Source organism: Alteromonas sp. S167, assembly GCF_036864375.1.
Lineage (GTDB): Bacteria > Pseudomonadota > Gammaproteobacteria > Enterobacterales > Alteromonadaceae > Alteromonas.
Genome location: NZ_JAZETR010000015.1, coordinates 1 through 48,169, shown reverse-complemented (window position 1 = coordinate 48,169; position 48,169 = coordinate 1). Strand labels below are relative to the sequence as shown.

36 protein-coding genes and 1 rRNA gene are annotated in these 48,169 nt (G+C 42.9%); 20 read left to right on the top strand and 17 right to left on the bottom strand.

Translation table 11 applies throughout. The annotated features are described in order from the left end of the window. From V7R35_RS17475 to V7R35_RS17465, 3 genes are all read left to right on the top strand, one after another. Positions 1 to 2,787 (top strand): sensor domain-containing protein (locus V7R35_RS17475; RefSeq protein ID WP_334016171.1); only part of this gene is annotated, 2,787 nt, incomplete at its 5' end. Between the two features lie 129 nt (positions 2,788 to 2,916). Beyond that, on the top strand, positions 2,917 to 3,147 hold the full coding sequence (locus V7R35_RS17470; protein ID WP_334016170.1) for a hypothetical protein: 231 nt from the start codon (positions 2,917 to 2,919) through the stop codon (positions 3,145 to 3,147). A gap of 94 nt (positions 3,148 to 3,241) precedes the next feature. Further along, complete coding sequence (locus V7R35_RS17465) at positions 3,242 to 4,318, top strand: ADP-ribosylglycohydrolase family protein (RefSeq protein WP_334016169.1); 1,077 nt, start codon at positions 3,242 to 3,244, stop codon at positions 4,316 to 4,318. A 56-nt stretch (positions 4,319 to 4,374) separates the two neighbouring features. Here V7R35_RS17465 and V7R35_RS17460 read toward each other — a convergent pair whose 3' ends face one another. Next, a complete protein-coding gene (locus V7R35_RS17460; RefSeq protein WP_334016168.1) occupies positions 4,375 to 5,139 on the bottom strand; it encodes a hypothetical protein in 765 nt (254 codons plus the stop codon). A gap of 105 nt (positions 5,140 to 5,244) precedes the next feature. Between V7R35_RS17460 and V7R35_RS17455 the strand changes: the two genes are divergently transcribed. Beyond that, on the top strand, positions 5,245 to 6,117 hold the full coding sequence (locus V7R35_RS17455) for a LysR family transcriptional regulator (RefSeq protein ID WP_334016167.1): 873 nt from the start codon (positions 5,245 to 5,247) through the stop codon (positions 6,115 to 6,117). Here the strand turns inward: V7R35_RS17455 and V7R35_RS17450 are convergent. After that, the gene (locus tag V7R35_RS17450; protein ID WP_334016165.1) at positions 6,114 to 7,244 is read right to left on the bottom strand and encodes a Kelch repeat-containing protein; all 1,131 of its coding nucleotides are present in this window, start codon (positions 7,242 to 7,244) and stop codon (positions 6,114 to 6,116) included. The two genes, V7R35_RS17455 and V7R35_RS17450, sit on opposite strands and share 4 nt — an antisense overlap. Positions 7,245 to 7,359: 115 nt before the next feature. Then, complete coding sequence (locus V7R35_RS17445; protein WP_334016163.1) at positions 7,360 to 8,256, bottom strand: LysR family transcriptional regulator; 897 nt, start codon at positions 8,254 to 8,256, stop codon at positions 7,360 to 7,362. 97 nt (positions 8,257 to 8,353) lie between these two features. Here V7R35_RS17445 and V7R35_RS17440 point away from each other — a divergent pair, with 97 nt between their 5' ends. The 4 genes from V7R35_RS17440 (at position 8,354) to V7R35_RS17425 (ending at position 12,708) form a co-directional block, all read left to right on the top strand. After that, positions 8,354 to 9,853, top strand: coding sequence for a CoA-acylating methylmalonate-semialdehyde dehydrogenase (locus V7R35_RS17440; protein ID WP_334016162.1), 1,500 nt, complete (start codon positions 8,354 to 8,356; stop codon positions 9,851 to 9,853). Positions 9,854 to 9,862: 9 nt separating this feature from the next. Next, positions 9,863 to 10,738, top strand: coding sequence for a 3-hydroxyisobutyrate dehydrogenase (gene mmsB, locus V7R35_RS17435; RefSeq protein WP_334016161.1), 876 nt, complete (start codon positions 9,863 to 9,865; stop codon positions 10,736 to 10,738). Between the two features lie 452 nt (positions 10,739 to 11,190). Then, a complete protein-coding gene (locus V7R35_RS17430) occupies positions 11,191 to 11,922 on the top strand; it encodes a hypothetical protein (protein ID WP_334016160.1) in 732 nt (243 codons plus the stop codon). 21 nt (positions 11,923 to 11,943) lie between these two features. Further along, positions 11,944 to 12,708 (top strand): zinc-dependent metalloprotease family protein, encoded by a 765-nt coding sequence (locus tag V7R35_RS17425; protein WP_334016159.1) that lies wholly within the window; start codon positions 11,944 to 11,946, stop codon positions 12,706 to 12,708. 111 nt (positions 12,709 to 12,819) lie between these two features. On the opposite strand, the gene dld is transcribed toward V7R35_RS17425, so the two are convergent. Further along, positions 12,820 to 14,553, bottom strand: coding sequence for a D-lactate dehydrogenase (gene dld / locus V7R35_RS17420; protein WP_334016158.1), 1,734 nt, complete (start codon positions 14,551 to 14,553; stop codon positions 12,820 to 12,822). 309 nt (positions 14,554 to 14,862) lie between these two features. Here dld and V7R35_RS17415 point away from each other — a divergent pair, with 309 nt between their 5' ends. Further along, a complete protein-coding gene (locus tag V7R35_RS17415) occupies positions 14,863 to 15,537 on the top strand; it encodes a helix-turn-helix transcriptional regulator (protein WP_334016157.1) in 675 nt (224 codons plus the stop codon). Positions 15,538 to 15,610: 73 nt separating this feature from the next. Here the strand turns inward: V7R35_RS17415 and V7R35_RS17410 are convergent, their stop codons facing one another. From V7R35_RS17410 to V7R35_RS17390, 5 genes are all read right to left on the bottom strand, one after another. Continuing rightward, positions 15,611 to 16,378 carry a CsgG/HfaB family protein gene (locus V7R35_RS17410; RefSeq protein ID WP_334016156.1) on the bottom strand — a complete coding sequence of 256 codons (768 nt, stop codon included), beginning with the start codon at positions 16,376 to 16,378 and terminating at the stop codon, positions 15,611 to 15,613. A 9-nt stretch (positions 16,379 to 16,387) separates the two neighbouring features. Further along, on the bottom strand, positions 16,388 to 16,837 hold the full coding sequence (locus V7R35_RS17405) for a curli assembly protein CsgF (protein ID WP_334016155.1): 450 nt from the start codon (positions 16,835 to 16,837) through the stop codon (positions 16,388 to 16,390). Continuing rightward, on the bottom strand, positions 16,837 to 17,193 hold the full coding sequence (locus V7R35_RS17400) for a CsgE family curli-type amyloid fiber assembly protein (protein WP_334016153.1): 357 nt from the start codon (positions 17,191 to 17,193) through the stop codon (positions 16,837 to 16,839). The genes V7R35_RS17405 and V7R35_RS17400 overlap by 1 nt, the downstream gene beginning before the upstream one ends. Positions 17,194 to 17,264: 71 nt before the next feature. Further along, positions 17,265 to 18,713 (bottom strand): curlin, encoded by a 1,449-nt coding sequence (locus V7R35_RS17395; protein ID WP_334016152.1) that lies wholly within the window; start codon positions 18,711 to 18,713, stop codon positions 17,265 to 17,267. A 32-nt stretch (positions 18,714 to 18,745) separates the two neighbouring features. Continuing rightward, positions 18,746 to 19,258, bottom strand: coding sequence for a curlin subunit CsgB (locus V7R35_RS17390; protein WP_334016150.1), 513 nt, complete (start codon positions 19,256 to 19,258; stop codon positions 18,746 to 18,748). A gap of 429 nt (positions 19,259 to 19,687) precedes the next feature. On the opposite strand from V7R35_RS17390, the gene V7R35_RS17385 reads away from it, so the two are divergent. Together V7R35_RS17385 and V7R35_RS17380 are read left to right on the top strand one after the other, a co-directional pair. Beyond that, a complete protein-coding gene (locus V7R35_RS17385) occupies positions 19,688 to 22,210 on the top strand; it encodes a S8 family serine peptidase (protein WP_334016149.1) in 2,523 nt (840 codons plus the stop codon). 226 nt (positions 22,211 to 22,436) lie between these two features. Next, positions 22,437 to 23,240 carry a thioredoxin family protein gene (locus V7R35_RS17380; protein WP_334016148.1) on the top strand — a complete coding sequence of 268 codons (804 nt, stop codon included), beginning with the start codon at positions 22,437 to 22,439 and terminating at the stop codon, positions 23,238 to 23,240. Here V7R35_RS17380 and V7R35_RS17375 read toward each other — a convergent pair. The 3 genes from V7R35_RS17375 to V7R35_RS17365 all read right to left on the bottom strand — a co-directional run bounded on the left by V7R35_RS17375 (position 23,237) and on the right by V7R35_RS17365 (position 29,972). Further along, positions 23,237 to 24,715: a DEAD/DEAH box helicase gene (locus tag V7R35_RS17375; protein WP_334016147.1), complete on the bottom strand. Its 1,479-nt coding sequence runs from the start codon at positions 24,713 to 24,715 to the stop codon at positions 23,237 to 23,239. The genes V7R35_RS17380 and V7R35_RS17375 overlap by 4 nt on opposite strands. Positions 24,716 to 24,999: 284 nt before the next feature. Next, a complete protein-coding gene (locus V7R35_RS17370) occupies positions 25,000 to 27,411 on the bottom strand; it encodes a two-component system response regulator (protein WP_334016146.1) in 2,412 nt (803 codons plus the stop codon). After that, a complete protein-coding gene (locus tag V7R35_RS17365) occupies positions 27,411 to 29,972 on the bottom strand; it encodes an HWE histidine kinase domain-containing protein (protein WP_334016145.1) in 2,562 nt (853 codons plus the stop codon). The genes V7R35_RS17370 and V7R35_RS17365 overlap by 1 nt, the downstream gene beginning before the upstream one ends. Before the next feature lie 560 nt (positions 29,973 to 30,532). On the opposite strand from V7R35_RS17365, the gene V7R35_RS17360 reads away from it, so the two are divergent. Further along, entirely contained in the window at positions 30,533 to 31,858 is a 1,326-nt protein-coding gene (locus V7R35_RS17360; protein ID WP_334016144.1) for a mechanosensitive ion channel family protein, read from the top strand. Positions 31,859 to 31,897: 39 nt separating this feature from the next. Here V7R35_RS17360 and V7R35_RS17355 read toward each other — a convergent pair whose 3' ends face one another. Further along, positions 31,898 to 32,383: a hypothetical protein gene (locus V7R35_RS17355; RefSeq protein WP_334016143.1), complete on the bottom strand. Its 486-nt coding sequence runs from the start codon at positions 32,381 to 32,383 to the stop codon at positions 31,898 to 31,900. A gap of 181 nt (positions 32,384 to 32,564) precedes the next feature. After that, positions 32,565 to 34,868: a catalase/peroxidase HPI gene (gene katG / locus V7R35_RS17350; RefSeq protein WP_334016142.1), complete on the bottom strand. Its 2,304-nt coding sequence runs from the start codon at positions 34,866 to 34,868 to the stop codon at positions 32,565 to 32,567. A gap of 454 nt (positions 34,869 to 35,322) precedes the next feature. Between katG and V7R35_RS17345 the strand changes: the two genes are divergently transcribed. Then, positions 35,323 to 35,919 carry a porin family protein gene (locus tag V7R35_RS17345; RefSeq protein ID WP_334016141.1) on the top strand — a complete coding sequence of 199 codons (597 nt, stop codon included), beginning with the start codon at positions 35,323 to 35,325 and terminating at the stop codon, positions 35,917 to 35,919. A gap of 68 nt (positions 35,920 to 35,987) precedes the next feature. Here the strand turns inward: V7R35_RS17345 and V7R35_RS17340 are convergent, their stop codons facing one another. Continuing rightward, positions 35,988 to 37,730, bottom strand: coding sequence for a PAS domain S-box protein (locus V7R35_RS17340; protein WP_334016140.1), 1,743 nt, complete (start codon positions 37,728 to 37,730; stop codon positions 35,988 to 35,990). Between the two features lie 247 nt (positions 37,731 to 37,977). Between V7R35_RS17340 and V7R35_RS17335 the strand changes: the two genes are divergently transcribed. The 5 genes from V7R35_RS17335 to V7R35_RS17315 all read left to right on the top strand — a co-directional run bounded on the left by V7R35_RS17335 (position 37,978) and on the right by V7R35_RS17315 (position 43,361). Continuing rightward, positions 37,978 to 40,215 (top strand): VTT domain-containing protein, encoded by a 2,238-nt coding sequence (locus V7R35_RS17335; RefSeq protein ID WP_334016139.1) that lies wholly within the window; start codon positions 37,978 to 37,980, stop codon positions 40,213 to 40,215. Further along, entirely contained in the window at positions 40,203 to 40,907 is a 705-nt protein-coding gene (locus V7R35_RS17330) for an endonuclease/exonuclease/phosphatase family protein (protein ID WP_334016138.1), read from the top strand. The genes V7R35_RS17335 and V7R35_RS17330 overlap by 13 nt, the downstream gene beginning before the upstream one ends. 209 nt (positions 40,908 to 41,116) lie before the next feature. Continuing rightward, on the top strand, positions 41,117 to 41,482 hold the full coding sequence (locus tag V7R35_RS17325) for a response regulator (RefSeq protein WP_334016137.1): 366 nt from the start codon (positions 41,117 to 41,119) through the stop codon (positions 41,480 to 41,482). Continuing rightward, the gene (locus V7R35_RS17320) at positions 41,479 to 42,063 is read left to right on the top strand and encodes a chemotaxis protein CheX (RefSeq protein WP_334016136.1); all 585 of its coding nucleotides are present in this window, start codon (positions 41,479 to 41,481) and stop codon (positions 42,061 to 42,063) included. Before V7R35_RS17325 ends, V7R35_RS17320 begins: the two co-directional genes overlap by 4 nt. Then, a complete protein-coding gene (locus V7R35_RS17315) occupies positions 42,063 to 43,361 on the top strand; it encodes a sensor histidine kinase (protein ID WP_334016135.1) in 1,299 nt (432 codons plus the stop codon). Before V7R35_RS17320 ends, V7R35_RS17315 begins: the two co-directional genes overlap by 1 nt. Positions 43,362 to 43,426: 65 nt before the next feature. Here V7R35_RS17315 and V7R35_RS17310 read toward each other — a convergent pair whose 3' ends face one another. After that, on the bottom strand, positions 43,427 to 44,437 hold the full coding sequence (locus V7R35_RS17310; protein ID WP_334016133.1) for an MBL fold metallo-hydrolase: 1,011 nt from the start codon (positions 44,435 to 44,437) through the stop codon (positions 43,427 to 43,429). Positions 44,438 to 44,670: 233 nt separating this feature from the next. On the opposite strand from V7R35_RS17310, the gene V7R35_RS17305 reads away from it, so the two are divergent. Both V7R35_RS17305 and V7R35_RS17300 read left to right on the top strand, forming a co-directional pair. Further along, entirely contained in the window at positions 44,671 to 47,070 is a 2,400-nt protein-coding gene (locus V7R35_RS17305) for a DNA polymerase II (protein ID WP_334016132.1), read from the top strand. Positions 47,071 to 47,266: 196 nt separating this feature from the next. Further along, positions 47,267 to 47,845, top strand: a complete 579-nt coding sequence (locus tag V7R35_RS17300; RefSeq protein WP_334016131.1) for a hypothetical protein — start codon at positions 47,267 to 47,269, stop codon at positions 47,843 to 47,845. 107 nt (positions 47,846 to 47,952) lie between these two features. On the opposite strand, the gene rrf is transcribed toward V7R35_RS17300, so the two are convergent. After that, positions 47,953 to 48,068 (bottom strand): 5S ribosomal RNA (gene rrf / locus V7R35_RS17295). Positions 48,069 to 48,169 lie beyond the last annotated feature (101 nt).

Below are 48,169 nucleotides of genomic sequence, written 5' to 3'. Positions count from 1 at the left end.
GGCCTAGATGCCACATCATATGAACAAAAATACTTCTTCGATACGTCAAACCTGCTTCCTACCAACATTGTTTTTAGCTTAGAGAAAGACAGTAACGGCTTTATCTGGATGGGAAGCCATAAAGGCTTACTGCAACTAGATCCCAAAACCCTTAACCTTAAACAATACACAACAAAGGAAGGGTTAATTAGCAACGAATTTAAATGGGGATCAAAAACACCTTTAAGCAATGGAGATTTAGTTTACGGCTCTCAAAAAGGGTTTACCGTTTTTAATCCGAATAAGTTTAACGACAGTAAGAGCGCATTTCCGCGCCCCCTTATTACCGATGTTAGCCTTATATCCAAACAGCTTTCACTGGGCTTGGGCGACAAAAGCGGAAAACAACTGGCGCTTGCACACGATGATATCGGGTTAACCATTGATTTCTCTGATATGCAATATGACAACACCAATTTACATCAATACCAATACAGCCTTACTGGTGACATTGACATATCTTACCCGCCGACCAGATCAACCGAGATTTCCTTCCCTCAATTAAAGCCAGGCAACTATGTTTTCCATGTCAGTCGATTTGATATTGCGAACAATGAATCTGGTGAGAAGTCATCTTTATACATTACGGTAGGCTATCCCCCATTTTTTTCACCGCTTGCGTACTTGCTCTATACAATTGCCATCGCTTCTTTCACTTTAATTATTTTGTGGCGACGTAAACTTAATAGCGACAAGCTAAAAGCCGCCCACCAGAGCGTAGTAAAAAACAAAAACAGGCTTTCAATGGCGCTCACAGCCAGTAACACACGTGTTTGGGAGTGGAGTGAATCGACCAATATTGTCGAACAAGAGAGAACAATAAAAGAGCTTAATTATCAAAGCCAATTTTTTAGTTTTGACCAGCATTTCGAACTTATTCACGAACACGATAGAGCGAATTACCTCTCGCAATGGAATGATGTATTAAGGAAAAAACGCAGAAACATAGATATCACCTATCGTCTGTTGTCCAGCAACGGACAATACGAGTGGTATCGTGATGTAGGCGCGTTAGTCACTAATAGCGATACCGTTAAGTTAGCAGGTACATATTCCAACATTACCGAATCTATTAACACTCAAACAAAAGCACAGCTTTACGGTGAAGCCTTTGAGCACACAAGAGATTGGGTGGTTATCTTCGATGCCAACTTCGATCCTATTATTGCAAACAACGCATTTAAAGAAGCATTGTGCCTTTGCCCTAGCAAAGATATATCGTCACAGCTGACTCAAATTTTTTCAGACCAAAAAAACAACCTCATTGAAGCTCTCTGCAAAATGAGAAAATTAACGCCGAATGAACATTGGCATGGCGAAGCAGAAATTCACAGTTTGCTAGGTGCAAAGTACACCGTAAACATAGGAATTACGGCGGTAAGCAACCCAAGAGATGAGCAAGATATAAGCCGCTACCTTGTTATCTTGTCTGATATCACTGAACAAAAAGATGCTCAAGGTGCCTTGGTACAGCTGGCGAACTATGACAGCCTCACGGGCTTACCAAACCGTTCATTGCTGCTCGATAGAGTTCAGCATGCATTCGACCAAGCCTCGCGTGATGAAACCTCCATTTGCTTGTTCTTTATAGACTTAGACAGATTCAAGCAAATCAACGATAGTTTAGGCCACGATGCGGGTGACGCGCTATTACAAGAAATTGGTAAGCGTCTAGAAAACCTGCTTCGTAAGTCAGACACGGTTGCTCGCCTTGGAGGAGACGAGTTTGTGGTCATGATTGAAAAGGTTCAGGTTGAAAGCGACATCAGCCACCTTGCCACTGAGATGATTAAATCGCTTTCCGAGAGTGTAACGCTGGATAATCAAGTAGTAAGCGTTTCAGCCAGCATTGGCATTGCGCTTTATCCAGAAGATGCGTTAACGCCTACTGAGCTTTTAAAAAACGCAGACATTGCGATGTATCATGCGAAAAAGCTGGGTAGTAACAACTTCCAATACTTTACCGAGCATATGAATGAAAGGGCTCAGGCCAAGCTTAAGCTGGAAAACGCAGTAAAGCAGGCTCACGCCATGCGTGAATTCGTAGGCTATTATCAGCCCATCATCCACTGCCAAACAGGGAAGGTTGCTGGGTTTGAAATGCTTATGCGATGGCCATCTGACGGAAGCATGATACCGCCCGACGTATTCATACCCGTTGCAGAAGATATTGGCTTAATTGAAGACATGACTGTTCAGCTTATTGAGCAAGCTATTCCAATGGTTAAAACAATACAGTGGCAACAAAGCGGGCTTTACCTGTCGGTAAATCTAAGTGCACTTCATATATCTAAAAGCGTAAAGGTTGACGAAATTGTGAATCTATTGCGCGAGCATGATATTCCCACCAGCGCCATTCGCTTTGAAATTACCGAAAGTGCACTAATGTCGGACTACGAAGCAGCTATGCAGGCCATTGCCAGCATGAAAGATAAGGGGTTCGTTATTGCACTCGACGACTTTGGCACTGGCTATTCCTCTTTGAAGTATCTAAAAGACTTTCCTATCGATATTCTCAAAATCGATAAAAGCTTTGTCAAGGATATAGGGCTTAATAGCGCCAATGAAGGTATTATTCTCGCCATATTAAGAATGGCTGAGAGTTTGAATATAGATTGTGTAGCCGAGGGCATTGAAACCGAAGCACAGGTGTCATTTTTCAAAGCCCAAGGGTGCGAATACTTACAAGGTTTCTATTACTCTAAACCCATCCCTGCAAGTGAAGTACTTGAACTTGATTTAAAATAACAAGCGTTTTTTATAGCTAAAATAGATTTTCAAGCTCAAATAAAAACGCTTTTGCGCTGTTGGCAAGCTAATTGAAAGCAACACAGATAAGACTATGTAGTAATCAACGAATAACGGAATTTTGACACTATGCGTTTACCTACTCAAAAGCTTATCAATAAAATTGAGCACTTATCGAAAGACCTATCACCCAGCCAGCTTACCCACTTTTTAGATATTATTGACGCTATGACAGCGTTAGTTGAAGAAGCGGGTACTGTAGGGTTAGATCAAACACCGCAAACTAAGAAAGCAACAAATAGCGATACTGAGCACTCGCCTGCCAATGCTCTTACAAATACTCCTTCAGTTATTCACTAAAGCATTAAGAATACCTCACTAATCACAAAATACATTCCTCTCGTAAATACTGTTATCTAAAAAGAATACGCTTATCTAATACGAGGGGAATTGCGTGAACACATTGTTTTTCACACGGGCAACAGCGGCGCTAAAAAATGCATTTATTGGCGATGCACTAGCGATGCCGGTGCACTGGTATTACAACCCTGCTGACATTCTAAAAGCGTTCCCTTTAGGTGTTGAGCAGTTCGAAGACGCACCTGAATTTCATCCATCCTCTATTATGTCGCTTCACTCAACGCAACAAGGTGGCCGAAGCAACCTAGCTTCGGCGTCGCAAAAAGAAATTGTGGGAGACGTAATACTAAAAGGTAAGCGTGAGTATTGGGGCGGTTCAAACCGTCATTATCACCACGGTATGAAAGCCGGCGAAAACACGCTTAATGCCTATTGCGCTAGGGTGCTGCTAGACACCATTGCCAGTGGATACTCTGCAGATGCATTTCTTAACAATTACATAGCGATGATGTGCGCCGACCCAGTACAGCATCCAGATACGTACGCTGAGTCTTACCACAGAGGCTTTTTTGCCAACCTTGAACTAGGCAAACCACCAAAAGAATGCGGCGCAGTAACTCACGATACAGCATCAATAGGCGGGCTGGTTTCCGTTACGCCACTTGCAGTAACACTGGCGTGCACTGACACGTCATTACTAGAAATACAAAGTACTTGCCGCACACACCTAATGCTTACTCATCCAAGTGATGAGCTTGCCAAAGTGTGTGACGCTTTCGTTGAACTCATATATCGCTTATTAAGGCGTGATAGTGAATCGCCGACAACCATTTTAGAAGATATTGCTCAACGCTCTGCCTCGCTTTCACTTGAAAAGCTGGTAGCGAAAAAGAAAAGCGACATTGAGGTAGTTGGCAGGCTTTACTCGCCAGCTTGCTATATCTCAGATGCATGGCCAAGCGTATTATATTTTGCTTATCGATATAGAGATAACGCGAAGCGCGCATTAACTGCCAATACCAATGTGGGTGGCGACAACGTGCACCGAGGGTTTGTGTTAGGTGCTATTATGGGTTTAATTAGCGAACAACCTATTACATCGCTTTATTCAAAGCTACTTCACAAAACACAAATAGAGAAGCAAATACAGCAAGTACTAGAGGCGCAATAAGCGCCTCTTTAAACTCTTTTTTAAGCCTGCTCATATAAGCCTGGCTACACATTTTGCTATTGCAACCGTGGCGTAACACGATGCAGTTCAAACCGAACTGTGCCCGACTGCAGCTTTTTAGCAAGCTCAGCAAATTCAGGTAACGCTTGCAGCTTTTCAACACCGTCTTTCGAGTCCCATTCAACAAACGTAATTTGTTGCGGAGCCAGTTCATCAGGGTTATGTGCACTCACAACTACATCGTTAAATTGGTGCATAAAACGCCCACCTACTTTTTCAACAAGTGGTGGCAGTGCTGCCATGTATTCATAGTAATCACTAGGGGTTGAAGGGTTTGTCCATGCCAATGCTACCGTATAAGACTTATCTTCTGTGAAGGTCATCTCAAGCGGAACATCTAATTCATGGTCGTATAGTTTCAGTGCTTCCCACGCTTCCCTTCTAAGCGATTTAACACCAGAAAATAATGGCAACGCTTGAAATGTTTTCTGTGCTTTTAGTGATGGCCAGTGACTTACAACAAAAACATTGGGTTTAAAATTGCCAACTAACGTTTCATCAACAATTAACACACCATCTTGTCGATAGCCGTGACGCTGTGCTGTTTCTGCATTTTTTTGGAAATACAGGTCACGTAGATGACGTTTTTCAGGGTCGGTGACCGGTGCAATTAGCTGAACAACCATACCTGGTGCATATTGAACCGACAGAGCTTTTGTTGCTTCTTGTGCAACACTGGGAAAAGCCAATAACAAAAGCATTGGTGTTAACAGCTGTTTTAAAGAGACTTTATTTAAAGCAGTACGAACAAAAATTTTCATTGGCATTACATTTTACGATGTAGAGTTAATTGAATTTCCACTCTATCAACGCTTTTTTCGCAAAACACGGTTTGTTTTTTCATCACACTGGTGCATTATCGTTCCATGAACGATTGGAATGACTACGCGCTTATTTTAGCGCTTCACCGAGCAGGCACACTTCGTGGTGCGGCCATAACCATGGGCACTACTCACACCACAATAGCAAGGCATTTAGCCTTGCTACATAAACGCCGTGGTGCTGCCGTATTTGAGAAAATACCTGGAGGCTATCGCGCAACGTCGCTTGGTGAGCAACTGGTTGCCATTGCTAAGAAAATGGAAGACATTGTGATGATGTCGGAGCGTCTACACCTTACCTCTACTAATACATTAAGCGGTCCAATCACCTTGTCTTTGGGCGAACCTATGTCACAATTTTTATTAGTGAGAGAGCTTGGAGAGTTCGCACGAGCCTACCCTGACATACAACTTCGAATAAACAGTTCAACCGAATTTGCCGACCTTGATAAAGGCGAAGCAGATGTAGTCATAAGAGGTGCGCATAAATTACCAGAGCACTTAGTAGGCCGGCGCGTGTGTAAGTTAGGTCTGTGCTTTTATGCACACAAAGACTATTGCAACGATGTACCAGAACAAGACTGGCGCTGGGTTGCACCTAGTGACAATACGCTTTGGCCAGCATGGCTAGACGCCTCTCCCTATCCTAACGTGCCTATTGGTATTGTGATTGACGATATTGTCACTCGCTATCATGCCATTGCAGCAGGGGTAGGAATGGGAAGAGCAGCATGCTTTATGGGAGACACCAACAATGCGCTTGTCAGATTACCCGGCAGCACGCCAACTCTTTCCTATGACATTTGGGTACTCACTCACCCTGAGCTGCGCGAACAACCAAAAGTGCAGCTGTTGATGCAATTCCTCGTTGATGCACTTAAACAAAAACAAGGGCTGATAGAAGGCGATTCATTTTAGTCAATAATAGAAAAGCGTGACATCATTGAAGTGGTTTTGTTTCCACCCGCTTCCATCGCGCCTGCTATAACGTAGATACTGTCGCCGATTGTAACTGCGCCTAGGCCATGGCGTGGAAAAGGCATTGCGCTTACTTCGTGCCATTCGTCGCTGCCTATTGTGTACTGCCACACTTTAGAATAAACACCGCCACCGTTATCGAAATACTCGCCACCAAACACATAAATGCTGCCATTCAACGTTGCGCATGCTAGCCCACCTTGCGCTTCAGGAAGCGGTTTGGCAACTCGCCATTTTCCGCTGGTGAAGCTGTACACTTCATGGGCAGCTAAGTTGCCTCCTGATACCGTTCTTCCCCCAATAGTATGCATCTCACCATTAAGTGTTACGCTGCAGGCGCTATTACGCGCGGTGGGAACTGGTTTAGCATTAATTGAATTCATTGTTTCTGGGTAAAATATTAAATGCGTATCTACGTCAATTTGGTCAATCCACTGACTATTTTGTGTGTCGCTTTTAGGTGTGCGGCCCGAAACCAGATGAACAACGTTCCCGTTTACACTACTCAGTGTTTCAGACAACGGCGCTGGTAGACTTGCTACTTTTTTCCACTGCGTGTGGGTGAATATGTTTTCCTCGACTTCGTTATTAAGTTTGTCGCTATTTTTGTCGTTGCTTGTGTTGTAATCGAAAGTAAGCTCTAGAATGTCAGTGCTGTTGTGCCAAATACCTTTGTTATCAACCGTAAAACCGCCAAACGCAAACAGCCTATCGTCTATACTAGCAAGCATAGGGTGATGTCTTGCTTCAGGTAATTTAGGCCCTTCTGTCCATGTGTTTTTCTCTATGTTGTATATAACAACGCGGTTAGACACATCAATGTCACGATCGCTCACATCAGGTGATAACCCACCAGCAACGATAATATGATTTCGAAAAACAACTGGGTAAATTTCTTGCACGCGATACGGCAATGCAGCCATATTTTCCCACTTCGCCTGTGTTGCCTGGCGCGTATCTTCAGTTACATCAGACTCACCGGCAGCAGAAAACGAGAAACCCAGCAGCGCAGCGGTTACACCTGCATACTGACAAAAAGAACGACGAAAAATGTGAGAAAAACTCATAAACAATAGTGCCAAGGTGGTTGTGAAAGCTTAAAACTATCACTTAAAAACATTTTGATGCAATGCAACATGGCGGGTGTTTTCGCCTAATTCATCGCACACAAAACACACACCTCTAATCGACAAAGCGATGCTGATACTGCTGTACTTTTTCCAGTAGCCAATGAGTAAATGCTTGAAAACGTGCTTGTGAATGCGTTTCCTTATGACTTGCCAACCAGAAAGTGCGTTTTATTTGAATTTCATTTTCAACCAATCGCACAAGTCCTGGGCGCATTTCAGCCATGAATTTGGGAAGAATACCAACGCCACCACCATTCACTAGCATTTGATATTGTGCATTTATACTCGTGCTTCTAAGCGCACTAAGCTTTGATAATGCGGTTTCTTCAATAAATTTTAGCTGCGGCGCGTAAACCAAATCAGGTACATAGCTTACAAGGGTGAAGTCACTAAGCGATTGCAGCGACGTTAACCTTCCGTTTTCCACATCGTCAGCAACTAGAGCTTTATGGGCGTATAAATATAAGTTGTAGTCAATAAGTTTCTTGGTAACCAATAAGCCTTTACTGGGTTTCTCAAGCAAAATTGCCATGTCGGCTTCACGCTTGTTCAAATTCAAAAAACCACTTGTGGCCACTAGCTCAATAACAATTCCAGGGTACTGCTTTTTAAATTCGGGGAGTAACGGCGCTAAAAACCAGCTACCGAAGCCCTCTGAAACGCTTACTCGTATGCTGCCTTCCATGTGCAAACGCTCATCGCCCAACTCATTTTGTGCTTGTAGAAAGTAGTGTTCAGCTTTTTCTATATAGCGAACAAGTTCGCTTCCTTGCGACGTGAGCACGTAACCTTTATTTGTTAGTTCAAAAAGCTCACAGTTAAGTGAATCTTCCAGCTTTTTTACACGCCGAATAAGTGTTGTCGGATCGACCTTTAAACCTTTTGCAGCAATAGCTACACGACCATTCCTTGCTAAACCAAGAAATAAGCGCATATCATCCCAATTCACACAAACACCTGCATTTTTACAGCACCATGCTGCAAGTATATGTATTGCTATTGCAAACACAAGGTTTCAATATTGTTAAAAATACAGGAGCTTTGTCATGAGAAAAATTGTTCACTTTATTGCAGGTAAAGATTTTGAAGAAAACGGCGAACGTACGTCGCCGGTTTACGCGCCTAATACAGGCGAAGTACAAGCCGAAGTAAGTCTGGCAAGTCAGGCTACGTTAGAGTACGCCATTGAAACCGCTAAAGCTGCACAAGTAGAGTGGGCAGCAACCAACCCTCAGCGACGCGCTCGCGTTATGTTTAAGTTTAAGGAACTGGTTGAAGCAAACCGAGACCGACTAGCTGCTTTGCTTTCAAGCGAGCACGGCAAAGTGTTGGTAGATGCGCAAGGTGATATTCAACGTGGTTTAGAAGTGATTGAATTTGCCTGCGGTATTCCGCACGCTCAAAAAGGCGAATACACCGAAGGCGCAGGCCCAGGTATCGACGTTTACTCTATGCGCCAGGCTTTAGGTGTTGTAGCGGGTATTACGCCATTTAACTTCCCAGCTATGATACCTATGTGGATGTTTGGCGTAGCCATAGCTTGCGGTAACGCCTTTATTCTTAAACCGTCTGAGCGCGATCCATCGGTACCTGTAGAGCTTGCTAAATTAATGCTGGAAGCTGGATTACCTGCTGGCGTATTAAACGTTGTTCACGGCGATAAAGAAGCCGTAGACGGCATTCTTGACCACCAAACCGTTAAGGCGGTGAGCTTTGTAGGCTCGTCTGACATTGCAAACTATGTTTACGAGCGTGGCGCTCGTGCTGGCAAGCGCGTACAGGCCATGGGTGGCGCGAAAAACCACGGCATTGTTATGCCTGATGCCGATTTAGACCAAGTAGTTACCGACCTAGTTGGTGCTGCTTATGGCTCAGCTGGCGAACGCTGTATGGCACTGCCGGTTGTAGTTCCTGTAGGTGACGAAACCGCAGAAAAGTTAAAAGCTAAGCTTATTCCAGCTATCAAAGAGATAATGGTAAGCAATAGTGAAGATCCTAACGCCCATTACGGCCCAGTAGTAACTGCAGCACATAAAGCTCGCGTAGAAAGCTACATCGACCTTTGCATTGAAGAAGGTGCCGAGCTTGTTTATGACGGCAGAAACAGCCAGATTCCAGCCGACAGTAACGGCTATTTCATTGGCCCAACATTCTTCGACCACGTTACAAGTGAAATGCGTTCTTACCAAGAAGAGATATTTGGCCCAGTACTACAAATGGTGCGTGCTAAAGACTTCAATGAAGCAGTAAGCCTAGCCAGCGATCATCAGTATGGCAACGGCGTTGCAATGTATACCCGTAACGGCCACGCGGCACGTGAGTTTGCTCAGCGCGTAAACGTTGGCATGGTTGGCATTAACGTACCTATTCCCGTGCCTGTGGCATACCACACTTTTGGTGGTTGGAAACGTTCTGCGTTTGGCGACACTAACCAGCACGGTATGGAAGGCGTGAAATTCTGGACCAAAGTTAAGACTATCACGCAGCGCTGGCCTGACGGCTCAGACACCAACGACAATGCGTTTGTAATTCCAACAATGGGCTAGGAGTTAATTATGACAACTGTTGCATTTATTGGCCTGGGTAATATGGGCTCAGGCATGGCCGACAACTTGGTAAAAAACAACTTTAACGTAGTTGCTTTCGACCTGAGCGATGCGGCATTGCTAAAAGCTAAAGAAGCAGGCTGCAATATTGCTGATACTACAGAACAAGCTGTTTCAGACGCCGATATCGTGGTTACCATGCTGCCAGCAGGCAAGCATGTGATGGATATTTACACGTCACAGATTCTTGATAACGTGCGTGAAAACACCTTGCTTATCGACTGTTCAACCATTGATGTTGAAACGGCGAATAAGGTGTCTGAGCTTGCCGCAAGCAAAGGCCTTAAAATGCTCGACGCCCCCGTATCAGGAGGTATTGCAGCAGCAGCAGGCGGCACGCTTACCTTTATGGTGGGTGGTGATGCAGAGGCATTCGATCAAGCCCAAGGCGTGCTTGGCGCCATGGGCAAGAAAATTGTTCATGCAGGCGGCAACGGTGCAGGCCAAGCTGCAAAGATATGCAACAACATGCTGCTAGGCGCTACCATGATCGCAACCTGTGAAAGCCTACAGCTGGCGCAAAAACTTGGTCTAGATCCGCAAGTGTTTTTCGATATTGCATCCAATGCATCAGGTCAAACATGGTCGCTTACCAGCTACTGCCCGGTAAAAGGTGTGGGCCCTCAAAGCCCTGCCGATAACGATTTTGCCGGCGGTTTTGCCTCAGCACTAATGCTGAAAGATCTCGGCCTTGCTATGCAGGGGGCGAAAAGCGTTGATGCACAGGTGCCTATGGGTGAGCTAGCGGCAAAGTGGTTTGACGCTCACTGCGAAGAAGGAAATGCTGGAATTGATTTCTCATCAATTATCAATAGATTAGCCTAACCTCATACGTCAAATAGACTTCTGGGCGGCTGCTCCTTCTCAGCCGTCCTTATTTCATAGTTTATACTACGCGCTTATTTCAAAAATTCATCTTATCTATAACTCTACAATCGCACTTTCACTATACATTCTAAAGCCCTTTCATACTGTGACCTGAAGCAGAATACACCAATTATCTTAACAAAATCATATTGTTACACTATCACACTGCATTTATATTTTGTTACATCTTAAAACTGGGCCAAATGGTCAAAAAACCGTTAAGGTGCTTCTTTTTTGAGCCTCATGACTGTTATTTAACTGATATTGTTAAAAAAACATCACCACGGATGGTACTGAGCTGCTTAGTAAGCATTAGCGTCAATAGCATCCTTCTACACATCAGAATTTCCGCTTTTTTCTCTAATTGCTTTTTTTACAAGACAACAATAACGACAAGTTTGGAGAAAAGCATGATTAAACGCGTCATCTTCACATCTGCCGCCGTGGTAGCGGGCAGCTATTTGGTTTATTCGTTAAATAAAGAAAAGAACAACACAGTCGTCGAAGCGCCTGTTGTTCAAGCAAGAAAGGAAGCCCCCATCGCTCCAAAAGCGCAACGTGGAGACCAAGTGCTTTCAACTGGCATAGATACCTTTGTTCCCAAGAAGGCATCGACGGGCAACGACATTCAGCTGAATTCAAATGAAAATGACACCATTATTTGGCAAGAGTCTGAGGTAAGTAAGAAGGTATTAACTGAGTCTGGATTAATTCCAGCTGACGTAGCCGATGAAGCCTACATAGAGCTTGATAGAGAGGAGCTTTTAACCGTTGAGGTGGGCGAATATTTAGACCTGTATATTCCTCAATTTGGCGGCAGCTATACGGGTGAAGTTGACCACATTGAAACTCACCCGAATGGCGATAGAACCGTTGAAGCACACATTCCAGGTGCTGGCTCACTTTACGCTGCGGTCATCACTATTGGCGAAAATGCCACCTACGCTAACTTAGCCACCCCACGAGATGTTTTTGTCCTTGAGGGTAACGACAAATATGCGTGGATAGCCCCGAAATCATCAATGATGCAAAGCCATATTGAGCATGAGCTTGGTCATTCAGACAGCACGCATCAACAAAACGGTAATGACACTACAGATGTCTTTGATTTACCTGAAACCGAATCCCCTACAGGCAATTAGAACAATAAGAAAGGAAATAAAATGAAACGCACATTTAAGTGTTTAACGGCAATGGCTGCGGCTTTGCTTTGTTCAACAGCAGTATCTGCTGCAACTATTGATGTACTTGTGTTGTACACACAACCTGCAGCAAACAGCGTATCTAACATTGATACTAAAATTAACCAATATATCTCACACGCAAACCGTGTTTATCGCAATAACGCTGTAGATCTTCAGCTACGTATTGTAGGTGCACAATCGTCTGCGGCAACATCTAGCAACCTTCAGCCTACTGAAGACGCGCTTGATTTGGTAACAAACAGCAGCGGTGTGAAAAACTTCCGCTCATCTGTTCGTGCAGACATGGTAGTACTACTTGGTAAGCGCGAAAACATTTATCAAAACGGTCAACTATCTGGCTATGTATGTGGTATCGGCTGGGTAGGTCAAGGCAACAACGGCACACTTTACTCTAGCTCTAAAGACCGTATGTACAGCATCAGTGCTGTAGACTGTGGCTTATCTACTTTTGTACACGAACTAGGTCATAACATGGGCTTGGGTCACTCAGTGCGTCAAAATTCAGTAGGTGGTGTTTACCGCGATGGCATCGGTCATGGTGTAGATAACAACTTCTCTACTATTATGGCGTACCCACAGGCATTTGGCAGCGCAACACAGCTAGACTACTTCTCAGACCCTTACTGGAATGGTTGTAATGGTCAAGCATGTGGTGTTCCAAACCAATCAAATGCGTACCGTGCGGTAAATGCCGTAATCAATCAAATCGCTAATTACTTCTAATTAAGCATGCTTGTAGGGGATATATAACTATAAGCATATTTAACAGAATGCACGGAACAAAAAAGCCAACTTATCAAAGTTGGCTTTTCTGCGTTTAGCTTATTGAAACTGTTAATCGTGACCGCCACAGCAACCACCGCTGTGCTCAGCCCAGTTTTTAAGCTTTGTTGTTTTACCTATGCCAGGGTTGAAACTGTTTGTAGGATCTAATTCACGATAGAAGTTTTTCAACGCATCTTTTGCAAAATACTCATGTCCCACATTGTGTTCTGCCGGATATTCAGCGCTGCGTGCATCGAAGGTTTCTAAAATTTTGCCCTTAAGTGTTTTAGCGTCAGCCCCTTTCTTTAATACATAGTTTTGGTGCATAACGTGGCAAAACAAATGCCCGTAATACAGCTTTGTGTCTATCTGCTCATCTATCTCTTTAGGTAGTACTTCAAACCAATCAGGATCGTTACGGCGAAGCGCTACGTCAATAGTCATCATGGCGCCCACGTCTTTACTGTGCATAACGTGATAGCGCCCTATTGCACCACCAGCAACAAAACGGTGCAAAATAGCTTTATCAGCTTCCTCTTCCGTGCACTCAAAGTAGCTACCTTCGTTCTTTGTAAAGAACTCATCTAGGTAAGCTTTTGCTTCGGCAACGCCGTCGTTACTCATTTCCAAAATCCAGTGGTGCTGGTATCTATCGCGGAATGCTTCCATTCGCTTGGGCAAATGATTAGGAAATAAGTAGCTTAAATACTGCATTACACGGTCAGACATTTTATTAGGTAAGAAACCTAGTTTGTCGGTAAATGCATCGAATTTTCGCTTGAATGAAAACAGTTTAGGAATGAATTTAGCGCCCAACTTGCTAATAACAATGAACATATCTTTACCGTACTTTTTAGATACGTCGTAGCAGTCGCGATGCAAATATTCGCCTGAATCAGGCAGGTTTTTAAAGCCAGATAAAATGTCGCGGCGCACTTTTGTAAATACCGCTGCGTCGTTTGAACCCACATAAAAAACTTGTTTCTTTTCTGGGATGGGGAAGGTATCTAAACGCACAGCAAACACAGCAAGTTTACCGGCACAACCTGAGGCTTCGTGAAGTCTGCGCCCGTCGTTGTTGAAACGTGATGGCGTGTCTGAATCTACGTCTCTTACACGTGCGTCATATTCATTGTCAGACGCACGGGCATCTGGGTGCTTAACATCGGCTTCACTGTAACGTTTGTGCTCAAGGTTATTGAGAATTTCTTCAGGGTCACAGCCTAAGTCAATACCCAGATTGTTCACCAATGAAAGCTCACCCGATGCGTTTATTTGAGCGAACAATGAAAGTTCGGTATACGCTGGTCCACGCTTAACAAGTGCACCGCCAGAGTTGTTACAAATACCGCCCACGATAGACGCGCCAATGCATGATGAGCCAATAACTGAGTGAGGTTCACGTCCGTAAGGTGCTAACGTTTCTTCCAAGCCGAAGAGTGTACTTCCCGCTAATCCAACAATTTGCTTGCCGTTATCAACAATTTGAATTGCATCAATACGCATGGTGCTAATAATCACCAACGGGCGGTCGTAGTCTTTCCCATCAGGTGTAGAGCCACCGGTTAAGCCTGTATTGGCCGCCTGCATAATTACGGCAACATCAGCAGCAACACACAGTTTAAGCACTTGCCAAATTTCTACTAAAGAGCCTGGGCGAACTACCGCTAGCGCTTCACCTGCACCAAATCGAAAACCTTTGCAATAAGGCTGTTTCTTGGCTTGGTCAGTTAACAGGTAAGCTTGCCCTACTACATCTCGCATAGATGCGATAAGAGATTGAGTATCAGTATTTACGGCCATGATTCTCTCAGTGTTAGTGGTAGAAAATTGTGCAGGAGTCGAACTATACACGAAACCCATCGATAACAAAGGGGGCGAACGCCTTTTCTAAAGACAATTTATTCATATTTAATACAACGCATTACTTTCGTCTACATACCTCTTTATTTTCTTCAGTTACAGCACTTTTACAGGTACGTTTGATATGCGCACTTAACACGCATATGTTCGCGTTACATTTTGTTACGTTTTGAACAGTAAATAGGCTGCAAAGGTGTGTTGTAAACAGTGTGTTATGGGTTAAGGTGGATGTACTGAAAAGGAGTTTTCATGTCATATCAAGCATTTGTTTTAACAAAGAGTATTCATAGGGAAAGCACAGGGAATGACAACGCCAATCAACGTTTTGTCGCTATTCTGCCGTCTTGTGGTTTTAGTATAACAAGCGGCCCAATAACGCCCTCTCGTAGCGTTTTGATAGATACTCACACGCTATTTATTGATGCTAACTATTGCAGCCAAGCTAGCATACTCAACCTCTCATTAATTAGTGATTTTCCGCACTTGAGTATCATTGTTTTTAACGTCCCTGAAGAAAACACAGAATTTCACTATGCCGCTTTGCAAAAAGGGATAAATGGCATATTTCACGTTAACGATTCGCTAGAATTAATTGTTCGTGGCGCGCAGCAAATTCAAAAAGGAAATAAATGGTTTAGCAGAGAAGTAATGAGTCGGTATATTGATGCCAATTTATCGCTAAGTCACACAAATAATTTATCAGTTCAAACACCTAATAATGTGCTGACAAAACGTGAGCTTGCGATAACGCAGAAAATTACAGAAGGCGCTCAAAATCAAGAAATTGCAGACAACTTCCACATAAGCGTGAATACTGTTAAAACGCACGTTTATAGTATTTTCAGAAAAACTGAGTGTCGAAATCGCGTGGAGTTAATCAAATGGTTCGATAACCAATTTAATCAACTTAGACAAATTAACTAGTGCAAAGAAAGTGATAAAGAGCTCGTAGTTACGAGCTCTTTATACAACTGCAGTAACGGACCTTTTCAAAACGTTATGCTTTCGCTTTCCATACCCCTTTATTCATTCCTTGCAATACCAACTCGGTTACCGCCTTTTCTATGCTTTGCTTCACGCACTCAAACATTGGCTCATTTGTTGTGTACCCTGTTTCAGCTTCAAGCAAGCGTTTTAACGAAACATAACGGAACAGGCCAGCTCGCACCTCTTGGCTAAGCACTTTCTTCGACGTAGAAACAGAAACTAAGACTTGTCCCGTGCGAACATCTACAGCGCGCATATAAATGGATATCATATCTTCACGGAAAAGTTCGCTAGCTCCGACACCAAAATATTCAACGCCTGCACCACCAGTTCGAATGTTAGTATCGTAGCTAATGATGCCCCCCTCAATAATGATTCGAGCTGTGGTAAGAGGTGGTAGTTCACCGCCATGATTTTCTTCAACAGCAGCACGAATAATTTTTCGTTCGGTTAAGATGTTTTGAAGCCCTTCTCGCTCAACGGGTAAAAACCAGTCTGTTTCACTAAGTGTTTGAACCAGAATAGAGGTAGCGCCCTGAGTTACGGCTGTAGAAAACGAACTAGCACCAGAGCTAGGTTTGTATTGACCAGTTTGGTCACGAAAAGCATAAACCGAAACCGGTATCTGCCCCACAGGCTGGGGTAACGATTTAACTTCAGACAGCATGACGCTATCTTCAATGACATCAGCATTTGTAGTGTAAGGGGGCACTGAATCGGTAATGGCCTTGCAACCGCCAAGTAAAGCGATGGCTAATAATAATGCGGTACTTCTCATGAGGTATCCTTACCCAAATCGTGGAATTTCTACAACCGTCACTTCACCAGTCACAAGGTTGGTTATATTTACTATGATGCTATCGGGATTACTAGTAATAAGCTCTACCTGAAAATCGCCACTAACAAATAGACTGTCTTGATCGAATATACTTTGAATAGGGTTGCCGTTCTCATCAAACTCTTGCTCGCCAAATGCAAGATCTGTTATTTCACGCACTATTCTATTTATATATGCGCGCTCTAATGATTCTTGTAGACGCTCGTCATAAGAGCGTTCGTTAAAAGATGCACTATGTGCGTTTTGCGAATTCGCTTTGCTCAGTAAAAATGAACCATTTAACGGGTTCCCCCCAAAGGAGGGATTTATTGGAGTGTACACAAGCTCTGTGGCAAAAATAGTAGCTGAACACAAAACTGCAACTGTTGCCAATAACCCTTTTTTAATTGTTTTTTTCATTACCACTCATCCCCTGCTAAGTCTGGACTTCTGCTTTCAACATTGGCATTTGCTATTGCATCTAAAACCAGAACTATTGCTTGTTGTACCTTTTCATCCAAAGGCACTTGGCGTCTTCCCATGTAGGTTTGATAAACCACTTTATTGTCGTAAATAACTGAAAGTAAGGTGCCAGCTTGAGGTACTATAATTTCTTTTACTACTAGGTTTTTGCCTGAACTATCCGGTACTTCCCGCCAGTATTGGCTGATCTTTGAGGCAAACTCATGCCCTTGATGACTAATGCTATTATCTAATAACAACCCACCAAGACGAATTTCATCTGCGTAGACTTGTTTGCAAAACGCGTACGCCAAGAGGGCGCACGCAAAACAAAAAGAGAAAAACTTCATAAAGATTAGGCGGGCGATTATTCCCGCCTTCGTTCCTACATCTGAACTACTGTTGCAACGTTGTAATCACCAACTTGCGTAACGCTAACCGTGCCTCCGTTGCCAGAGATAGAACCAGTTACCAGGTTGTCGTTACCCATTTGTGTAACTTCAAACGTATTAGCATCACCCGTGATAGCAAACTGACCGCCTGCATCGTCAGTAACCCAGTTTCCCGTTCCTTCTTGCATAATGCTGATAGTGTTATCGCTGCCGTTAACAAGTAGGTCGAGCAAGTTCAAATCGCCACTTTGTTCAACATTAAGGGTATTGAAATTAGAGGATGAAACACTTGCCAGTTCAACCGATGCAATATTGTTAAAACCGTCTTGCGACATTGCTATTGTATTGCCATCGGCATATGCGCTTGCTTCACCAATAGCCGCCTGTGCCAACGTGAGATTGCCTTCTCCTGTTTGCTCTATTTCAACAGTATTGAAGAAACCATTGAAGTTAACGGTGCTCACTTCGTTTTCTGCGCCAATTTGTGTAATTTCAAACTCGTTGCCTATGCCAGCAACACCTGCATAGGCAATATTGCCCTCACCGGCTTGATTAATCTCAAAGTCATTTGAAACACCGTCTAAGGTTTCCACGGTCGCCAAGTTAAAGTCACCAATTTGATCGACATTAACAACATTGCTAGACCCTTCAAACAAGCCTGTAGTGATCTCGTTAAAATCACCATCTTGTTCAAAACCAATCTCATTGGCATCGCCGGTCATACTCCAACCAACACTGTTTTCGTCACCGTCTTGATCAATTTCAATTTCGTTATCAGATCCAACAATCGACGCTAGGTTAGACACGTTATAGTAGCCATCTTGAATCACTTCAATCGTGTTACCATCACCCGACAAATCCACAATATAAGATTCTTGCCAGTCGCCTGATTGTTCAATCAGCACCGTATTGTCGTTGCCCGACAAAACATTATCTGCCCAGTTTCCGCCATCGTTCTGAAAAACAGACATCGTGTTGCCACTACCACTAATTGCATTAATTGAGCGATTAAAAATAAAACCGAAAGGGCCGCCATCGCCAAGTTGCACCAGTGATACCGCATTGTCATCGCCCTGAACAACGAACTCTGCAGTACTGTCTACACTATCTTGCTCGGCTTCCACTAAGTTACCATTACCTGAAACAGACGAAAACAAGGTATTGCCGGTTTGCATTTGAGTCACAAAGACGTTATTTGCATCACCCATAACGTCTACAAAAATGGCGTTCAGGTCACCTTCTTGGCTTAGTATTGATTCGTTACCTACTGCATTACCTTCAGGGGCAGTTTGCGTAAGCGTAATGACATTGCCTTCAGCAGCGGCAACGAAGTCTGCCGCTGCATTGAAGTTAACATTTTTACTGTCTGGAATCTCTTGTGCCGACACCCATCCTGAGGCCGCAACTAGAAGAAGCGCGCTAGCTATTTTTGATTTTTTCATATTCACGTTTGTCTCCCTAAACGGTCATCACATCATTCTTTATATTGCGTGATGTTGACCACCATTTCGTTCCCTATTTGATGAACAATAAAAGATTGTTCACCTAACTGATTAACATTGGCAACGTTGTCAAACCCGTCTTGAATTATTTCAAAATAGTTGTGGTCATTTTGCTGAAGTAAATTCACGACATTACCTTCGCCAAGCTGGGTAATGATCGCTTCATTGTTGTTTCCATTTTGAGTAACGTTCGAAAGGTTTGAGGCGTCGCCTCGTTGAACTATGTTAGTTATATTATTTAACCCAAACTGACTGACAGAAATGAGGACCGTCTCATTATCTACCGTGATCGCTTGAGTATTCAGACTTATTGAAAGAGAAGATTCCACCATGTCTGAGGTTGTTGATAGGTCGGACTGTTTTGCATGGACAGGTACACTTGTTGCAAGTACTCCACAAAACATAACAGCAGTAATTGTTTTGCAAAGTCCTTTCACAAGCCCAGCGTTTAAGCACTGATATTTAACCCGTAACATTTTGTCCATGTGAACGACTACTTCCTTGAATAACAACAAAAGTGACTGTTCTATAACACGCTTTTCACGATAGATAATCCATCACTATTTAGTTGTATTTATTTCAACTCTGTAATTGTTTACCAACACAAAATCAGCAAGTTAACGCAAAACACTAGTACCTAAGTACTAATTACCCTTCACAAATATTCAATTTTTTACCAATGGTAAGACCTGTAATCTTGCATGAAGAACTTACCTCTACGTATATCATTCTTAAGTACTAGATTTTAATTTTCTTATCTCATTTTCGTAGTGTTTAAGTTGTATTTTTAATCAATTTACTGGTGACTTTTGAAATTTGCGTTATAAGTTTTAACCGTTAGTTATATCAGACCGAAAAAGAAGATTTCGTATTTATACAAGTAACAACTTGATGTTTAACTATGGAATCTCAAGATGAAAAAACTGCCATTAAAAACAGGACTCTCAGCACTTTCAGTTGCATTACTCCCTTTGTTTGCGGCGAGTCAAGCTAATGCAGCTAAAGCAGAACTTTACGACAGCAGCGTTATTGTTGTGTATAAGGAAAATGTAAGTAAAACCACTAAAATGCGTGCAAGGGCTTCCGTGGGCGCACGTATAAGTGATGCCAACAGAGATGAAGTGGATGACCGCTTTTCACACATACTCAATGGTCGCATTGCTAAACTGGAACTACGTGGTAAATCAGTTAAAGAAGCGATTGAAATTCTGAGCAAAAACCCATCGATAAAGAGTGCAGAACCAAATTATTTGTATCGTAAAGCGCTTGTAACTACCGATCCTTCCTATGGCGAATTGTGGGGTTTAAACAATACCGGGCAAGCTGGCGGCACTGAAGACGTAGATATTGATGCACCGGAAGCGTGGGACATTACCACTGGCGACAGCGACGTTGTAATTGGTGTAATAGACACTGGCGTCGACTACAACCATGAAGACCTTGCAGACAACGCTTGGGTAAACCCAGGTGAAATTGCTGGGAACGGCATTGATGATGACGGCAACGGCTACATCGATGATGTTTATGGTATTGACCCAGTTAACGGTGATACCGACCCCATGGATGACGATTCACATGGTACACACGTGGCAGGGACTATTGGTGCTGTAGGCAACAACGGTATTGGCGTAGTAGGCGTAAACCACGAAGTGTCTATTGCCGCCTGTAAATTCTTAGGTGCTGACGGCACAGGTTCAACAGCCGGTGCTATTGAATGTATCGATTATTTCACAGACCTTAAAACAAACCGCGGTATCAACATAAAAGCCACTAACAACAGTTGGGGCGGTGGTGGATATAGTGAAGCCCTCGAAACAGCCATTGAAGAAGCCGGGCAAGCAGGTATCCTTTTTGTTGCCGCTGCGGGTAACTCGGGCTCAAACAATGACAATGTCGATAACTACCCTTCAAATTACCAAACGTCTACAGATAGCGTATTTGCAGTAGCTAGCATTAACCGAAACGACGGCGATAGCGGCTATTCTTTTGGCGTTGAAACTGTTGATTTAGCTGCGCCAGGCACAGCTATTCTCTCAACGGTACCGGGCGATGGTTATGCCGCATTCTCTGGAACATCGATGGCGACCCCACATGTCGCAGGTGCAGCGGCACTTGTATGGTCTTTAAATCCAGAGCTTACACCGTCAGAAATGAAAACATTATTGATGGAAACTGGCGAAACAAGCCTATGGGCTGACGGAAGAACCGCTTCGGGTAATCGTCTGAATGTGCTAAATGCACTGGAAGAAGCCGACCCTACACCAGGCTTTAAACTCTCAATTACCCCAGGCTCTGCAGAAATTACTGCTGGTGAAAGTTTCTCATTCGACGTTGAAGTAGGTGCAATTGCAGGCTACGACGAAGAAGTTCAGTTAACACTTTCACAGTCTGGTGATATTGGCTCGTTGAGCGGAGCCACCGCAATGCCTGGCGATACGGTAACGCTAACGGTGGAAACAACAGAAGAAACACCATGGGGCGCCTATAACTTCACCGTAAATGGTGTAAGCGGGGATATTGAAAAATCGAAGAGCGCCAACCTTTATGTGTATCCAATGGGCTTAAATGACTTCCCTTACGCCTATACTGGTGAGGCAATACCTACGCTACCGAATGAAGAAGATCCTGATGATATAGGTGTAAACCTTATTATCAACGTTCCAGATGATATCACGGTTTTCGGCATGCAAGCGGGCGTAAACATTACTCACACCTACAGCGGCGATTTAGTGCTTTACCTCACATCACCACAAGGCACTACTACTGTTTTACGTCAAAACCAGGGGGGTGGTACGGATGACATTGTTGAGTCTTACACAACGGATGCATTCAACGGTGAAGTGGCTACGGGGGATTGGACATTAAACGTAGTAGATACATTAAGTGGTGATAACGGTACCGTAAACACCTGGGATATTGTTGTTACTGGCATAGGTGAGGTTGGACCTACACCGCCTAATGCAGCTTTTGCGGTTGATGTATCTGGTTTAACGGCAACATTTACCAATAACAGTAGTGATGTAAACGACGACATTTCTGACTACAGCTGGGACTTTGGCGATGGCGCAACATCTACTGAAGAAAATCCAACTCATGTGTACAGCGCCACTGGTGTGTATGACGTTACGCTTACCGTGACCGACTCACAGAGCAATACAGGCGTGTCTACCCAGACTGTATCTGTGTCTGACAGCAACATCACAGTTGATGTTGACCGTGCAATGCTGTCTCGTTTCGGTTCGCTACGCGTTGACCTTTCGTACAGTGGCTCTCAAGCCAATACCGTAACCATTTATCGCAACGGCGAACTTATTGATGAAGTCAGTAATTCTGGACGCTATCGCGATAGAAGTAGAGATATGTCTCCAGGTACTTATACCTATATGGTATGTGATGAGACGTCCGCATGCTCTGCACCAGTGACGGTGAACCTTTAACGCCCAACCCGTGTGAACGCAGCTTGTAAAAAGCTGCACATTGAAGCACTTGCCAGCCCTAAATACGGGGCTGGCTTTTTAATTTGTCACGCTACCTAAGCGCTACTAACTCTTTCTACTTCATGCCGTGAACCTATTCTTATGTGATTGTTCATTTAACAAGGAATGTTGGTAAGACGGTTAATTATGTTACATTGCAAGGAATGTTCTTTATATTTTTACCTTTATGAAACTACATTTTTTATCAAAGCCATTTATAGGTATATTTGCTCTATTAATGGTGCTTAGCGGTTGCAATGCTACACAGTCAGATAGAGATTATAAATACTCACCAACAGCTAACCCTCTTAACAAGGTAGTGCATGCACAGTCAGAAGCCTTGAAACAAAACAAACTGTTACTTGTAGTGTTAGGTGCACAGTGGTGTCACGACAGTACTGGCCTAGCAAAACGGTTCTCTTCAAGTGAAATGCAGCGTATTTTAACACCCCATTATGAAACGGTGTTCATTGATGTAGGCATGCTTGAAGACCGCCGAAATATTACCGAACGATTTAACTACCCAATTTACTATGCAACACCAACGGTCATGATTGTGGACCCATCAAGCAGTGCATTGCTTAACAGAGCCAGCATGGATATATGGGGCAGAGCAGACAGCATTCCACTAGCGCAGTATGTTGATTACTTTTCAGTATTTGCCAATATGAGCGAGAAACAAAAGGCACCAATGATAGCGTGGCAAAGTACACCGCAAGAAGCCCAATATTACGCTGAGCAGGCGTTGCGACTGCAAGAGGCTTATGATGCTCTAAACCCAATGCTATTGCGCGATATTAACGGCGATACGCCAGATGGCTTTTACAAACTGTGGAAAGAGACCAAAGCGTTTAGAACTGAACTACAAGAAACAATGACAAAGCGCGCTGCGCTTACGCTTGAAATGAAAGGAGATGGTAGTGACGAAGCGAAAGCTGCTCCAGCGCTAAGACACTACCATCCTTTTTCTTGGGAGGCTAACGAAGGTTAGCTTGCACCTGTTACTGCCGCGCGATTGCCTTGCTTTGGTGCTCTGCGCGGCGAGCCTGCTTTAACGTTGTTACTTTGAGCAGGCTTTCCATTCTGCCTGCTTTTATTTTTCTCATTGTACTTATTGCCATTCGCCGAGTGGCTAGCGTTAGCTTTGTTCGCTGGTCTGCGCCTTTTGTTTGATGGCTTATGAGCTCGCGAACCACCATTTTCGCTGCCTTCCTGCTTATTTTTATGCTTATTATCGCCCTTAACATCGCGTTTTCCGTTGTCTGATGTCGCTTTTGGCTTCTTTGGCTTTTTAGGCTTCTTTGGCTTTGAAAGCGTTGTAGGCGGCACAGCTTGCTGTGGCTCGAAACCTTCTAATACCTCTCTGGGCAACAACTTTTGAATAAGTGTTTCGATGTCCTTAAGATTTTGCAGCTCTTCTGCGCAAACGAATGACCACGCTTGGCCTGTTGCCCCTGCTCTTCCTGTTCGCCCTATACGGTGAACATAATCTGCAGCGGTATTTGGAAGGTCAAGGTTAACAACAATGGGCAGCTCGCTGATATCAATTCCACGCGCAGCAATGTCGGTAGCTACCAACACTTTAATGTCGCCGCTTTTAAATTCCGCTAGCGCTTTGGTGCGCGCACCCTGGCTTTTATTGCCATGAATTGCTGCACTTGGAATTTTTGAGCGCGACAGTTTTTCAGCAATTCGGTTGGCACCGTGCTTGGTGCGGCTGAATACCAACACCTGCTCCCACTTTTTCTGCTTAATTAAGCATATAAGCGCGGTGGTTTTTTTCGACTTATCAATAGTCACTAAATGCTGCTCTACCGCATCCACCGTTGTATTAGCTGGAGCCGTTGAAATACTAACTGGGTCTTGCGTAAGCGTTTTAGCAAGCGCCGTAATGTCAGGTGAAAATGTTGCTGAAAACAGCAAGCTCTGTCTTTTTTCCGGGAGCAGTTTCAGTACACGTTTTATGTCGTGAATAAAGCCCATGTCCAACATTCTGTCAGCTTCGTCTAAAACCAGCACTTCAAGCTGGTCGAACTTAACCGCGTTTTGCTGATGCAGGTCTAACAACCTACCCGGCGTGGCGATCAGCACATCAATGCCCTTTCTCAACGCCATCATTTGCGGGTTAATACCTACACCGCCAAATACAACCGCTGTTTTAAGCGGCAAGAACTCAGCGAAAGCACGTATGCTTTCTTCTACTTGTGCAGCAAGTTCACGCGTAGGTGTAAGTATTAGCGCTCTTACGTTATTTCCTCGTACTTTAGGTCCATCCATTAGACGCTGCAAAATAGGTAAACCAAAACCCGCTGTTTTACCGGTTCCGGTTTGTGCTGCAGCCAGCACATCTTTTCCTGCCAATACTTCAGGTATTGCCTTCTCTTGAATAGGTGAAGGGGTTGTAAAGCCGCGTTTTTCGATGGCTTGTAACAAGGGTTTTGCTAACCCAAGTTGGTCAAATGACATTCAATGACTCCTAATGTAGGCACGTAGCCTAAAATACATGATCACCAACTAATAGATGTCGGTAACACAAATACGCTGTGATAATTTAGATTATTGAGAAAGTGTGGAGATACGTTGTTGCAGATAATGCAAACTTAGTTGTTATTGATTTGGGAATGGAACGTACTTTTTACTCTTATCAATTTGCGCGAATACTACCATTATAGACCTCGCACCACCAGCATATAATTTAACCAACCTCGTAATTAAGGTGTAACGTAAAGTCTATCTATAAGACTACTTACCTACAGCTTCACAGTCTTTACCACTGTAGCAGCGTGGTTTTCTTGTAAGTATTCCATTAATCCAAGCAGGCTCAAAGGGCGCGCAAACCGATATCCTTGCATAGCTGTTGCGCCAATCTCTTTGGCAAATTCAACTTGTTCTTCAGTTTCTAACCCTTCAATGGTGCAAGGCATATCTAGAAACCGACAAAGCCCAACCACATTTTTAATAATTAAAGCTCGCCGTTTACTTTGATCGTCGTGCAGCGGAAAGTCAGGCAACAAAGAGCGGTCTAATTTTATTGCGTCATAGGTTTCGTTGGCGAGTTCGGAAATGCACGAAAAACCCGTACCAAAATCGTCTATGGATATCGTCATACCTAATGACTTGAGCGCCGACAATGATTTTCTGGCCTTAGCACTTTGTAACGTAGATTCTGTAATTTCCAATACAAGTTTACGTGGCTGAATATTGTGAATTGTGATGCATTCCTCAAATATGTCTATCACTGATTCATTTTGCAGTTGTACCGCCGACATATTTAAATTTATTTTAATCTCACCAAACCCCCATTGTTCCAAGGTTTTAAACGCCATACACACTTCTTCCAGCATCAGCCTACCGACTTCATGAATGTATTTTGTACGTTCGGCGATTGGGATAAATTTATCAGGTCGGATAGTTCCTTTATCAGGCAAATGCCAGCGAGCAAGAGCTTCCACAGACAATACGCTTCCATCAGCCGCAACAATGGGTTGAAATAATGCGGTGATATGTTTATTGGCTATTGCGGCACCAAGCCCTTGTTGAATGAACAGCCTGTACTCAATATCTTTAGAAAGGCTCTCGTGAAAACGAACAATACTATTCTTTCCATACTGTTTGGCTGAGTACATTGCTATATCAGCATTTTTGAGTAACTCACTTGCAGACATACTATCAGTTGCAGTAGCAACACCAATGCTAGCAGAAATTTGAAATGCGCCAGATGACGTACTAAACGAACTGGAAAATACATCAGTGATACGTTCAGTTATAAGGGCAATTTCATTGCTACATGTTGTTTTTGTTACAACAACAAATTCATCTCCGCCGAATCGTATTACAGTATCCTCTTCTCTTACTGCGGTCTTAAATCGACTTGCACACCCACGAAGAATTTCGTCGCCGACATCATGACCATGTGTATCGTTTATTAATTTAAATTCGTCAATATCGATAAATATAATGGAGCAAGGCTCGAAGGATTCTGTAAACTCTTCAACAATGCGACTTAGGTAATTGCGATTTCCAGCCCCTGTTAATGCATCAGTAAAGGCCAAATATTTAAGCTGGCTTTCCGACGATTTTAACTCGGTTACATCGGTTAAAATGGCGACAAAATGTTCTTTGTTATCAGCTACAGAAAAAGCCGAAGTAGACATAACAATATGTCGTCTTACGTTATATTGATCCACAATCGTAATGTCAGTTCGTAACCCATCAACAAGATAGTTAGGTCTATTGTCTTTCTTTCTTGATAGAGGAAAGACGCTATAAATGTGACAACCGATTATTTGTTCGTCTTGTTTATCAAGCATTTCACAGAACGCGCTATTAACCTTTATAACGGTTCCTGTGTGGTCGTATACGAGAACCCCCTCTTTGATTTCACTTACAATCTTATCTGCTATGCCCAAGCTCGATTGCGCACTTCTTAACTCTGTTACATCCTGAATAGCCCCCACCTGCACTTCATCTTTTGTTAACGTAACGTCTGATAAAACGACTTGGAACCACTGTCGCTCTCTACCTTCTAAATCAAGCTGCAATACAGAACGAAACTGATGTTTATTTGCTATTGAGTATTGTAGTTCCGATAGGTCTCGGCTAGGGAATAACGCGATAAAATCGTCTAACGCCATTGTTTGAGGAAAATTAAGGAGGTTATCTACGTTTTTAATAACAACCGAGTGGGATGCTTTATCCACTTCTAAAATACTCAACTTCGCGACTTCAGAAGCTAGCGTTAGGCGTTTGTTAGAGCTCGCTAATTCTTGCTCAATACGCTTGCGTTCAAGCGCAATCTGGACTGCTGTTTTTAAAGATATCTCTCCAAAGGGTTTTATTAAATAGCCATAAGGCGAAATAGAAAGTGCGTTTGAAATGGTGTTTTCGTCAGTATAAGCCGTTGTGAATACAATAGGTAGATTGTGCTTTTTTATTATAGATTTAGCGACATCTATGCCCGATTCAGCGCCACCCAAGTTTATGTCCATCAAAATAAGTTCTGGTGAGCTTGCGTTGAGTATGGATTCAATTTGGGTGGGCTCATTAGCTATCCCCACCACATCCATACCAAACCGTTTAAGAAGTCGGCTAGTGTTCATTGCCTCTACTAACTGATCTTCAATAATAAGTATTTGGGGCTTTTTATCCTTTTTCGCCATCATTACGCCTCAAACCCAAGATTTCTGATTTCATTTTCTAAAAGTTCAGTATCCACGGGTTTTGTTAACACGGTGATATCTTCCAACGCATGAGGAAACGCCATGGCTGCACCATATCCAGTGATGAAGAAAAACGGTACTCCACGCTTTTTCAAATCCTCACCTAGCTGAAAGGAATTTTCATTCCCTAAATGTACATCAAGAAACAGCATTGAAGGGTCGCGCTGAGCTAGCGCAGCTCTCGCTGACCCAACATCACCAAAAATTTCTACATTTTTAAACCCGACACTTTTCAGCTTTTTTTGTAAATCTAAAGAGATAAGCAAATTGTCTTCTACGATAAACGCCGACGCTGTTTTTCTACGTTCACTCAAAGGCATTACCGACGACTTTGTGACTGATAAAGAAGACACATCGTCCTCATCAGAGCTAACACCAAGTTCAACATGCTTTTTAGGGATCGTAAATCGCGCTTTTAAGCCTGAAATGTCTGGGAACAATTCTGTTTTGCCACCCAGTTCATGAGGAATAACAGATTTAATTACCGTCATTCCAAACCCTTCACTCGCCATTTCCGCCACCGGCGGGCCGCCTTTTTCCTCCCACTCAATCACGCAGCCTTTTTCTTCATCGAGAGACCAAGTAATGGCAACACGGCCATCGTTGCTAGTCGCACTCAATGCACCATATTTGGCTGCGTTGGTAATCATTTCGTGAAACACTAAAACAACCGGCGTGACAGCATAGGCCGTTATTGAAATATCTGGCCCAGCTATCTTGAACGCTGACTCATTGACCATGTAAGCCTTAAGTTCATTGTGTAGTAACTTTCTAAAGCTAATACTTTTCCACGAGGCATGTGTTAGCTGATCATGGCCTAGTGCCAATGCAGATACTCTTGCTGATAGCGAGTTAACAAACGTATCGATGTCATTTTTTGTTTGTGATGTTTGCCCCACTATGGCACTGACCAAATTAAGAATATTTCTAACTCTATGATTGAGTTCGCCAATGAGTAACTCTAAACGCTTTTTGGCCTCACGTTGTATTGTCTCTTTTTCGTGTAGATGCTTGATCGTTAGTTCCATTACCCCAAGCCTAATTGACTTTGCTCTCTCCATGTCTAAATCTGTCCATGAAATAGATTTTGTTGCGTTAACTTCTATCCATTTGTCAAAGCTTGCACGCGGCGTCAGTATGCTTTCATGTCCGCGCTTTTCCACACGCTTTTCCGGATTTCCAGCCCACATCACTTTTTGAGTAATAGATTTGCGGTACAGAAAAATATAATCCATTGGCGAGGATGATATTTTTATAGCTAGTACACCAGCAACTTCACTGTCAGAAAGCGCCTCATCGGCAGCCATTAAGTTATCTAAACGGTGCACTTCTGCATCGGGGTACTTTGAAAGATGCTCGGTGAGCTTTTTGACTTTTTTATGACTAAGTGCAGCACCATTTTTTGCATACTCATCACTGAAACAACACCCTATTCCGTCAATATCAATAAGTCCTTTTAACAATTCTAGCTGTTCTACTATTGCATTCGCTAATGACTGTCCTAGCGCAAGATTACTCAATATTGTCGTGAAGGTACTCGTTGCCTTTTCGCTTACACGAATACGCTCTTGTATTAGTCTATTCGAAAGTTCTAATGAAAATATTTCACTAAAAAGCTCTAACTGCGAAAGTAGCCGCACTGAAACAATTTTGTCTGAATTATGGTGACATGCAATGAGCCCCCATAATTCCCCTTCAATAATGATTGAAATAGACATGGATGCACCCACTCCCATATTCTGTAAATATTGAATATGGACAGGGGAAACGGCGCGCAACTTGGACTGTGATAAATCAAGGGCAGGTGCATTATCGTCGTGAGATAATAAGGGAGACGTTTTGGCATGCACACTAGCGATAGTTCTAGTTAACGTACGTTTGTATAACGCTCTCGCTTGTTTTGGAATGTCAGAAGCGGGGTATCTCAAACCCAAAAATGGCGCCATGTCTGCATTTTTAGCCTCAGCAACGACCTCACCTGCACCATCTGATAAAAACTGATAGAGCATGACCCTGTCAAAACCAGTCGCAAACTTTAAAGCTTCCACTATTCCATCGTAAAGCAGCTGGATGCCTTTCAACTGAGAAATCTGATTCATTAGTGCTGATAGCACATTGTCATAACTTGCAGTAGCAGCTTCTGGTTCAAACTCAATAACCACAGTACCCCCTACTGAATGTACCGTAATATCGAACTTACCAGTTGCGCCTTTTAAGGTTCGTGCGTCTAAGTGGCAAGGCTTGCCAATAATAACAGACTGATGCTGCGCACCTCGAATGGCGTGAGCTAGCTCTTTACCTCCCCATTCCCATAAGTTTTCACCAAGCAATTGCGAAGCGTTTACGCCAAGAAAGTCGCCAACATTTTCTGATATATGGGAAACAATGCCTTCTGTGCTTACAGCGATGAGAAAGCCGTAATGTTGCACATGCTCTAGTAAATGGATGGGTTCATCGTCACACTGACGCACTAGCGTGTTTATGTCACTCGAATCTCTTTGCATTGATCTCGCCTATTAGAGATGGAGCCCTCTATAGAATAGCGAGCCACTGGTCATAAACCTTAAAAAAATGTCGAAAGATAACTCGCTAGATGCGGTTGTCATTAAAAGTGTAGACTAGTTTGTAGATAACACCTCACTTTCATTAAAAGAATCTTATATTCTTAAAATTCTGGTAGCCTTAAAAGAAATAGAAGTCTTTGACGAAGTGTTAAAACCGCAACAATGGTGTTTCCACAAACTGTTTTTATTTTTATCAAAACGACAAAAAAAGTAGGGTTAACAAACCTAGCATGTTTCTGAGTCCTAAAAGAGATAGCTCGCTAAACACTCAATAAAATCATATATATCAAAGTTTTAAATCATTTTAAAAAGACGCTGGCACAGTCAGAAATAACAAATAACGAACTTTGTCGAGCGACGCAAGGTCGCAAAATCATCAAAACTATGACATGTTGATGTTGTGGATGTTAAAAACCACTTTACCTACACCACGTTAAAGGATAAAAACCGCGCAGTATTTAATTACCACAGCACTGTGGTTTAGCAATGAAGAAGAAAACATGAATGTTGATAGTTTGACTACGCACTTTGAAGAAAAGTGGTCGCTGGTAAAAGCATCTGTGATGTCTGACAGCTTTATGATTCAGCTCGCAACCATCGCAGTGATTTACTGCGTTGCTTTTATACTCGCAAGGCAAGTGAAAAAACCATTTAAATTTACCCGTGAAGCACCTGAACATGGAGCGCATACTTTACATGGCTTTATGTTCAAATTGGGTGAGGCATTGTTTCCGCTAATTACTATTAGCATGTTGAAACTTACCACAGTGCTTGGCGAACAGTTTCAGTTCGACGCTTGGTTACTAGAAATAGCTGTTGTCGTTGCTTTACTGCTTTTCGTAAACTCGCTTATTCATGGTTTTGTAGAAAACAGAACCATAGCAACGTTCATGCGCTGGCTTGGCCTACCCATATTGTTTTTACACCTAGTAGGTATCTTACCGCTAATCACCTCTACCCTAGAATCTATTGCCATCTCGGTTGGAAATGTAGAAATTTCGGCGTATGGCGTTACCCGTGTACTGTTATTTGGCGCACTACTTTTCTACTTGGGAAGAAGCTCTAATGCCATTGGCCAAGATATCATCCGCAACCATAAGTCGTTGGACGTATCTACCAAAGAAGTGTTTGCAAAGCTGTTCGAAGTAGCCCTGTTCTGCGTGGTATTCCTGTTACTGCTGAATGTTATGGGTATAAACCTTACTGCATTGGCCGTGTTTGGTGGTGCTGTAGGCGTTGGTTTAGGTTTGGGTTTACAGTCGATAGCGTCAAACTTCATTTCTGGCATCATCATTTTATTAGATAAGTCGCTAACGGTAGGTGACTATGTTGAGTTAGAAGATGGTCAGAAGGGCATCGTGCGCGAATTTAAGATGCGTTACGCTGTATTAGAAACTTACGACGGTAAAGACGTACTGGTTCCTAATGAGAAATTTATCAGCTCACTGCTAATAAACTGGACCCATAAAAACCAGAAACAGCGTTATCGCATTGACTTTTCCGTGGCCTATAAAACTGATATTCGTTCCATGGTTGAAATTGTGAAAGAGGCTGTTGGTCAGCACCCTCAAGTAATTAATGGTGACGACGTTCCCTTTGAAGAACGCCCAGACTGCGAGATTGATAGCTTTGGCGACTCGGGTGTAAATATGTTTGTCGAATTCTGGATGGAAGGCGTAGATGACGGTAAAAACCGCGTAGGTGGCGATTTACTACTCATCGTTTTTGAAACACTTCGCGAACATAACATTGAAATTCCGTTCCCGCAGCGTGAAGTACGAGTGATCAATGAACAAGACATTGGTATTCGTAACACTACACCATAGATAATACGTTTGAACTATAGAAAATGCTTCGCGCTCGGCTTAAAACCTCGCGCGAAGCACATCCCAGCTCCATTCTGGTGCGCTTAACCCACACATCAAAAGAAACTTCTGATAATCAGACTTTCCCATTGCGGTGGCGACGGTTTTAAGCTGCGACTTCGCGCGTATTGCTTTCACCTGCAGCAGCTCTAAACGTTTATCAGCACTTTCATCAAAGTTGTCATTAATAATCAAGCTGGCCTTATTAGTAGCTTCACACGCTGTAATAACATAACCCAGTAGCTTCACATACACCGACACCATCTGTTTCTTTTCAAACACAGTTTCAAATGGCGAGCCTGCCAGCATTTGCTGAAAGCTTGCGTGTGTTTCGTCGACTATCAAGGTGTTCAGCTCTAGTAACGTATCTAGCATAGTCTGTAGCAGGCGCTTGTGAGTGTCACCGTATAATGCAGTGTCACTTAAATCGTTAATGTCTTCACTTAGTATTTCTAAGTTAACCAACGCGCGCTGTAGCCTTGCCATTACCACTGTGCCTGTATTTTGTGCATTAATGCGTCAGTGTACCTAATCCCCCCTTGCAATGCGACGCTTCACTTGCTTATAAGCGTGCACAAAAAACGGGGCAACAAGCCCCGTTTTTAATCGCCTAAGTTACTTATTTAACCACTGGCGCATTTCTACATACCTTACAAACTGCGCGAGTCTACTTCTTAGACAACGACGCAGTTAGGTCATGGCGTAAGTCGAAACGGTCAAGCGTCATTACTTTTGTCCACGCATCAACAAAGTCTTCAACAAAACGTTGTTTTGCGTTGTCGTAAGCGTACACTTCCGCTACTGCACGTAATTCACTGTTTGAACCAAACACCAAATCAACAGGAGTACCTGTGTATTTCACTTCACCGGTTTTACGGTTTACACCTTCGTAAACAGAAGGGTCGTCCGTTTTTCTCCACTTAGTGCCCATGTCTAACAAGTTAACGAAAAAGTCGTTGCTCAATGTATTCACGTTATCAGTAAATACACCATGAGTAGTGCCGTTTGCATTTGCACCCAGTGAACGCATACCACCAAGCAACACCGTCATTTCCGGCACCGTAAGGTTAAGCTGGTCGGCTTTATCTACTAACATATCGGTCGGTGAACGATAGCTTGCTTGCGCATTGTAGTAGTTTCTAAAGGCGTCAGCTGATGGTTCTAACAACGAGAAAGAAGTTACATCAGTCTGCTCTTGAGTTGCATCGGTACGCCCAGGCTTAACCGGCACAGTTACTTTTACGCCGGCATCTGCAGCAGCTTTTTCAATTGCAGCAGCACCACCAATTACAATAAGGTCTGCCAACGACACTTTCTTTTTAGAGAACATGCGAGAATTGTATTCTTCTTGCACTTCCTTAAGTTTCGCCACTACTTCTTTAACAGTGTCTGGTTCGTTTACTTCCCAGCCCATTTGAGGCTGAAGTGCAATGCGTGCTCCGTTCGCACCACCGCGCATGTCTGATGCTCTAAAGCTTGATGCCGACGCCCACGCTGTTTTAACAAGCTGCTGAACCGTCAAACCAGTGTCTAAAATGTCTGACTTCAACTTTTTCACATCTTTGTCAGAAATCATTTTGTAGTCGGCTTCAGGCACAGGATCCTGCCAAATGAAATTCTCTTCTGGAATATCGTTACCCAAGTAACGTGCCTTTGGCCCCATATCTCTGTGCGTAAGCTTGAACCATGCTTTCGCAAATGCAGTTTGGTATTCTTTTGGATCGGCTAGGAAGCGCTCAGCGATTTTGCGATATTCAGGGTCGTATTTAAGCGCCAAGTCCGCGGTTGTCATTACCGGCGGGTTCTTTTTACCTTCTACGTGAGCATCAGGCACCGACTGGTGTAACGACTCGTCAGTTGGGATCCACTGGATAGCGCCGGCAGGACTACGCGTTTGCTTCCACTCGAAGCCCAATAGGTTTTGTAGATACAAGCTAGTCCATTTAGTGGGCAGCTGTGTCCAAGCACCCTCAAGACCACTGGTAACAGTATCTTCAGCATTGCCTTTGCCGCAGTTGTTTTTCCAACCTAAACCTTGCTCTTCAAGGCCTGCTGCGCCAGGTTCGCCTTCAAGACAGTCTGAAGGTTTGTGTGCACCGTGCATTTTGCCAAACGTGTGACCACCTGCAATTAGCGCAACAGTTTCTTCATCATTCATCGCCATACGACCGAATGCAATGCGGATGTTCTTTGCTGAACCCATAGGGTCTGGCTTACCTTTGGGACCTTCTGGGTTTACGTAAATCAAACCCATATGCGTTGCACCAAGTGGACGCTGAAGCTTGCCATCTCGCTCTTCGCGATCGCTGGCTAGCATTTCAACTTCAGGGCCCCAATATACCAGGTCCGGCTCCCAATCATCGGTACGGCCACCAGCAAAGCCGTAAGTATCAAAACCCATGTTTTCCATACCTACGGTGCCCGCTAAAATCATAAGGTCGCCCCATGACAAACTCTCACCGTACTTTTGCTTAATTGGCCATAACAAACGGCGTGCCTTGTCTAAGTTACCATTGTCGGGCCAGCTATTAAGAGGATCGAAACGCATCTGACCGCCGTCACCACCGCCGCGACCATCAAGCGTACGGTAGGTACCAGCAGCATGCCAAGAAAGACGAATAAAGAAAGGACCATAGTTACCAAAGTCGGCGGGCCACCAGTCTTGCGACGTCGTTAATAATTCATTGATATCGCTTTTTACTTGGTCAAGGTCTAGCTTTGAAAACGCTTTTGCATAGCTAAAATTTTCGCCTAAAGGGTTAGAGCGTTTGTCGTGATCGCGCAGTGGTGAAAGGTCTAACTGATCAGGCCACCAGAATTGGTTACTTTTGGCTTGGAATGCCTTTGTCATTCCCATGCCTTTTGCGCCAGCAGGCTTACTTATTTGATCGTTAGCCATTGCACCTGTGGCGCACAAAGAAAGCGCAACGAGTGCAGAAACTGTTGTTCTTTTAAACCTTCTTGTCATCATATTCATTTCCCGTTCTACATTGTTTAGACAATAAAAAGTGATTCACACCCTTTTTATTAACATTCTATTTACCTAATACATTTAAGAAGATAGTCAGTGCAGCGATTAAATGACAGATAATAAAATGGATTCTGCTGATTGAATTTTTCAATTAAAAAAAAGACATTCTCTTTCAATGATTTAGTATGAAGATCACAGTGCGCCTAAAACCGTGAAGCTATTTCACACGCTGTGAAATGTTTTCGAGTGACGTATGAGGCAGTGAACAATCACCCGCTATAAATTGTGCAAAAGTAAATCAAATTTAATCAAAGTAAGAAAAAATTTCATGACTTACGCTGACATTTTGAAAGTTTTACGGTGGCATGACGTTTGAAATACCTATAAGGAATTTTGTCGTATTAGCTTCACTACGAAGCCAATGGATTGATTAATAGCGAATGAGGAAAACATCATGAAAAAATTACTTGGAACAGTAAGTTATCTAAGTGCCATTGCATCTATCAGCGTAATGGCCTCTTTTGGTGCACACGCTCAAAGTGCTCAAGTAGAAGCAAAAACAAGTGGCTTCTATGTTGGTGGTAATTATGGATACTTGCGTGTAGAGGGCGAAGATGACTTCGACGATGATAAAGATGTTTGGCAAGGTATTGCTGGTTACAAATTCAATGAATGGATAGCTATTGAAGGTAGTTATATTGACTTTGGCGACTACGGTAGTGATTTAGCTGGCGCAGAGACTGACGGTTATACAGCAGCGGTAAAAGGTATATTACCGCTTACTGAACGATTTTCACTTTACGCTAAATTAGGTCAACTATGGTCAGAAACGGAATACAACTTAGGTGGTTTCAGCCAGGAAAATGATGATGAAAGTTTATTTGTAGGTGCAGGTTTAAGTTATGCCATTACCAGCAACTTTTTAGTTAATGCTGAATATACGGTTTACGACACTGAACTTGATGCTGACGAAGCATTTGACGACATTGACGATACCGATTTTGAAACGGATTTAAAGCAAGCAAGTATCGGTGTTGAATACCGTTTCTAACAACAAGTGAAGAACTGAGAAAAACGCAGCGATAAGCTGCGTTTTTTGGTTTTACCTACTTTTTATTTTTACCCATCAATACGTTGTATTAACTGCGCTAGCTCTTCAATTTTTGCCACCGTTGTTTTTACAAGGTTATCAATTTCGTTCGATGAAGCTTGTGAGTTTCCGGCTAACGTTCTTACCTCATCGGCAACCACTGCGAACCCTCTGCCCATTTCACCAGCTCTCGCCGCTTCAATAGCCGCGTTAAGTGCCAACAGATTGGTTTGTTCCGAAATAGAGTTAATAGTACCTACTATGGTACTTATAGTTTGACTGGTAGTGAGCAATTCCTGCATAGCGCCTTGAGTGTCATTTACTGCTCGTTTTCTCGATGATACATTGATTGCAAAAAAGACATACCGAGTGATACTTCCGGTAAAGTTTTTCAGTGCACAAATACGAGAATCGAACGCTAAATACGTACCGTTGGCTTCAAATTCGAGTATTTTCGACACGAAGCCCTGCCCTTCCAGTGCACTCTTATCTTCAGGTGTAAGTCTCGACATGACTTCTTGCGCAAAGGTTTTCGATTCATATACGCCTTTCAAGGTATCTCTTAATAATTTATTCGCTTCAATGACTTCACCATTTGGCTTCGTCTCTAGCAACACTAAAGCCTCACCAATAGCTTTTAATTTGTTGGTAAAATCTAATGCCATTTGTTTGACACGGGTAATGTCGGCCTGTACCGCTATGAAATTAACAAGCTGCCCATCATTGAAAACAGGATTAATAGACAGTGACGTCCAATAGGGAACGCCGTCTTTTCGGTAGTTAAGTATTTCATCGTAAAACGCATCTCGGTTTTTCAGTTTCTGACGAATAACATCAACGGTTCGTTGGTCGGTTTCTTCCCCTTGCAAAAATGAACCTGGCTTGCGACCTTTCACCTCATCAAATTCATAACCGGTTAATCGCGTAAACCCGTTGTTTACATATTCAATTAACCCGTCGGCGTCTGTAATAATTACTGCGTTATCGGTTTCGTTAGCAACCAAAGAGAGCACCCTTTGCATCTCTCGCTGCTCTACTTCTTCGGTCACGTCTTTAATAAATGCGGTATATAACGTACGGTCTGCTAAGCGAACTTTGGAAAGCGACAGCCTTCCCCACAGCGACCCTCCATCTTTGCGCTCAACTTTAACTTCACGGCTAGTGCCAACAATTTTGTCATGCCCAGTTTCCCTATTGGCATTTACAAAGTTGTCGTGATTTGCCTGAATGGCTTGAGGCACAAGCATTTTTACGTTTTGCCCAATTACCTCTGAGCGTTCGTAGCCCCATAGCTTTTCAGCAGAAGCATTGAACAAGGTCACATTATTGTTTTCATCAATACAAACAACAGCATCTAACGCTTGCTCTAGCGTTTGCTCCACGATTTCTCGTGCCTCGCGCTCTTCTGTTACATCGCGAACAAATGCGGTGTAGTGCTTTTTCCCACCAACAATGACCTGCGACAAGGCAAGTTGAACCCAAATACGATCGCCGTTTTTAGTTTCTAATTCGACTTCTCTTGCGCTACCTACTATTTTGTTTATGTTGGTATTTCGATGTGTATTCACATAACTGTCGTGATTAGCTCGATGTTCGTGGGGCACCAACATTTTTATGTTCTTACCAATTACCTCATTAGGTGTATATCCCCATAGATTTTGTGCAGCTTGGTTATAAAACGTGACATTGTTATTCTCATCAATTGTGACAACAGCCAGAATTGACTGTGATAGTGCTTGTTCTGCTGCATTTTCTCGGGAAAAGAAACCCATTGTTACTCACCTGTTTTTACAAGATAAATCTTTATATAGAAGAAAATTTGCATATTCGCCAGCTTGAATTAATACGAAAGACTAATAGTGAAAAAATTACAAAAATTACTAGCCTCCAAACAGTCTGACAGCCCGCTTAAAAAAAATTAAACATTAAATTCAGTACCTTAAGATAATCCAAGCAATTGGAACATTTTCTGCAACTACTTTGTATTCGCCATTTTACCGGTATTACAAGGCTACTGTTATGAATTCTAAGCATTCTATTTTTGAACCAGGTCAAAATTGTTGGGTTGAAAGTAAAGCCCGTTTTTCGGCGCCACTCATAGACTGCGGGAATTACTACAAAGCCCTTCAGAGTGCCATTGTTAACGCCTCTCATAGCATTTTTATAGTGGGATGGGACATTGATAGCCGTATTCGATTGCTTCGCGGTCAAGATGAAAAAACCAGTGAAGCGCCCAGCGTTATAAGCGACTTACTGGCATGGAAAGCGGAGCAAAATCCAGATATTAAAATTTATCTTTTACGTTGGGATTCGTCGCTAGCATTTTTTGCTCAACGAGAGATGTGGGCAAAAGAGGTATGGGAAGAGAAAACCCCTGACAACGTAGAAACTGAGTTAGACGACACGATTCCAATGGGTGGAAGTCAGCATCAGAAAATTGTAGTAGTAGATGATGAAGTAGTTTTTTCCGGTGGTATGGACGTGTCGACGAATCGCTGGGATACCCGAGACCATCCGGTACTATCTGAAGAACGCAACGGCCCTGACGGTGAATACGGCCCACTACACGATGTACAAATGGTATCAAGTGGTGCTGTAGTTGAGCACTTCGCAAAACTGGTAAGGTGGAGATGGCAGCGCGTTGCCCAATCCACACCACTAGACATCAGAGAAAATGTAGACTACAGCGACGGAGCACAACTGCCAAAAGCGTGGCCTGAAGATTACCCACCACTATTTGAGAATGTGTCGTGTGCACTAGCGCGCACTATCCCTTTTATGGACGATGTTGAGCCCGCGCAGGAAGTACGCCATATGCTCATCGACCTCATAAGTGAAGCTGAATCGTTTATCTTTATTGAAAATCAGTTTACTACACGCCAAGAGATTGCTGAGGCGCTCAACAAACAACTTAAACTCAAACCTGATTTGAACGTTGTCATCGTGAGTTCATACGAACCCAAAGGCAAGTTTGAGTGCGAGGCTTTTTGGGCCAGTAGAATAGAGTTCAAGGCCATACTTGAAAACGGCATCGAGCCCGATAGAGTGCGCCTCACGTATTCATCAGTAGAAGACATAAAAGGCAGAAAAGCTTACAAGCGTATTCACTCAAAGGTAATGACCATTGACGATAAATATCTTGTTATTGGTTCATCAAACTTAAGTAATCGCTCAATGACATTAGATACCGAAATCGACACTGTACTTTTTGGCAATACGGCAAAAAACAGGGAAAAAATAGCGCAGGTAAGAAATGACTTGCTTGCTGAACACACAGGAAGAGCGCTAGATGACATGCCTGCTCTCTTTGAACATTCCAACCCTGTGAAGGCGCTTCTAGAAAACCAATTAGCACATGGCTATGTGCTAAATGAAGTGCGTGACGAAGAATTTACCGAGCATTCGGTTGAGAATGTGTTTAGGACACTTTCAGATCCAGAAGAGCCTCTGATGTCTGTTCCCACAATGGGAGGCTCGGCAATACCTGCGCGAAACCCAAGGCGTAGAAGCGTTATGATCATGATAGGCATTACTATCATCGCTATTCTAGGTGGTTTGATGTATTGGGCTAGTCAATCTATCGAATGGTTAAGCTCCGAGAACATCAGTGCGTTCTTGGAAAAAAGTAGAGGTACGTATTTCGCTTTACCAACCGTACTTTTAGTGTACGTAGTCGGCGGTTTACTCTTCTTTCCTGTAACGGTGTTGTCACTTGCTGTTGCCGCCATTTTCGGCCCTATTTGGGGCCCTATATACGGTATGTTGGGCGCACTTGTAAGTTCGGCTCTTTTATTTGTAATAGGTAAAATCTCTGGAAACGCGGGTTTAAGAAAGATAGGCGGCCCAAAAGTTGCCGCGGTAGATGAAAAGTTAAAGCGAAGTGGTATTGTGGGCGTTGCTGCGATACGAATGCTGCCTATCGCGCCGTTTAGTTTAGTTAATTTGGTTGCTGGTATCTCTTCTATCGGTATTGTGCAGTTTTTGGTGGGCACATTTTTAGGAATGTTCCCCCCTATGATTGCAAAAGGCCTTGTGGGCGATTCAATTGCGCAAATTTGGAAAAACCCATCAGTTGAGACTATCAGCTACCTAGCCATTGGAATTCTGGTCTGGGCCCTGATGATATGGGGTTCTCAAAAATTTGCTCGTTACTATCAAATGCGTAAAGAGGCACAGCAAGGCAACATGCCCACAAACGACACAAATAACGCATCGAGTAGTGTTAAAAACAGTGAAGCAGACGAATGTGCCGCGTAATCTCGTACAACATTCACAGCGGCGTTGGGCGAGATAAGAAGCAAGACTATAAACGTATCGGCGAGTTTCTTGTCGAGCAACGTGCTGACATAGTGCTTTTACAAGAGATGGACACTCGCCCGGCGCATCGCTCTATTGATAAAGACATCAAAGATATTTGCGCTAACAATACGTATAAGTTAACGGCTTCTCCGGCTCTTTTTGAAGAAAGCGGTTGGTACGGCAATGCCGTGCTATCGCGGTTTGACGTAATATCACATGATACCTTTAAGATAGGGCATCCCAATCGGCAGCCAAGAAACTTTCAAATAGTTAAACTGCTGACCGACCAAGGTCCTCTTACTGTTTTAAATACCCATTTTGGATTAAAACGCTGGGAGCGCAGAAAACAACTCACAGCGTTATTTAGTCATGTAAAAAAACAGCTTCAAGCTAACCAAACACCGCTATTGCTGGCTGGCGACTTTAATGAATGGCAGTTAGGGTCAGGTTTATTCAAGCCACTGAATAAACTGTTAAATCAACAAGCATTCGGCGCTACCTTCCCAAGTGTGTTCCCGCTATTTTCATTAGACCGCGCTTGGCTAACCTCCGAAATAACGATATTGCAGGCCAAAAAAATCAATACTCAACAAACAAAAAACCTGTCTGATCATCTACCGATACTTATTGATTTCGAATTGCCCAACTAAACTTTTAAGTGGAAAACAAAGGAAAATTGCCCTCCGCGAAATACAGCATAAAGTCGAATACGCACAATTGTCGCTTTTGTCATATACTGAAAATTAGCTAACATTTTACTAACACTGTTCACATAACGATAAATTGTTGCAGTAACGCGAAAGTTGCACATACTTTATCAAGAAGAGCTGTGTCCCCTGCAGAATTTTGGAGGAGTTTTATGTCGATATCAGTATTAGTCGCTGATGACTCTAAGCTATCAAGGCGAAGCGTTATTCGCTCATTACCACAAGATTTAGACTATGACATCACAGAAGCAACTAACGGAAAAGAAGCGATAGAAGCGCTTAAAAGCGGCTTTTTTTCGCTGCTATTACTTGATTTAACCATGCCCGAAGTAGACGGCGTTGGTGTACTTGAGTACCTCCACGAACAGCAAGAAAAACCGAATGTTATAGTTATTAGCGCAGACTTCCAGCCGGAAAAGCAAAAAATAGTGATGGCTTTGGGCGCGAAGCGCTTTCTGCGTAAACCATTGGACAAAGAAGAGCTAGCAATGGCGTTATTTGAACTGGGGATGTTATGAGCATTGAACTTCCTTTAAACGAAGAGCAGAGAGACGCGCTCCAGGAACTGCTGAATATTTCCATGGGGCAAGCCGCCAATTCTCTAGCTCAACTTATCGAAACAAAAATTGATATTTCTATTCCAAAAATTTCCGCTGTTACGCCTACTGAGCTCTATAGCTTGCTGTTTGAAACTCAGAATGCTTTATACACGCGACAGTCTTTTCTTGGTGATGTTCACGGTGAGGTAATGTCTGTTTTGTCTCGTCGTGGTTTGGTTGAAGTAGCAACCCTTATGGATTACGACGAACCCTTGAGCAAAGAAGACACGCAGGAGATTATTTTAGAACTTTGTAATATTCTGGCTGGCGCATGCCTTGCTGGGCTTTCAGAACAGTTAGAACTTACCACTAACTTAAATATGCCCACACTCTTTCAACCCGATAAAACGAATTTTGACGAGCTTCAATGGCAGCATAGCTTAGTGATGGAGGTGCAGTTTGTCATTACCGTTTCGTCGTTCAGCATGCGCGTTGTTTTTTGCTTAGACGATGAATCGTTAAAAAGAATGAAGAACACATTAGATGAGCTGCTGGGCTAATGTTTGAGCAGTTAGTAGATAAGCTCCCCGTAGGAATTGGTATTGTTGATGAGAGCTTTAATGTGGTTTATTTGAATGAATTTTTTTTGGATAGGCTACCACAAGAACTGCGTAACGATTTTAAACAGAAACCCATAACCATTCTTTTTCACGGACAAGAAAAGTTCTTGAAACGCCGATTAAAATCGGTGTTTGTTTTACAGCATCCCAGCTTTAGCTATTGGGAGCAGCGCCCCCATATTTTCCCATTTAAAAGCTCGCGTCCCATTACAGGCGAAGAGACACAGATGTATCAAAATATGGAAATACTACCCATTAAAGATAAAAAATCAGGCGACAGATTTGCGTGTATTTTTTTACAAGATGTTACTGCACAGGCAAGCTACTTCCGAACTCAGCAGAAGCTATCGGAGGCGTTGAAAAAAGAACATGCTGCACAAGTTAAACTTATCCGGAAATTAGATCAAGCACAAAGCCAACTTATCCAAGCAGAAAAAATGGCGTCTACAGGACAGCTTGCTGCGGGCATCGCCCACGAAATTAATAATCCTATTGGTTTTGTTGCGGCTAATTTAGATACGCTTAGCCAGTATGCAACGCACCTTATAGCGATTTGCAACGGTGTACACGAGCGTTTAGACGACTTAAATGAAGATATTAAAGACCAGCTTGAAGCGCTGTACAGCACTCATCACTACGCATTGTTAAAAGAAGACATTGCAGAGCTTATTGAAGAGTCGAGTGATGGCCTAGCAAGGGTAAAAGATATTGTTCAAAATTTGAAAAGCTTTTCCTTGCAAACCGCGGAAGGTATCCAAACTATAGAGGTCTGCACACTGTGTAACCAGCTAATATCTTTGATTTCTGCTCAATATGGTAAACCCCAGTACAAGTTTGATTGCGCCCTAGAAAAAATTGAAATAATGGGCGACCCTGGTCCGCTAAAGCAAGCTTTAATGAACGTGATGATCAATGCGGCACAAGCCATCAATGATAAAGGCTTCATTAAGTTAACTGTTATTGAAAAAGGCGATACTGTTGTATTTAAAATTCTCGACAGCGGATGCGGAATTCCCCAGAACAATTTAAAACGGATATTTGAGCCCTTCTTCACAACCAAGCCAGAGGGCCAAGGACAAGGATTGGGGTTATCAGTGGCTTACACTGCAATTGAAAAGCACCATGGGAAAATTAGTATTAGTAGCAAAGAAGGAAAAGGTACAGTCGTCGAGATTACGATCCCTAAATTCATCACGTCAACGCAGTCTGTTGAAGAGGATTTAGCAGACGCTGAGTAATCAAGCAATCTACACTTTTTTGCTGATTCACTGGCTAAAAAGGAATAGTAGTTATAGTGTCGCCGTTAACTCACACAGTATTCATACACCCCTAATGCATTTTCTGTACGCAACAGTTTGTCGTTATTTATTAAGTAATTTACGTGTGACATACATTCAGCAACAGCAAATACCATGCTTCTGCTGTTTAACTCTCGTTTAAAAAGCACCGGTAATAATGACGTTATCGTTTGAGGCGTTTTACAAGTATCAAGTAGCGCAGACAGATGATGTTGATGATGCGCTACAAGCTCGTCTACACGTTCATGTAGCCCAATAAATGGAAGCTTATGTGCTGGTAAAACTACAGTGTCGCTGGGCAGTGCTTTAAACTGAGGAAGCGTATCTAAATAGTCTGCCAGTGTATTCGCATCTGGCTCTGTAGAATAAGCGCCAATATTAGGCGTAATAATTGGCAGTACGTGATCGCCCGAAATTAAAACGTTTTTACTGGCGTTGTATAAGCACGCGTGTTCTGGAGAGTGACCTCGCCCTATTATTATTTCCCATTGTTCAGAGCCAAAGCGTAACTTCATATTGTGTTTTAGGCGCGTGTAGCTTACCGGTAGAGGTGAAACAACGCTGCTAAACCCCTTTGTACCGCCTGAGGTTAATTGTGTTATTAAATCGCTATCTAACCCAGCTCTGTGGTAATAACGCTTGTCTCTCTCGTTCGGCGCACCGTTCTGACCAGCGCTAAAAGCACGAGCTGTAAAATATTCAGTTTGAGACATGTAAAACGGCACATCGAACCTATCGGCAATCCAGCCTGCAAGACCAACATGATCTGGGTGCAAATGTGTTACCAGCACACCAGAAATGGGAGCATCCAACTGTTCAAATATTTTATCCCACAAGGCCTTAGTTGCATTAGTACCTAAACCTGTGTCGACAACAATCCAGCCTTTATCATCACGTATCAGATAGAGGTTAATATGATCTAATTCAAAAGGCAGTGGCATTGTTAGCCACAATACACCGTCTGTTATTTCAACCAGCTCACCTGGTGCCACCTGTTTGTCGAATAAATAGTGCATTAGTATCCTGCCTTTCAACTTTAACGTGCTACAAAGCTACAAGTTGTAGCAATGCTTTGTATGACGTTTGACGAAAATAAGCTGTGTGATATTAGTCGAATCACGATAAACACAGGTGAAGTTAAAAACAAACGCATCTGCCGAATACAGATCTATAGGAGTGGGTGATAGCAAAGGGTATACTGCTCTCAATCAAGCAATAATATGAGCTGAATGAGTTAACTTTTTAAACTATGTCTGAAAAGGTTCTTCAACGTGGATTTATATTGAATAAAAACACTTTCACCCAGCAAGGGAAAGTGTTCGTTGAACTATGGGTAAAAACCGACATAGGAACAATTAGACTTGTATCTACGCCTCAACAGCCAACATGCTTCATCGCCACATCGGAGCTAAACCGTTTACAAGCCAACAAAGAACTCGTTGTCAGTAAACTTACCTTTTCTAATGATGGCTTTAGCACACTAGAACAGCTACCAGTTACAACAGTAAAGACCCAAACCGAAGCACAAATGCATCAATTACGGCAGTTATGTCAGGGCCTTAACATAACGCTATATGAGGCTGATGTGAGGGTAGCAGAGCGTTATCTGATGGAACGTTTTGTTTATGGTGCTGTAGAGTTTCTAGTACCTAGCACAATGGAAAGTAGTTCCAACGAAAATCATGTTGTAAACAATGCACAGATACGCCCTACTCATTATCGAACGACATTTTCAGCGTTGAGTATCGACATTGAGTGTAATGAAAATGAAGATCTGTTTAGCGTTGCACTAGCAGGTGAAAATTTACATGACGTTATTTTGGTTCGTCCAAGCTCATTTAACGGAAAAGAAATAAAGCCAAGGAATGAAACAGCTTACACACTCACGGTTGTAGAGAACGAGAAAGCCCTCTTAACAGCGTTCTTTGAAAAAGTAACTCAGTACGATCCAGACATTTTGCTTGGCTGGAACGTGAAGCAGTTTGATATGGCTGTTATCGCAAGACGTGCAAAAGCCAATAATCTGAAGTTTACTTTAGGGCGACACAGCCGAGAAGCCAGTGTAAGAGAGTGGGAAGATCAAACACTCGTAGATGTTCCTGGAAGATGCGTCATCGACGGCATTGAGTCTCTTAAAACAATGACGTACCAGTTTGAAACTTTTTCGCTCGACCATGTTGCAGAGCAACTGTTGGGAGAAAATAAGCTAATACAAGACACCGATAAGCTAAGCGCCATTAAAAGCCTATATCAGGACAATCCTGTAGCACTTGCTGATTACAACTATAAAGACACCGTGTTGGTAAATAGCATTCAGGAGAAAACACAGTTCATCGACTTCCTCGCCCTTCGCAGCACCCTTACTGGTTTAGATTTAAGTAGACCAGGTGGCTCAGTGGCAGCGTTTTTAAATGTGTATTTACCAAAGCTTCATCGCTACTCCTATGTTGCAGGTGTACGACCTGAAAATGGCGGCCTAGCTAGCCCTGGTGGCTATGTAATGCGGTCGCAGCCGGGCTTGTATAAAGATGTATTAGTACTCGACTTTAAAAGCCTTTATCCATCTATTATAAGAACATTCAAGATTGATCCTTTAGGTCTCGCTGAAGGCTTAAAAGCGCCTGAGACGGCAATTGAAGGGTTTAAAGGCGCCATGTTTAGTAGAGAACAACATTTTCTGCCTGACATCATTGAAAGCCTTTGGAGACAGAGAGATGAGGCTAAGCGTCAGAAAGATGGGCCTCGCTCTCAGGCTATCAAAATTCTTATGAATTCATTTTATGGCGTACTGGGAAGCGGGGGTTGCCCCTTCTACGATCCACGTCTGGCAAGCTCTATTACTTTACGCGGTCATGAGATTATGCAAACCACCGCAACGTGGATAGAGGCACTAGGTTACACGGTTATTTATGGCGATACAGACTCGACCTTTGTCCACGTTGAAGGCAATGACAGGCTAGGCTGCCCAAAAGAAACAGGCAAGAAGTTAGCCTCTTATATAAATGAAAAGTGGGAGGCGCACTTACGAGAACATTTTGATATCACATGTCATCTTGAAATTGAATTTGAGTCACACTTTTCCACTTTCTTTATGCCAACCATACGAGGTTCATCGGAAGGAAGTAAAAAACGATATGCAGGCTTAAAAAGCAATATTGTTGATGGAAAAGAAAATAGCACCCTTATATTTAAAGGCCTTGAGAATGTGCGTTCTGATTGGACCGACTTAGCAAAAACGTTTCAATACACGCTGTACCAGAAGGTTTTTAATAAAGAGCCTGTAGATGACTATATACAAAGCATTTTAGACGACATTCGTCAGGGAAAGGCAGATGAACAGCTTGTTTATAAAAAACGACTAAGAAAGCCTTTGTCGTCGTATGTTAAATCCATTCCTCCTCATATTAAGGCTGCCAGACTTGCTGATGCATTACATGAAGAAAGAGGGCAACCGTTACGTTATCAGCGAAATACAACAATTCGCTATGTAATAACCGTTCAGGGCCCACAAACCACAGATATGGTGGCCGCTCCACTTGATTATGAACATTACATTGATAAGCAAATAAAACCCATCGCCGATAGCATTCTACCTTTAATTGGCGCTGACTTTGAACGATTAACTAATCAACAGCTTAACTTGTTCTAATACTGCTTACTTCGTATGAATTTCTTTCAATTGCTGTGTCGTTCTAACACTTAGAATTAAAACGCCTTCTGTACTAAAACAGTTTAACTCACTGTTTATCAGACACTTAACCCACTGGCATGACAAATGAATAATAGTAAATGAATGGCAATAGTTTTTCATTGCTCACATTTTCGTAAATAGAAGGATTTTCATTATGAAGACAACAAAACTAAGTTCTATTGTAGGTGCGGTACTAGCAGCAACAGTTTCAACTGTGGCGGTAGCAGGTCATCACGAGACTAAGATTGATACTAGCTTCAGTGCAATGGATGAAAACGGTGATGGTTTTATTGCAATGTCTGAGGTGGAAGGCACCATCGATTCAAAGACACTGGCTATGATGGACGCAGATGGCGATAACATGGTGAGCCGTAATGAATTTTCTGTGTTTGTTGATGAAAAGCCCTCTATGTTTAGCGACGAGATTATTACACAAGTGAAAACGTCTGGCACAACCGACTCTTCATTAATAAAGCGTGGCAACGTATCGTTAATAGGTAACACGGATGGCGAAATGATTGCGGAGAAAAACAAAGAACTTCGCACTGAAATGTCTGCATTGGCAGATGATAAGTTTACCAAGCTAGATACAAACAGTGACGGTAAGCTCACATCTACTGAGGTTGCAGCAGCCAAAGTAGAAGGCGACTTTAGTGCAATGGATGACAACGGTGATAAGGTAATTACAAGAATGGAATACCGTAGTTACTTTGAAGAAATTGAGTCTGAATAAGAGTAGATTAGACTCATTGATCTGTTAGCTAGCTTTGATTAAAAGCAATCGCTTTTGCATAAAACAAAAAACCCAGCTTTCGCTGGGTTCTTTGTTTTAGAATTAGGACCTGGCAGTGTCCTACTCTCACATGGGGAAACCCCACACTACCATCGGCGCTAATACGTTTCACTTCTAAGTTCGGAATGGAATTAGGTGGTACCGTATCGCTATGGCTGCCAGGAAAAACTGGTTTGCAGTAACGTTTACAGCGTAAAGCTGATACTTATCAACTTCACTAAATTCTGTTCGCACGTATACATAGAAATGTAACGGCTTCTATAT

Excerpts from the sequence above, each read along its gene's own strand:
- V7R35_RS17470 (WP_334016170.1), top strand. The coding sequence starts at position 2,917 with ATGCGTTTACCTACTCAAAAGCTTATCAATAAAATTGAGCACTTATCG.
- V7R35_RS17460 (WP_334016168.1), bottom strand. The coding sequence starts at position 5,139 with ATGAAAATTTTTGTTCGTACTGCTTTAAATAAAGTCTCTTTAAAACAG.
- V7R35_RS17455 (WP_334016167.1), top strand. The coding sequence starts at position 5,245 with ATGAACGATTGGAATGACTACGCGCTTATTTTAGCGCTTCACCGAGCA.
- V7R35_RS17450 (WP_334016165.1), bottom strand. The coding sequence starts at position 7,244 with ATGAGTTTTTCTCACATTTTTCGTCGTTCTTTTTGTCAGTATGCAGGT.
- V7R35_RS17440 (WP_334016162.1), top strand. The coding sequence starts at position 8,354 with ATGAGAAAAATTGTTCACTTTATTGCAGGTAAAGATTTTGAAGAAAAC.
- mmsB (WP_334016161.1), top strand. The coding sequence starts at position 9,863 with ATGACAACTGTTGCATTTATTGGCCTGGGTAATATGGGCTCAGGCATG.
- V7R35_RS17430 (WP_334016160.1), top strand. The coding sequence starts at position 11,191 with ATGATTAAACGCGTCATCTTCACATCTGCCGCCGTGGTAGCGGGCAGC.
- V7R35_RS17425 (WP_334016159.1), top strand. The coding sequence starts at position 11,944 with ATGAAACGCACATTTAAGTGTTTAACGGCAATGGCTGCGGCTTTGCTT.
- dld (WP_334016158.1), bottom strand. The coding sequence starts at position 14,553 with ATGGCCGTAAATACTGATACTCAATCTCTTATCGCATCTATGCGAGAT.
- V7R35_RS17415 (WP_334016157.1), top strand. The coding sequence starts at position 14,863 with ATGTCATATCAAGCATTTGTTTTAACAAAGAGTATTCATAGGGAAAGC.
- V7R35_RS17410 (WP_334016156.1), bottom strand. The coding sequence starts at position 16,378 with ATGAGAAGTACCGCATTATTATTAGCCATCGCTTTACTTGGCGGTTGC.
- V7R35_RS17405 (WP_334016155.1), bottom strand. The coding sequence starts at position 16,837 with ATGAAAAAAACAATTAAAAAAGGGTTATTGGCAACAGTTGCAGTTTTG.
- V7R35_RS17395 (WP_334016152.1), bottom strand. The coding sequence starts at position 18,713 with ATGAAAAAATCAAAAATAGCTAGCGCGCTTCTTCTAGTTGCGGCCTCA.
- V7R35_RS17390 (WP_334016150.1), bottom strand. The coding sequence starts at position 19,258 with ATGGACAAAATGTTACGGGTTAAATATCAGTGCTTAAACGCTGGGCTT.
- V7R35_RS17385 (WP_334016149.1), top strand. The coding sequence starts at position 19,688 with ATGAAAAAACTGCCATTAAAAACAGGACTCTCAGCACTTTCAGTTGCA.
- V7R35_RS17380 (WP_334016148.1), top strand. The coding sequence starts at position 22,437 with ATGAAACTACATTTTTTATCAAAGCCATTTATAGGTATATTTGCTCTA.
- V7R35_RS17375 (WP_334016147.1), bottom strand. The coding sequence starts at position 24,715 with ATGTCATTTGACCAACTTGGGTTAGCAAAACCCTTGTTACAAGCCATC.
- V7R35_RS17370 (WP_334016146.1), bottom strand. The coding sequence starts at position 27,411 with ATGATGGCGAAAAAGGATAAAAAGCCCCAAATACTTATTATTGAAGAT.
- V7R35_RS17365 (WP_334016145.1), bottom strand. The coding sequence starts at position 29,972 with ATGCAAAGAGATTCGAGTGACATAAACACGCTAGTGCGTCAGTGTGAC.
- V7R35_RS17360 (WP_334016144.1), top strand. The coding sequence starts at position 30,533 with ATGAATGTTGATAGTTTGACTACGCACTTTGAAGAAAAGTGGTCGCTG.
- V7R35_RS17355 (WP_334016143.1), bottom strand. The coding sequence starts at position 32,383 with ATGGCAAGGCTACAGCGCGCGTTGGTTAACTTAGAAATACTAAGTGAA.
- katG (WP_334016142.1), bottom strand. The coding sequence starts at position 34,868 with ATGATGACAAGAAGGTTTAAAAGAACAACAGTTTCTGCACTCGTTGCG.
- V7R35_RS17345 (WP_334016141.1), top strand. The coding sequence starts at position 35,323 with ATGAAAAAATTACTTGGAACAGTAAGTTATCTAAGTGCCATTGCATCT.
- V7R35_RS17340 (WP_334016140.1), bottom strand. The coding sequence starts at position 37,730 with ATGGGTTTCTTTTCCCGAGAAAATGCAGCAGAACAAGCACTATCACAG.
- V7R35_RS17335 (WP_334016139.1), top strand. The coding sequence starts at position 37,978 with ATGAATTCTAAGCATTCTATTTTTGAACCAGGTCAAAATTGTTGGGTT.
- V7R35_RS17330 (WP_334016138.1), top strand. The coding sequence starts at position 40,203 with ATGTGCCGCGTAATCTCGTACAACATTCACAGCGGCGTTGGGCGAGAT.
- V7R35_RS17325 (WP_334016137.1), top strand. The coding sequence starts at position 41,117 with ATGTCGATATCAGTATTAGTCGCTGATGACTCTAAGCTATCAAGGCGA.
- V7R35_RS17320 (WP_334016136.1), top strand. The coding sequence starts at position 41,479 with ATGAGCATTGAACTTCCTTTAAACGAAGAGCAGAGAGACGCGCTCCAG.
- V7R35_RS17315 (WP_334016135.1), top strand. The coding sequence starts at position 42,063 with ATGTTTGAGCAGTTAGTAGATAAGCTCCCCGTAGGAATTGGTATTGTT.
- V7R35_RS17310 (WP_334016133.1), bottom strand. The coding sequence starts at position 44,437 with ATGCACTATTTATTCGACAAACAGGTGGCACCAGGTGAGCTGGTTGAA.
- V7R35_RS17305 (WP_334016132.1), top strand. The coding sequence starts at position 44,671 with ATGTCTGAAAAGGTTCTTCAACGTGGATTTATATTGAATAAAAACACT.
- V7R35_RS17300 (WP_334016131.1), top strand. The coding sequence starts at position 47,267 with ATGAAGACAACAAAACTAAGTTCTATTGTAGGTGCGGTACTAGCAGCA.